General features: G+C 44.5%; 54 protein-coding genes (2 of these 54 cut by a window edge). 31 read left to right on the top strand and 23 right to left on the bottom strand.

All coding sequences use genetic code 11. The features are described 5' to 3' along the window. The 3 genes from MKX60_RS24845 to MKX60_RS24835 all read right to left on the bottom strand — a co-directional run. A protein-coding gene (locus MKX60_RS24845; protein ID WP_341061302.1) for a ThuA domain-containing protein crosses the window boundary here: on the bottom strand, window positions 1-259 show its beginning. 473 nt of this gene lie to the left of the window's left edge; 259 of the gene's 732 nt are visible here — the first part of the coding sequence; the start codon lies at window positions 257-259; its stop codon lies beyond the left edge, outside the window. 145 nt (window positions 260-404) lie between these two features. Continuing rightward, entirely contained in the window at window positions 405-1,484 is a 1,080-nt protein-coding gene (locus MKX60_RS24840) for a Gfo/Idh/MocA family protein (RefSeq protein ID WP_042185435.1), read from the bottom strand. A 7-nt stretch (window positions 1,485-1,491) separates the two neighbouring features. After that, on the bottom strand, window positions 1,492-2,445 hold the full coding sequence (locus MKX60_RS24835; protein WP_341061301.1) for an AraC family transcriptional regulator: 954 nt from the start codon (window positions 2,443-2,445) through the stop codon (window positions 1,492-1,494). 392 nt (window positions 2,446-2,837) lie between these two features. Between MKX60_RS24835 and MKX60_RS24830 the strand changes: the two genes are divergently transcribed. The 5 genes from MKX60_RS24830 to MKX60_RS24810 all read left to right on the top strand — a co-directional run bounded on the left by MKX60_RS24830 (window position 2,838) and on the right by MKX60_RS24810 (window position 8,750). After that, complete coding sequence (locus MKX60_RS24830; protein WP_076284001.1) at window positions 2,838-3,842, top strand: LacI family DNA-binding transcriptional regulator; 1,005 nt, start codon at window positions 2,838-2,840, stop codon at window positions 3,840-3,842. 155 nt (window positions 3,843-3,997) lie between these two features. Next, window positions 3,998-5,257, top strand: a complete 1,260-nt coding sequence (locus tag MKX60_RS24825) for an ABC transporter substrate-binding protein (RefSeq protein WP_076284000.1) — start codon at window positions 3,998-4,000, stop codon at window positions 5,255-5,257. An 82-nt stretch (window positions 5,258-5,339) separates the two neighbouring features. Then, complete coding sequence (locus tag MKX60_RS24820) at window positions 5,340-6,206, top strand: carbohydrate ABC transporter permease (RefSeq protein ID WP_042185429.1); 867 nt, start codon at window positions 5,340-5,342, stop codon at window positions 6,204-6,206. Continuing rightward, window positions 6,203-7,024 carry a carbohydrate ABC transporter permease gene (locus MKX60_RS24815; protein WP_179085741.1) on the top strand — a complete coding sequence of 274 codons (822 nt, stop codon included), beginning with the start codon at window positions 6,203-6,205 and terminating at the stop codon, window positions 7,022-7,024. The genes MKX60_RS24820 and MKX60_RS24815 overlap by 4 nt, the downstream gene beginning before the upstream one ends. Window positions 7,025-7,061: 37 nt before the next feature. Next, complete coding sequence (locus tag MKX60_RS24810; RefSeq protein WP_076301066.1) at window positions 7,062-8,750, top strand: glycoside hydrolase family 13 protein; 1,689 nt, start codon at window positions 7,062-7,064, stop codon at window positions 8,748-8,750. Window positions 8,751-8,863: 113 nt separating this feature from the next. Here MKX60_RS24810 and MKX60_RS24805 read toward each other — a convergent pair whose 3' ends face one another. From MKX60_RS24805 to MKX60_RS24795, 3 genes are all read right to left on the bottom strand, one after another. Then, a complete protein-coding gene (locus tag MKX60_RS24805; RefSeq protein ID WP_076301065.1) occupies window positions 8,864-9,409 on the bottom strand; it encodes a GNAT family N-acetyltransferase in 546 nt (181 codons plus the stop codon). A gap of 82 nt (window positions 9,410-9,491) precedes the next feature. Continuing rightward, window positions 9,492-10,025, bottom strand: coding sequence for an NAD(+) diphosphatase (locus MKX60_RS24800; protein WP_076301064.1), 534 nt, complete (start codon window positions 10,023-10,025; stop codon window positions 9,492-9,494). Window positions 10,026-10,061: 36 nt separating this feature from the next. Next, window positions 10,062-11,537, bottom strand: a complete 1,476-nt coding sequence (locus tag MKX60_RS24795) for an amidase family protein (protein ID WP_341061299.1) — start codon at window positions 11,535-11,537, stop codon at window positions 10,062-10,064. Window positions 11,538-11,806: 269 nt separating this feature from the next. Here MKX60_RS24795 and MKX60_RS24790 point away from each other — a divergent pair, with 269 nt between their 5' ends. From MKX60_RS24790 to MKX60_RS24760, 7 genes are all read left to right on the top strand, one after another. Next, window positions 11,807-12,652, top strand: a complete 846-nt coding sequence (locus MKX60_RS24790) for an STM4015 family protein (protein ID WP_341061298.1) — start codon at window positions 11,807-11,809, stop codon at window positions 12,650-12,652. Continuing rightward, a complete protein-coding gene (locus MKX60_RS24785; protein WP_341061296.1) occupies window positions 12,612-13,949 on the top strand; it encodes an STM4014 family protein in 1,338 nt (445 codons plus the stop codon). The genes MKX60_RS24790 and MKX60_RS24785 overlap by 41 nt, the downstream gene beginning before the upstream one ends. Continuing rightward, window positions 13,949-14,731: an STM4013/SEN3800 family hydrolase gene (locus MKX60_RS24780; protein ID WP_341061295.1), complete on the top strand. Its 783-nt coding sequence runs from the start codon at window positions 13,949-13,951 to the stop codon at window positions 14,729-14,731. Before MKX60_RS24785 ends, MKX60_RS24780 begins: the two co-directional genes overlap by 1 nt. Before the next feature lie 22 nt (window positions 14,732-14,753). Beyond that, window positions 14,754-16,103, top strand: a complete 1,350-nt coding sequence (locus MKX60_RS24775; protein WP_341061294.1) for an STM4012 family radical SAM protein — start codon at window positions 14,754-14,756, stop codon at window positions 16,101-16,103. Then, window positions 16,100-16,966, top strand: a complete 867-nt coding sequence (locus MKX60_RS24770; protein WP_341061293.1) for an STM4011 family radical SAM protein — start codon at window positions 16,100-16,102, stop codon at window positions 16,964-16,966. Before MKX60_RS24775 ends, MKX60_RS24770 begins: the two co-directional genes overlap by 4 nt. A gap of 157 nt (window positions 16,967-17,123) precedes the next feature. Beyond that, on the top strand, window positions 17,124-17,852 hold the full coding sequence (locus MKX60_RS24765) for a glycerophosphodiester phosphodiesterase (RefSeq protein ID WP_341061292.1): 729 nt from the start codon (window positions 17,124-17,126) through the stop codon (window positions 17,850-17,852). A gap of 17 nt (window positions 17,853-17,869) precedes the next feature. Beyond that, complete coding sequence (locus MKX60_RS24760; protein WP_076301058.1) at window positions 17,870-19,087, top strand: SLC45 family MFS transporter; 1,218 nt, start codon at window positions 17,870-17,872, stop codon at window positions 19,085-19,087. Between the two features lie 100 nt (window positions 19,088-19,187). Here MKX60_RS24760 and MKX60_RS24755 read toward each other — a convergent pair whose 3' ends face one another. Then, window positions 19,188-19,991, bottom strand: coding sequence for a GGDEF domain-containing protein (locus MKX60_RS24755; protein WP_076283989.1), 804 nt, complete (start codon window positions 19,989-19,991; stop codon window positions 19,188-19,190). A 91-nt stretch (window positions 19,992-20,082) separates the two neighbouring features. Beyond that, on the bottom strand, window positions 20,083-20,661 hold the full coding sequence (locus tag MKX60_RS24750) for a histidine phosphatase family protein (RefSeq protein WP_042185403.1): 579 nt from the start codon (window positions 20,659-20,661) through the stop codon (window positions 20,083-20,085). 175 nt (window positions 20,662-20,836) lie between these two features. Between MKX60_RS24750 and MKX60_RS24745 the strand changes: the two genes are divergently transcribed. The 11 genes from MKX60_RS24745 to MKX60_RS24695 all read left to right on the top strand — a co-directional run bounded on the left by MKX60_RS24745 (window position 20,837) and on the right by MKX60_RS24695 (window position 31,228). Beyond that, window positions 20,837-21,994, top strand: a complete 1,158-nt coding sequence (locus tag MKX60_RS24745; protein WP_341061290.1) for a phosphodiester glycosidase family protein — start codon at window positions 20,837-20,839, stop codon at window positions 21,992-21,994. Window positions 21,995-22,373: 379 nt separating this feature from the next. Further along, window positions 22,374-23,072, top strand: coding sequence for a response regulator transcription factor (locus MKX60_RS24740; protein ID WP_341061289.1), 699 nt, complete (start codon window positions 22,374-22,376; stop codon window positions 23,070-23,072). After that, window positions 23,069-23,638 carry a hypothetical protein gene (locus MKX60_RS24735; RefSeq protein WP_341061287.1) on the top strand — a complete coding sequence of 190 codons (570 nt, stop codon included), beginning with the start codon at window positions 23,069-23,071 and terminating at the stop codon, window positions 23,636-23,638. Before MKX60_RS24740 ends, MKX60_RS24735 begins: the two co-directional genes overlap by 4 nt. Before the next feature lie 50 nt (window positions 23,639-23,688). Beyond that, a complete protein-coding gene (locus MKX60_RS24730) occupies window positions 23,689-24,072 on the top strand; it encodes an ATP-binding protein (RefSeq protein WP_341061286.1) in 384 nt (127 codons plus the stop codon). A gap of 219 nt (window positions 24,073-24,291) precedes the next feature. Further along, window positions 24,292-25,062, top strand: coding sequence for an ABC transporter ATP-binding protein (locus tag MKX60_RS24725; RefSeq protein WP_341061285.1), 771 nt, complete (start codon window positions 24,292-24,294; stop codon window positions 25,060-25,062). Next, window positions 25,037-26,980 (top strand): ABC transporter permease, encoded by a 1,944-nt coding sequence (locus tag MKX60_RS24720; RefSeq protein ID WP_341061284.1) that lies wholly within the window; start codon window positions 25,037-25,039, stop codon window positions 26,978-26,980. The genes MKX60_RS24725 and MKX60_RS24720 overlap by 26 nt, the downstream gene beginning before the upstream one ends. A gap of 87 nt (window positions 26,981-27,067) precedes the next feature. Then, window positions 27,068-28,024 carry a helix-turn-helix transcriptional regulator gene (locus MKX60_RS24715; protein WP_076283984.1) on the top strand — a complete coding sequence of 319 codons (957 nt, stop codon included), beginning with the start codon at window positions 27,068-27,070 and terminating at the stop codon, window positions 28,022-28,024. Window positions 28,025-28,125: 101 nt separating this feature from the next. Then, a complete protein-coding gene (locus MKX60_RS24710; protein WP_341061283.1) occupies window positions 28,126-28,584 on the top strand; it encodes an SRPBCC domain-containing protein in 459 nt (152 codons plus the stop codon). 274 nt (window positions 28,585-28,858) lie between these two features. Next, the gene (locus MKX60_RS24705; protein WP_042185387.1) at window positions 28,859-29,113 is read left to right on the top strand and encodes a FeoA family protein; all 255 of its coding nucleotides are present in this window, start codon (window positions 28,859-28,861) and stop codon (window positions 29,111-29,113) included. Beyond that, a complete protein-coding gene (locus MKX60_RS24700; protein WP_341061281.1) occupies window positions 29,110-29,841 on the top strand; it encodes a FeoB small GTPase domain-containing protein in 732 nt (243 codons plus the stop codon). The genes MKX60_RS24705 and MKX60_RS24700 overlap by 4 nt, the downstream gene beginning before the upstream one ends. Then, a complete protein-coding gene (locus tag MKX60_RS24695; RefSeq protein ID WP_341061280.1) occupies window positions 29,819-31,228 on the top strand; it encodes a nucleoside recognition domain-containing protein in 1,410 nt (469 codons plus the stop codon). Before MKX60_RS24700 ends, MKX60_RS24695 begins: the two co-directional genes overlap by 23 nt. A gap of 531 nt (window positions 31,229-31,759) precedes the next feature. Here MKX60_RS24695 and MKX60_RS24690 read toward each other — a convergent pair. Together MKX60_RS24690 and MKX60_RS24685 are read right to left on the bottom strand one after the other, a co-directional pair. After that, window positions 31,760-32,443, bottom strand: a complete 684-nt coding sequence (locus MKX60_RS24690; RefSeq protein WP_143759394.1) for a hypothetical protein — start codon at window positions 32,441-32,443, stop codon at window positions 31,760-31,762. A gap of 133 nt (window positions 32,444-32,576) precedes the next feature. Beyond that, a complete protein-coding gene (locus tag MKX60_RS24685) occupies window positions 32,577-33,986 on the bottom strand; it encodes an aminotransferase-like domain-containing protein (protein WP_341061279.1) in 1,410 nt (469 codons plus the stop codon). Window positions 33,987-34,147: 161 nt separating this feature from the next. Between MKX60_RS24685 and MKX60_RS24680 the strand changes: the two genes are divergently transcribed. From MKX60_RS24680 to glpX, 4 genes are all read left to right on the top strand, one after another. Further along, window positions 34,148-35,080 carry a DMT family transporter gene (locus MKX60_RS24680; RefSeq protein ID WP_341061278.1) on the top strand — a complete coding sequence of 311 codons (933 nt, stop codon included), beginning with the start codon at window positions 34,148-34,150 and terminating at the stop codon, window positions 35,078-35,080. Between the two features lie 141 nt (window positions 35,081-35,221). Further along, a complete protein-coding gene (locus MKX60_RS24675) occupies window positions 35,222-35,878 on the top strand; it encodes a helix-turn-helix transcriptional regulator (protein ID WP_149646549.1) in 657 nt (218 codons plus the stop codon). 12 nt (window positions 35,879-35,890) lie between these two features. Further along, complete coding sequence (locus MKX60_RS24670; protein ID WP_445253183.1) at window positions 35,891-36,697, top strand: pyruvate, water dikinase regulatory protein; 807 nt, start codon at window positions 35,891-35,893, stop codon at window positions 36,695-36,697. 42 nt (window positions 36,698-36,739) lie between these two features. Next, window positions 36,740-37,735: a class II fructose-bisphosphatase gene (gene glpX / locus MKX60_RS24665; RefSeq protein WP_341061277.1), complete on the top strand. Its 996-nt coding sequence runs from the start codon at window positions 36,740-36,742 to the stop codon at window positions 37,733-37,735. 86 nt (window positions 37,736-37,821) lie between these two features. Here the strand turns inward: glpX and MKX60_RS24660 are convergent, their stop codons facing one another. Beyond that, the gene (locus tag MKX60_RS24660) at window positions 37,822-38,490 is read right to left on the bottom strand and encodes a general stress protein (protein ID WP_339269149.1); all 669 of its coding nucleotides are present in this window, start codon (window positions 38,488-38,490) and stop codon (window positions 37,822-37,824) included. Window positions 38,491-38,692: 202 nt separating this feature from the next. On the opposite strand from MKX60_RS24660, the gene MKX60_RS24655 reads away from it, so the two are divergent. Continuing rightward, complete coding sequence (locus MKX60_RS24655; protein ID WP_339269148.1) at window positions 38,693-39,541, top strand: AraC family transcriptional regulator; 849 nt, start codon at window positions 38,693-38,695, stop codon at window positions 39,539-39,541. A 94-nt stretch (window positions 39,542-39,635) separates the two neighbouring features. After that, a complete protein-coding gene (locus tag MKX60_RS24650) occupies window positions 39,636-40,625 on the top strand; it encodes an aldo/keto reductase (RefSeq protein ID WP_445670777.1) in 990 nt (329 codons plus the stop codon). A gap of 91 nt (window positions 40,626-40,716) precedes the next feature. On the opposite strand, the gene MKX60_RS24645 is transcribed toward MKX60_RS24650, so the two are convergent. The 7 genes from MKX60_RS24645 to MKX60_RS24615 all read right to left on the bottom strand — a co-directional run bounded on the left by MKX60_RS24645 (window position 40,717) and on the right by MKX60_RS24615 (window position 49,309). Then, the gene (locus MKX60_RS24645; RefSeq protein ID WP_076283976.1) at window positions 40,717-43,272 is read right to left on the bottom strand and encodes an S-layer homology domain-containing protein; all 2,556 of its coding nucleotides are present in this window, start codon (window positions 43,270-43,272) and stop codon (window positions 40,717-40,719) included. A 147-nt stretch (window positions 43,273-43,419) separates the two neighbouring features. Beyond that, on the bottom strand, window positions 43,420-44,874 hold the full coding sequence (locus MKX60_RS24640; protein WP_341061274.1) for an O-antigen ligase family protein: 1,455 nt from the start codon (window positions 44,872-44,874) through the stop codon (window positions 43,420-43,422). A gap of 49 nt (window positions 44,875-44,923) precedes the next feature. Beyond that, window positions 44,924-45,655, bottom strand: a complete 732-nt coding sequence (locus tag MKX60_RS24635; protein WP_042185362.1) for a ZIP family metal transporter — start codon at window positions 45,653-45,655, stop codon at window positions 44,924-44,926. 170 nt (window positions 45,656-45,825) lie between these two features. Beyond that, window positions 45,826-46,629, bottom strand: coding sequence for a phosphonate ABC transporter, permease protein PhnE (phnE, locus tag MKX60_RS24630; RefSeq protein ID WP_042185360.1), 804 nt, complete (start codon window positions 46,627-46,629; stop codon window positions 45,826-45,828). Continuing rightward, entirely contained in the window at window positions 46,626-47,417 is a 792-nt protein-coding gene (phnE, locus tag MKX60_RS24625) for a phosphonate ABC transporter, permease protein PhnE (RefSeq protein ID WP_042185358.1), read from the bottom strand. The genes phnE (MKX60_RS24630) and phnE (MKX60_RS24625) overlap by 4 nt, the downstream gene beginning before the upstream one ends. Before the next feature lies 1 nt (window position 47,418). Further along, a complete protein-coding gene (gene phnC, locus MKX60_RS24620; RefSeq protein WP_341061273.1) occupies window positions 47,419-48,201 on the bottom strand; it encodes a phosphonate ABC transporter ATP-binding protein in 783 nt (260 codons plus the stop codon). A gap of 130 nt (window positions 48,202-48,331) precedes the next feature. Further along, window positions 48,332-49,309 (bottom strand): phosphate/phosphite/phosphonate ABC transporter substrate-binding protein, encoded by a 978-nt coding sequence (locus MKX60_RS24615; protein ID WP_042185354.1) that lies wholly within the window; start codon window positions 49,307-49,309, stop codon window positions 48,332-48,334. A gap of 172 nt (window positions 49,310-49,481) precedes the next feature. On the opposite strand from MKX60_RS24615, the gene MKX60_RS24610 reads away from it, so the two are divergent. Further along, window positions 49,482-51,062 (top strand): bifunctional metallophosphatase/5'-nucleotidase, encoded by a 1,581-nt coding sequence (locus tag MKX60_RS24610; protein ID WP_341061271.1) that lies wholly within the window; start codon window positions 49,482-49,484, stop codon window positions 51,060-51,062. On the opposite strand, the gene MKX60_RS24605 is transcribed toward MKX60_RS24610, so the two are convergent. From MKX60_RS24605 to MKX60_RS24595, 3 genes are all read right to left on the bottom strand, one after another. Continuing rightward, complete coding sequence (locus tag MKX60_RS24605) at window positions 51,059-52,828, bottom strand: M3 family oligoendopeptidase (protein WP_341061270.1); 1,770 nt, start codon at window positions 52,826-52,828, stop codon at window positions 51,059-51,061. The two genes, MKX60_RS24610 and MKX60_RS24605, sit on opposite strands and share 4 nt — an antisense overlap. A gap of 387 nt (window positions 52,829-53,215) precedes the next feature. Then, a complete protein-coding gene (locus MKX60_RS24600) occupies window positions 53,216-54,427 on the bottom strand; it encodes an MFS transporter (protein WP_341061268.1) in 1,212 nt (403 codons plus the stop codon). 11 nt (window positions 54,428-54,438) lie between these two features. Then, window positions 54,439-54,891, bottom strand: a complete 453-nt coding sequence (locus MKX60_RS24595) for a MarR family winged helix-turn-helix transcriptional regulator (RefSeq protein WP_042185346.1) — start codon at window positions 54,889-54,891, stop codon at window positions 54,439-54,441. A 280-nt stretch (window positions 54,892-55,171) separates the two neighbouring features. Between MKX60_RS24595 and MKX60_RS24590 the strand changes: the two genes are divergently transcribed. After that, window positions 55,172-55,711: an NADPH-dependent FMN reductase gene (locus MKX60_RS24590; RefSeq protein WP_042124617.1), complete on the top strand. Its 540-nt coding sequence runs from the start codon at window positions 55,172-55,174 to the stop codon at window positions 55,709-55,711. Between the two features lie 197 nt (window positions 55,712-55,908). On the opposite strand, the gene MKX60_RS24585 is transcribed toward MKX60_RS24590, so the two are convergent. Both MKX60_RS24585 and MKX60_RS24580 read right to left on the bottom strand, forming a co-directional pair. Beyond that, window positions 55,909-56,877, bottom strand: coding sequence for an alpha/beta hydrolase (locus MKX60_RS24585; RefSeq protein WP_341061266.1), 969 nt, complete (start codon window positions 56,875-56,877; stop codon window positions 55,909-55,911). 39 nt (window positions 56,878-56,916) lie between these two features. After that, window positions 56,917-57,671, bottom strand: partial view of an LLM class flavin-dependent oxidoreductase gene (locus tag MKX60_RS24580; protein WP_076283968.1) — the 3' portion only. Its footprint extends 298 nt past the window's final position; only the last 755 of its 1,053 coding nucleotides appear in the window; its start codon lies beyond the right edge, outside the window — the gene reads right to left on this strand; its stop codon occupies window positions 56,917-56,919.

Here is a 57,671-nt window from a genome sequence, read left to right as displayed (position 1 = left end):
TTTGGTGAACACGATTTACAATCTCATCACTAACTTCTTGATGGGCAACATGTCCCCACCAAATCAGTACATCTGTGTTATCCAACACTTCTTGTGTCAGTCCATGCTCCGGTTCATCCAGCGTAGCTGTCTGAGCGTCCAGTCCAGCTTCCTGAAGGAAGCTTGCCAATTGTCCGTGAATCCCTTGCGGATAGACCTTGAGAATTCTCTCTTCCTGCCGTTCATGGCGGAATTCATTCCATACCGTTACTCTGGTCACTTTGGACACACTCCTAGTTCATAGTTATCTATGTCGTTAAACTTGACTGTTTATTCAAGAAGAAACGCCGTTGTCATCCTTAGAAGATGACAAACGTTTCTCATAGAAAAGTAAGGATTAAGTATAACGTGGAACTTATACTTTCTTACTTTTCAAAAAATACAGGCATGCCAGTCTCAGAGGATTTATAAATAGCCTCCAAGATGCGGGTAACAACGAGCGCCTGCTCTGGCTTCACTACAGGCTCGGTGTCATTGACGATGCTTTCGATCCACTGAGTAGCCTCGGTCAATGCAGGATCATCTCCCGCGCCATCATAAAAGTCAACGCCGCCGGCTTCCAGGCTGATATGCTTCTCGAATGTCTTGCCGTATTCTTCTCCGTTAATGCGCAGACCGTTTTCCATGTCCGCTCCACCTTCAGTACCGCAAAGCACAGTTTTAGCTTCACCAACATCAAGGGTATTCAGCGCCCAGCTTGCTTCGAGAACGATGCTAGCTCCATTCTCCATAGTAATGAATCCAATTGCGGAATCCTCAACTGTAAATTTCTCTGGATCCCACGGGCCCCAAGCGTTCGCAGCGTTTTTACGACCGGACAGCTTATGATAAGCGTTACCGACAACATATTTTGGTTTGTAGTTATCCATCATCCAAAGAGTCAAATCAAGGGCATGAGTACCGATATCAATCAATGGACCTCCGCCTTGCGCTTCCTCGTCCAGAAACACGCCCCACGTTGGAACGGCACGACGACGGATCGCTTTAGCTTTAGCATAATAAATCTCTCCAAGACCATCATTCTCGCATACCGTATGCAGATAAGCTGAATCTGGTCTGAAACGGTTTTGGTAACCGATGGTCAGCTTCTTCCCAGTTCGTTTTGAAGCATCGATCATTGCTTGCGCTTCTGCTGTGGTCTTAGCCATCGGCTTTTCACACATTACATGCTTGCCTGCCTCCATTGCCGCAATGGAAATCTCTGCATGGGAAATGTTTGGTGTACATACATGAATTACATCTATACTTGCATCTTTAAGAAGCTCTTTATAATCTGTGTAAACCACGGAGCCCTCATCCCCAAACTCCGCTTTTGCCTTCTCAGCGCGCTCTGGAACGATATCGCAAAAAGCAACCATTCGAGCACCTTCCACTTTTGATAGCGCTGGCATATGTTTGCCGTTTGCAATGCCTCCGCAGCCGATAATTCCTACTGTTAATGTCATTTTTATTCTAACCTCCACTTGTTCCTGTTTTGATATCTCTATCATACAAAGCCCGGGGGCGTCTTTCTTCCTGCATTCTTGCTGTATTATTCCCGAATATTGTCTTATGGTATTTTAGGGGGGATATCCCCGTGGCATCTTTGAAAAAATGATGGAATGTCTTCACGCTGCCAAACCCGGCGGCTTCCGCCACCGCAGACATCGGCAAATCTTCATTGATTAAGATCCATTTAGCTTTGTTAAGCCGATATTCGTTTAAGAAAGCTATAAAGGTCATACCAGTATTCTTCTTGAATAGCTTGGTAAAATAATACGGACTAAAGCCCATATAGCTAGCTACCTCATTCAGCGTAATGGCTTCCTGGTAATGCTGCTCTACATAGATAAAAATCCGCTCTAATCTTTCCAGTGTTTCTCTGGACTGGTTCAGCGTATCTTCCGAGAACTTAGGCTGTTTATTGAGTGCACTCTTAGGCACTTCCCGTAAAATAACGGTCAATAGTTCAAACAATCTAGCTTTGATTAAGTAAGCGTACCCATCTCTTCGCTGCACGTCTTCCTCATAAATACTCTCAATCAGCCCTTTGATCTTCACGGCGGTTGCTTTGGGCCATTTTGAACTAGAATGCTCCATAAGCGTAAAAACCTCACGAAGCGAATAATCATTTCCGCTCAAAGCTGCGACTTCCTGAAACAGGTTAAGATCGAATTGAATTACTACCCGTTCGCTTTCAGGTGAAGCGAGAAAATAATGAACATCCCCACCGTTGATAAATTGAACCTCACCCTGCTCCATGTGAATAGGGGTATCATTTATTCCCAGATTTAGACTTCCTTTAGTTACATATATAATTTCAATTTCTTTATGCCAATGCGGATAGCACAGCGTATCTCCTCCACATAGTAAACTTCTAAAAGGAAAATGCTTATCCACATCTGGAATTTCGAGATAAATATTCATAAGCGCAGCTCCTTATCCGGTTAAACACTAAACCAACGATAAACATGTCAATCCGATTTCACGTAAGCGTTTACTGTCTAAATGTTAGTCCTCTAATATTCTTTTGTCAATTCTGGGTCTCTGTATTCTTAATATCCTGCTCCAACTACATTTCTTCCTCTTATACACCACTTTAACAGAGATTTTCTGGTAATTTAATCGGTTTCATTCTATTAAAAAATAATTACCTTTCATGGTTCTTATCATTCACATATTTTTTAAGTGGAGTTGACAAGCATACCTGCCAGGATTTATATTCAGGGTAAGCGTTTACGTAATACTTTTCAAGGAATTTGATTTTCGAAGCGTAAACGTTTAATCTTAGGCTAACCGTAATCTAAGGAGTCGTATGAATGAACCCAACAATTAAAGATGTTGCACAAAAAGCGAACGTTTCCATTGCAACAGTCTCTCGCGTGCTAAACAATTTAAGTGGGTACTCCGACAAGACGAAACAAAAGGTAAATGAAGCTATCAAAGAACTCGGCTATCAACCTAACGCGATTGCTCGTGGCCTAATCAATAAGCGTACGCAAACCATTGGTGTAATGTTTCCAAGTGTTTCTGGAGCGTTCTCCTCCGATCTGCTTAAAGGCATTGAGGAATTGGCCAATGACCGCAATTACAGTGTAATGGTCTGTAATACCGACCAGGATGGTAAACGAACGTTAAAGTACTTACAGCTCTTAAGGGAGAAGCAGGTCGATGGCATTATTTACTCTAGTGAGGTCTTGAAGAAAGAGTATTACGATGTGCTAGAAACCATGAAGATCCCAGTTGTGTTGGTTTCTTCCCAAACGGAATTTGCCAGTGTACCTTACGTGAAAGTAGACGATTACCAGGCTGCTTATGATGCTACCCTCTACTTAATTTCCAAAGGTCATAGCAAAATAGCCATGATCAGCGGAAATCCAAGCGATGCTATCGCTGGTGCACCCAGAGCCGAGGGATATCGTAAAGCGCTTGAAGCGAGTGGGATTCCTTTCGACAGCCGCTATCTCACCTTTGGAGACTTTCTGTATGAAAGCGGGAGCATTGCAATGGAAGCTCTCTTGGAGCAAGCCCCTGATGTCACTGCCGTCTTTGCCGCTAGTGATGAAATGGCGATTGGTGCTCTTTCCACGGTCATCAAATATGGTTTAAGTGTTCCCGACGATATATCCATTATGGGTTATGACGATCTTGGAATGGCGAAAATGATTATTCCTCCGTTAACTACAGTGCGTCAACCACTGTACGATATTGGTAAGATCGCCGTAGAGAAGCTTATTCAGATGATTGAAACAGGCGAGACTGTGGATAGTAAAATTGTCGATCACTTAATCGTGGAAAGACAAACGGTAAGATCACTTACCTGAGTCTTTTTACCCCTTTTACGTAAACGTTTACTCTCTCTATTGGTGATGCATATCTGCCGCCTATAAGTAGCAGAATATCAATTAGTTTTCATTTACGTACATGTTTAATCTCTTACATGTTCATAATACCAACAAATTATTAGGAGGATTTAATCATGAAAAAAACAATCAAACCCGTAGTGGTTAGCGTACTGGCTATGTCCGTACTTAGTGCCTGTGGTAGCAATGCGGCTGACAACAGCGCAAATAGTGGTGGAAATGCCTCCTCCGGTGAAAAGGTAAAAGTCGAGTTTTTCCAAAATAAAACCGAAGCCAAAGCCACCTTCGACAAGCTGGTTGCGAAATTCAATGAAGCCAATCCAAATATTGTTGTCACACAGGTTAACCCGCCAGATGCTGAAACCGTATTGAAAACTCGTGCAGCGAAGAAAGATATTCCTGACGTGGTAGGGATCGGAGCAACTGACACCTACAAGACGTTATCTGGCAGCGGTCTTTTTGAAGATTTCACAGGTGATCCACTCGCTGAGAATATCCAGCCAGCATATCTCCAAATGCTGAAAGACCTGACGGGTTCGGACGAACTGAATGGTCTCCCATTCTCTTCAAACGCAAGTGGTGTTATTTACAATAAAGCGATGTTCGCTGAAGCCGGTGTTACTGTTCCAACTACTTGGGATGAGTTCATGGCTGTCGCTCAAAAGTTCAAAGACAGCGGTAAAAATGCTTTTTACCTGACACTGAAGGATTCATGGACAACACTTACGCCGTTCAACTCCCTCTCCACGATCATTAAAGGGAATGATTTCTTCAAGGAGCGTGCGGCAGGCACTGTAACCTTCGCAGACAGCTTTAACGAGGTTGCTGAAAAGCTGCTTAAGCTGACGGAATACGGACAAAAAGATATTTTTGGTAAAGGTTACAATGACGGAAACACAGCATTCGCTAAAGGTGAATCCGCAATGTACCTGCAAGGCGTATGGGCGATCCCAGAAATCGTGAAAGCCAATCCATCCATTGAACTTGGCGTATTCCCATTCCCAGCAACAAATGATGCTGCCGATAACAAAGTCATTTCTGGCGTAGATACGTTGCTGACGATTTCCAAGAACACTAAACATAAAGAAGAAGCAAAGAAATTCGTAGATTTCCTGCTTCAACCTGAGAATGTTAGCCTATACATCAATGAGCAAAAAGCATTCCCAGCTGTAAAAGGTGTAACACAAGATGATCCAACGATGGATGGCTTCAAAGAAGCGTTTACCGCTGGCAACTTGGCTGACTTTGCTGACCACTACATCCCAAGTGCGATGAAAGTGGATACCATCAACCAATCCTTCTTGCAAAAGAAAGACATTAAAGCTTACCTAGAACAGCTTGATAAGGAATGGGATAAAGTAGCTAACCGGAAATAAACTGATCAGACAAACATGAACCGCGAAAGAGAACGGGGCTTCCCCTCTTCTCTTTCGCTTTTACAATGAGGAGGATTACATGATGGCCAAACGCCGAGTCGCCTTTTATCTGATGACTATACCGGCATTACTTCTTTTCTTTGCCTTCCATACCTTTCCTGCAATCCAGGGTATATATTATTCGTTCACGAACTGGGACGGCTTTAGTGACAGCTTTGATTACGTAGGATTTAAGAACTTCATTAACATTTTTCAAGATGAAAATGTGTTGAATTCATATGTGTTCACTTTTAAATATGCCATTCTAACCACTATTCTTATCAATATCATCAGCTTGTTGATTGCGCTTGGACTTAACGCCAAAATTAAAGCTAAAAACTTTTTCCGTGGCGTATATTTCTTGCCGAATATCCTCAGCGTATTGATTGTTGGTTTTATTTTTAACTACTTGTTCGCTAATGTATTCCCTATTTGGGGTGCGAAAATCGGCAGCGAATTCCTATCACAGAACATTCTCGGTAACTCCGACTGGGCTTGGATCGGTATCGTCATTGTAGCCGTTTGGCAGGGGATTGCTTATAACACGATTCTCTATCTTGCGGGTCTTCAAACCATTCCTCATGATCTTTACGAAGCTTCCAATCTGGACGGCGCTAGCCGCTGGAGAGAATTCTGGAGCATTACGTTTCCAATGCTTGCTTCCTTCTTCACCATCAATATGGTGCTCGCGATGAAGGGCGGTCTAATGGTATTCGACCAAATCGTTGCCTTGACAGGCGGGGGTCCAGGTCGTTCAACGCAATCCATTGCCCACTTAATCTACACAGGCGGCTTCCAAGGCGGAGAATTTGCCTATCAATCGGCGAACGCCGTGATTTATTTTATCGTGATTGTCGTTATCTCCGCCCTTCAGCTTAAATTTCTGCAGAAACGGGAGATGGACTTATGATCAAAAAATCAACCAACTGGCCTGTAACGATTCTTATCGCCCTAGGCTCAATACTGATCCTGTTTCCGCTGTACATGACCATTGCCATCGCACTCAAGAATCCCGAGGAAATGGCTCAATCAATCTTCTCGCTGCCAACTGGCCTGCATTTTGAGAACTTCTCCAATGCGATTAAAGCAACGAATTTCTTCAATGCATTAGGAAATAGTACCGTGATTACCATTACAACAGTCGTGTTCATATTGCTTACCAACTCCATGGTAGCCTATGCTATTGCACGTAATATGAAGCGAAGATTTTTCAAAGTGCTGTACTTCTATTTTATCAGCGCAATGTTTATCCCTTTCCAGATTATCATGCTGCCTGTGGTCAAAGTGACTACGGATCTGCACATGAACAACATTGTAGGGATTATTATTCTATACGTCGTATATGGTCTGGCCTTTAACGTGTTTGTTTACACCGGTTATATCCGTTCCATTCCGTATGAACTGGAAGAAGCGGCTACAGTAGACGGTGCATCAACCTTCGGAACGTTCTGGAAGATTATTTTTCCGCTTCTTGCTCCTGTTAGTGCAACGATCGGTATCCTGTCTTGTCTATCCACTTGGAATGACTTTATGCTACCGCTGGTTCTGCTCGGCGATCAGGATTCCTACACACTTCCGCTGGTACAATATGTATTCCAGGGGCAGTTCAGTACAGATTTCAACTTAGCTTTCGCTTCATATTTGCTCGCATTAACCCCGATGCTCATCGTCTATTTGTTCGCACAAAAATGGATTATCAGCGGACTTACATCAGGATCCATTAAATAAAATAGTAAGATCTATATAGAGATAGGAGATTACAACCTTGGATAAAAAATGGTGGAAAGAAAGCGTAGTGTATCAAATTTACCCCCGTAGCTTTAAAGACAGTAACGGGGATGGTATTGGTGATCTGCAAGGGATTATTTCGAAACTTGATTATTTAAATCATCTTGGTGTCGACGTGGTGTGGCTGTGCCCAGTGTACCAGTCGCCTAATGACGATAACGGTTATGATATCAGTAATTATCAAAGTATTATGGATGATTTCGGAACGCTCTCCGATTGGGAGGAACTGCTTGCTGGTCTTCACAGCCGTGGCATGAAGCTGATTATGGACCTTGTGGTCAACCATTCCTCAGATGAGCATGCTTGGTTCGTAGAGTCCCGCAAATCGCAGGACAATCCTTATCGTGATTATTATATCTGGCGTCCGGGTAAAGACGGACAGCCGCCGAACGACTGGGGCTCCTTCTTCAGTGGATCAGCTTGGGAATACGATGAGAAATCAGAGGAATATTACCTCCATCTATTCTCCCGTAAACAACCCGATCTAAATTGGGACAATCCAAAGCTCCGCAAGGAAATCTACGATATGATGACCTGGTGGCTGGATAAAGGAATTGACGGATTCCGCATGGACGTAATCAACCTGATCTCCAAAGTACCGGAATTACCTAGCGTTTCTGGGGAAAGTAACGGAGAACAGCCCACGTACCACTTCGGTGGAGACTATTTCGTTAACGGTCCACGCGTACATGAGTATATGCAGGAAATGAACCGTGAGGTGCTATCCAAGTACGATATCATGACAGTGGGTGAAGCCGTTAATGTCACTCCAGAAGAAGCTTCACTGTATGTTTCCGAGGATCGTAACGAGCTGAACATGGTATTCCATTTCGAGCTCATGGACGTCGATTCCGGTCCTGGAGGTAAATGGAATGTACAACCTTGGAAGCTGGCGGACATTAAGTCCATTATTTCCAAGTGGCAAGTCGCACTCGACGGTAAGGGTTGGAACAGCTTGTATATGAACAACCATGATCAGCCGCGTATGCTATCCCGCTTTGGTGATGATAAGCTGTTCCCGAAAGAGTCTGGCAAAATGCTAGCAACACTGCTTCATACGCTCCAAGGTACACCTTACATCTATCAAGGTGAAGAAATCGGCATGACAAATGTACAATTTGCTTCCATCGATGACTACAAGGATATTGAAATTGTAAATATGTATAAGGAATACTTGGCTGCCGGACACTCGGAAGAAAAAATCATGAATTCCATTTACATCAAAGGTCGGGACAATGGCCGTACGCCGATGCAATGGAACTCGGAACCGCAGGCAGGCTTCACTACCGGCAATCCGTGGTTGGCTGTGAACCCTAACTACAAAGATATCAACGTAGAGAAGGCACTGGCTGATCCCGATTCTATTTTCCACTACTATAAGAAGCTAATTGAACTGCGTAAGCAGCATGAGATTATCGTATACGGAAACTATACAATCTTGGCCGAGGAGAATGAGCAGGTATACGCTTATCTACGTACTCTTGGAGAAGAACAGCTACTGGTTGTATTGAATTTCTTCGGAGAGCCTACGACTTTCGAACTTCCTTCTACTGTGAAATTCCAAGCGAAGGAATTGCTTATTGCCAACTACGAAGTAAATCCAGAAGAAGAACTAAACACAATTCAGCTTCGTCCTTATGAAGCTCGTGTATATAAGCTTAAATAATAAAATCCATCCGATCTGTCAGCAAAGGTCAATGGTAGAACTATAAAAAGGAGCCCTTCGGCTCCTTTTTGTTTTATATGCTTGTAAAAACTTTAAAATTCACTGTATGTAGCTTAACCTTTAGTGTTTATAATTCCATAATGAATAAGGTCATCATATTTATTTTCTTTATAGATATGCTGTAATAAAATGCCTTCCTCCACCATTCCACATTTCTGCATCACTCGCCCAGAGCTGGGATTTGAAGCAAAGTGTCTTGCAAATACTTTATGATAATGCTTTTCTGAAAAAGCAAACGCAATGATCGCTTTTGTTGCTTCAGTCGCGTATCCTTTCCCCCAATATTCCTCACCGATCCAATATCCAACTTCACCATTTCTGTGTGCTTGCTTATTTGTCAGTCCTATAGCTCCATAAAGCTCGTTTGTACTTTTATCAGTAATCGCAAACTCATAATACATATTATTGATAAAATTCTCTTCATGAGCTTCAATCCATGATATTGCACATTCGATAGTGTATGGATAAGGTAGGGTCAACGTACTTTTGTAGATATTATAATTATTGCAGAGGTCAGAGACACGTTTGGCATCAGATAATTCAAAGGGTCTCAAAATCAATCTTTCGGTCGTCATTGTTCTTTTCTCTTGATTAAACATTGTTTTACCTCCGCTCCAGAATCTCCTGCACCATCGGCATCGCCAAACTCATATTCTCCGCTGAAAGCTATATACTATCATCTTACATTGTTCCTCCTACCGACACTGGATTTACCTGTACCTGATCTGCATGCAATTTTTCAATAATCGCCAACAGGAAGGTTTCGGCTAGACTATTCTTTTTAATAGCACTGGCGGCCTCTTCCAAAGTAAACCATTCTGCATGATCTACCTCAGCACTCACCTGACTTAAGTCCTCCGTATCTGCAACACCTATAAAATTCAGCATCAGCGTATTAGAAGGTGCGAAATACAAGCTGCGCATATATTCATAAGCTACAATATCCATTCCTACCTCTTCTTTTACCTCACGAATAAGTGTGGTTTCCGCATCTTCACCTTTATTCACGTACCCTGCAAGCAATATATAATCTGGTCGGTTATACTGCTGGATCAATAGAATCTTATTCATATCCCGATTTAATACTGCTGTACTGATCGCCGTGCTAAAAATAGGGAATCTGAACATTTCGCATGCATTACAATAAGGTACCTGCCCTTCCCCATCGCTTTCTTTCATTACTAACGCTGTTCCACATTCAAGACAATATTTCAAGCTGATCTCTTCCTTCTATAATAAAGTAGTCAATACCTATTCCAGTTGCGGTGGAACACGATGCTGCGTAGCTTGTTCAAACCCATAGGCTATGGATAGGAGCGTAGGCTCACTATAGGCTTTTCCGGAAAAAACTACACCAAAGGGCCCCCGAGTAGGATCACCGTCAGCATCAATAATGCCCTGATCTACATACCCTGCCGGAACGGTAATTAACGGATACCCCAAGCGTGCCGCAATATACATACCATCTACATCACCAGGCAGTAATAATGCATCCAAACTATATTGTTCCAACACATAATCTATTCCTTGCTCGAGTGCAAGCTTTCTGTATTCTTGTTTCTTTTGCTGATATTCTTCTTCGGTTAAAGTTACTTCCTCTGACCTAGTTAATGTGTCTTGCCCATATTGTAATGCGATTTCAGCATGGAGCTCATTATACGCTATCAGTTCTTGCAAAGAGTGAATCGGAACGGAATCATCTACCCCAGATAAATACGCGTTGAGCCCCTTTTTAAATTCATAACAGATTACATCATTATTCCAGTTTTGTTGTTCAACGTAAAGCGTAACCGGATCTATAATCGTAGCCCCTTCATTCTTCAAAGTCTGGATAGCTGCTTCCATAATTGAAAGTCGCTCTGCATCTAAATGGTTATAATAATGCCGTGGAATGCCTATTCTTGCTTGCCGTATAAAGCTTTTATCTAGAAATGGAGTATAGTCCGTAAAAGCATGCTTCTCGCTCGATAATGTTGCTTCATCCTTGTCATCTACTCCCGTTAATGCCCCCAAAATAATCGCCGCATCCGTAACCGTTTTAGCAATAGGTCCAGGAGTGTCTTGGCTAACTGAAATAGGAATCACTCCAGTACGACTGACTAATCCGACCGTTGGTTTGATCCCGACGAGTGCATGCTGACAGGCTGGCCCAACAATTGACCCCGCGGTTTCCGTTCCGATCGACGCTGCTGCCAAATTCGCCGCAATAGCTGCCGCAGGTCCAGAACTAGATCCGCTGACAAATACGCTCCCCGGTCCGTAAGGATTCAGCACTAGCCCTCCCCGGGAGCTATACCCAGCTGGCATTGAACTAGACATAAAGTTAGACCACTCCGACATATTCGCCTTTCCAAGCAAAACAGCTCCTGCCGACCGAAGTTTCGCAGCTACGAAGGAATCTTTTGCAGCGAATGATCCTGCTAAAGCTATTGACCCAGCACTCGTATGCATCTCATCCGCAGTATCTATATTATCCTTCAACAATATAGGAATACCGTGTAGACTTCCCCGACTTCCTTGTTCCCTACGTTCAATATCCATTGCTCTAGCGATGTCTTTAGCCTCTGGATTGATTTCTAAGATTGCGTTTATGTCTATATCGTACTTATGAATCCGTTCCAAATAGGCTACTACCAAATCTTCTGAGCTGACTACGCCTGCTTCCATAGCCGCTTGCAGCTTTGCAATATCCGCTTCTATTATCCATTCCTGAATTTTGATCTTCATCAGAACAGCTCCTTCAAGTATAATCGCCTTCGGAGTCCTTATAAGGACGGTAAGCGTTTAGCGAGAAATATAAGGATAAAATATAGTGTGAAACGTATACTTTCTTATATTTCAAAATAATGTAATTCTCCCTAGCATAAACCTACCATAAATAATTAGCTCAAGGACATGACGAATTTGACTATAATTATTTAAACCTGTGATTTGACTCCCTCGGCTACAGATGATAGGGTATTTTCGAAGTTAAATTTTTCCGGGAGGGAATGCCCATGACGGAAGTAAAGCTTAGTATCGGATACGACGAATTCGAAGAAGGCCAAAGAATTGGCACTGAAATTGAGAAACTTAGTAGCAGCCCTGAAAGTTCTTCGCTGACAAGTCTAATTATCGGTGATTGGGGGCAAGCCTACGAAAATAGTTCAGAAGAAGTTGTAGAGTCACTGGTTACGCATAGTGCTAGTTTCTCTGCTTTGCGCAAGCTTTTCATAGGCGAGATGGGCTATGAGGAATGCGAGATTTCTTGGATTACCCAAAGTGATCTATCGCCGTTGCTCCCTGCTTTTCCAGAGCTACAGTCACTCACGATTCAAGGTGGGAATGAGCTGAGCCTCTCAGAACTCAAACACGACAAGCTAGAAGAACTGATTATTATAAGTGGAGGCTTAGGTAAAGCCGTTCTTGAACAGATTGCAACTAGCCAATTGCCGAATTTGCGCAAGCTGGAGCTATATCTCGGCGTAGATAACTACGGATTTGACGGCAGTTTAGCAGATCTTCTCCCTCTTATAGAAGTAGGAAAGTTCCCTAAGCTTACTTATCTAGGTTTAAAAAATAGCCAGATCCAAGATGAGATCGCAGGTGCATTAGCAAATGCTCCTATTCTGGAGCAGCTAGATACGCTCGATCTATCACTCGGTACCCTAAGCGATGAGGGGGCGGAATTGCTTCTAGCCAGCGACAGAATCAAAAAATTAAAAGCATTAAACCTAAGCCATCATTATATGTCCGACGATATGATTAGCCGCTGGAAGCAAAGTGGATTGCCTGTTGATGTTAGCGACAAGCAGGAAAGCGATGATGAGGAAGACTGGCGTTATCCTTCCATCACAGAGTGAGCCACTCATGAGGCCGATGATCGTTATCGGTATTCCCGGTGATAAACGGACTAGCGGCATCCAGCAAGCGCGTTCCGATCTTGGAATGCCCCCTGCCATTATTTTATCGTACGCTGAGTTTCTGCAAGGAAGATCGTTAGGTGATCTTATGGAAGAGCAGAAGAAACAGATACCCCGTCAGTCCTCCGTTTATAACGGAGTAGATCTCAGTGCAGCTCCCCCGCTACTGAGACTGGAATCGCCTGGCAGCAGCTTCGAGATAGAACGAGCCATTATCGCTCTGGGTGCACCGGATTCGGATGATATGGACGATTCCCTTCATCCCTTCGCCGATAGACCTGATCCGCGACCACTCCGCGTGAAGGTAGCCCGTCAATTGAAGGAAATGCAAGGTGTCCTGCATCATCCATCTCAATGGTTCCGTGGCTACTGCCGAATGCTGGCTAGACTACAGCGAGAGGCCAACACCGCGTGTCCAGGTTCGCTGTGGTTAAATGACCCTACTGACATTGCGGCCATGACCGATAAACGCCAGACACAACAGATTCTGAGCGAGGCAGGGATTCCAATCCCTCGCCCAGTAGGCGAAGATCAGCAGCCTACGGATTATGACTCTCTCCGGGAGATGATGTTATCCCGGCGCATGCACCGGGTATTCATTAAGCTGGCCTTTGGTTCTGCCGCTTCTGGAGTGATCGCCTATCAAATCCATCCTGTGACGGGGGCCGAAATTGCCTTAACAACAGTGGGGGTCGAGGATTACATCACTCGACCACCCATTTACTATAATTCCGGTAAACTGCGACGGTACACGGATACCGCCACAATCTCGGGAATTATGAACTGGATCTACCAGCACGGTGCTTATGCTGAGCAATGGATCCCTAAAGCGGGGCTTAAGGGTAAAGCATTCGATATTCGCCAGCTAGTCGTTCTCCGCGAGGCCTGCCACGCGGTTGCCCGGGTCAGCCCTACACCAATTACGAATCTGCATTTACGCAACCAGCGGATGTCTCTTTCGGAAGCCGGTCTGTCTGAATCCGTACAGGAGCAGGTGCGGAATACCGCTGTGCAAGCACTGGCTGCTTTTCCCCGTTCCGGGGTAGCCGGAATCGATGTACTCGTCTCCGAGGGTTCACAGCAATGTTTTGTCGCGGATGTCAATCCATTTGGCGACTTGCTGTACGATGTGAAATACCGCGGCTGCAGCACCTACGAATGGGAAATGAAGGTATTGTCGGCTAGAGACTATATCACACCTCCCTCCACACCGCTTATAAAGGAAGGATTATCTTAATGGATATGAACACCATCGTCGGCACTCATGACATTCTTATGATCACACTCGATACTCTTCGTTATGATGCTGCTGTTATGGAAGAATCAAACTGCCCGAACTTGTGCGGAACCGGATCATGGGAGAAGAGACATACCCCAGGCAGCTTTACCTATGCGGCTCATCACGCCTTCTTCGGCGGTTTTTTGCCTACTCCAGCCACAACGGATAAGACGGAACATATCCGAATGTTCCATTCCCGAAACACCGGAATGAAGACGCATCCCCATACCTGGCTGTTCGATACACCCGATATCGTATCCGGGCTTGCTGCCGAGGGCTACCGTACGGTTTGTATTGGGGGCGTTCTTTTTTTCACCAAAAAAAATCCACTCGCTCGTGTGTTACCAAGCTATTTCCAGCACAGCTACTGGCGGATGACGTTCGGGGTCACCAATCCGCGTTCCACAGAGCATCAGGTGAATCATGCCTTGAAGCTGTTGAAGGATACTCCGGGCGAACAAAGATTGTTCATGTTCCTCAATGTCTCAGCCATCCACGGGCCGAACCATTATTTTATACCCGGTGCTAAAAAGGACTCCGTAGACAGCCAGCGCGCCGCACTCCGCTATGTGGATGGTGAACTGGGCCGATTATTCGATGCCTTCCGGGAACGCGGTAATCCTACCTTCTGTCTGGCGTTTTCTGATCATGGAACCGCTTTTGGCGAAGATGGCTATCAGGGGCATCGCTTGGCTCACGAGACCGTATGGAACGTCCCTTATCGGGAATTTATTTTATAAAAGGAAAGGATGGAGAACTGTTATGACGTTATCGTCCTTCTCTTTAGAAGAGCTTCACGGGTGGAAAGACAATATTACTGCTAACCCTTACCGATCTTATCTGTATTCCTATCCACACAAAACAGCTTACAGGGATCTACAGCCTCCGATACCACTAGAATCCTTATGGCGAGATGAGCCTGCAGAATCTTTTTTTCTATATATGCATATCCCGTTTTGCGGTGCTCGCTGTGGATTCTGCAACCTGTTCACCTTGCCTGATAAACGCGCGAATGTTCACGCTACATACGTAGACGCGCTAGAACGTCAAGCCAAGCAGTGGGCCGCGTTCACCAAACATAAGCCGTATGCCCGTTTCGCGATTGGTGGGGGTACGCCTACATTACTGGCGGCAGATCAACTGCGCCGTTTGTTCCACATTGCCGTTGATACGATGGGACTGGATACGAGCTCAGCCTCCATCTCAGTGGAAACTTCACCGGAGACGATCACCGAAGAGAAGCTGAATATTCTAAAAGAATATACGGTGGATCGGGTCAGTATGGGCATTCAAAGCTTTGTCGCAGCTGAATCGGCGGCCATCTATCGCCCGCAGAATCCGGATGAGGTGTATCGCGCATTGGAGCTGCTGGGAAAATATGATTTTCCCATTCTAAATTTGGATCTGATCTATGGTCTTCCAGGGCAGACCGTCGACTCTTGGCTGTATTCGCTAAATCAGACGCTTAGCTATGATCCTGAGGAAATCTTTATTTATCCGCTCTATACCCGTGAGCATACCATCGTAAAGCCTGATGATATCCAGCGTCAGGAGGATATTCGCCTAGACTGCTACAAGGCCGCTGGGCAGCTGCTTAAAGCCAGAGGTTATCGCCAATATTCCATGCGTCGTTTCGCCAAGGAAACCGCAGGAACAGATAAACGCATTCTTGACTACAGCTGTCAGGAAGAAGGAATGGTCGGGCTAGGCTGCGGGGCTAGGTCCTATACCCGCAATGTGCATTACGCTTCCCGTTATGGGGTGAGCCGTAAAGCAACCGAGAGCATTATTGCCGATTACGTCAGTGCAAATCGTTACGATACTGCAGATTACGGAATTGTGCTAAGTCTGGAAGAACAGAAGCGCCGCTTTATTCTAAAGGCGATTTTACATAGTGAAGGTCTGAGGCTTGAAGATTACAGTCTGCGCTTCGGAAATTCACTCTGGAGTGATTATCCTGAACTGTCTAACCTGCTTCATACCGGCTTAGGGAAAGAAGAAGATGGAGTATTACGCCTCACTACTGAAGGCATGGGCTACTCCGATTCCATCGGTGATTGGTTTATTTCAGGAGAGATACGAGAGCAGATGGAAAGGTTCGTATTGCCATGAATGCGGTCCTCTACTACCGTGGGTCTCTCACCTCCTGCAACTATGACTGCCCCTACTGTCCTTTCGGCAAAACAAGAGACAGCGCAGCCACTCTCGCGAAGGATCGACAAGGATTGGAGACCTTTGTCGAGTGGGCCTCTCTGCAAGGTACAGCGGGCCATCGGCTGTCTATCTTTTTCAATCCTTATGGCGAAGGGCTGATTCATCGCTGGTACAAAGAAGCGATGGTCTTGCTCTCCAATATGGAGCATGTGGTGAAGGTAGCGATTCAGACGAACCTTTCAGCAAATCTTGACTTCATTCATAAGCTGAATCGAAACAAGGCTGCCTTTTGGGCTACTTACCACCCCGGACAGGTGAGCGAGGATAAGTTTCTAACGCAATGCATGACTTTGTATGAGAATAATGTGCCTTTCAGTGTAGGGAGCGTTGGGATCCGCAGCGCCTTTCCTGCTATAGCCTCGCTTCGCGCAGCATTACCGGAGAGTGTATATCTATGGGTCAATGCTTATAAAGATAAACCGGATTACTATACTGCCGAGGATCTTTCCATTCTTAGCAAAATTGATCCGCATTTTGCTGTGAATGCTATGGATTACGAGAGCCTTGGTCAAACCTGCAATGCTGGAAATGAAGTCTTTTATGTACAAGGCGCTGGACTGGTGAAACGCTGCTATAAGGACAGAGGTGTCATAGGCAATCTCTACCGCGATGGCTTGGAAGGCCTATCCGCTGTAAGAGCCTGCCGAATGAAGGTATGCGATTGTTATATCGGTTATATTCATATGCCAGAGCTGAAGCTGCAAGACATCTATGGACCAGGTCTGCTGGAACGGATTCCTTATGGTGCTATGAATCATTGAAGCGAGAATTGCTGTAAGGTTAACTGCATGTTAAATTTCAAGAAATAGAGCCCTGTCAGTATTTCTAGACAGGGTTTCTTGTCTTCGTGTGGAATATCAAAAGTAGCCCTCGTCTACAGGGCGACAGCAAACACTAAGTTGGAGGGATGAATAGCTGATGAAAAACATTATTAATTTTGCGCATCGCGGCGCATCGGCAGTGTGTCCGGAAAATACTATGGCAGCGTTCCGCAAAGGTCTTGAGTTAGGTGCAACCGGGATTGAAACCGATGTACAAATGACAAAGGATGGCGGGCTTGTTCTTATTCATGATGAAACCCTAAACCGTACGACAAGCGGAAGTGGCTATGTGAAGGATAAAACCCTTGCAGAGATTCTGGAAGTGGACGCGGGCTCTTGGTTCAGTCCCGAGTTCAAAGGCGAGAAACTCCCCTTGCTAGAAGATTTGTTAGATCTGCTGCAAGGTCGAGATACAGTACTGAACATCGAGTTTAAAAATGGTACTTTCTTTTACCCGGGTATGGAGGAAAAGGTTATCGCGGCTGTACGGGATTTCAAGATGAGCGATCGCGTGATTTTTTCGAGCTTCAACCATTATTCATTAGCTCACAGTAAAACGATCGCACCTGAGATCAAGACAGGAATTCTATACGGGGAAGGTCTGTACCGTCCTTGGGATTATGCAGCTACGCTTGGCGCAAACGCACTACATGCTTATCATCAAGCGGTGCTTCCTGAATTCGTCGAAGAAGCCGCTAAGCATGGCATCGCTTATCATCCTTGGACTGTTAATGATCCAGAGCGGATGAAGGCTTTAATCGAAGCTGGAGTGTCAGGTATTATTACAGATCATCCAGATGTGCTGGCTGGGCTTCTAGCTAAATAATAAGGGAGTGTGACTGTGTGAAAAAAGTCTGGTTGCTCGGATTCGGCTTTTTCAGCATCAGCATTACGTGGAGTCTGTATAACGCATTTGTACCCTTTTTTCTAGAAAAATACGTACATAGTGTGGCACTTATCAGCTTCTTGATGACGATTGATAATTACTTTGCCTTATTCCTGCAGCCTTGGATTGGCAACCGTAGTGACCGCACTACCTCGCGTTTTGGACGCAGAATGCCTTATCTTATGATTGGTATGCCTTTCGCTGCCGTGCTAACCATGCTGATTCCGTTTCATACCGGACTATTTACACTTCTGTTGTTTATGATGCTAATGAATCTGGCCATGAGCTTATACCGTTCACCAACCGTCGCCCTCATGCCGGACATTACGCCAGAAGAGCAGCGTACGAAGGCCAACGGGCTGATTAATTTCATGGGTGGGTTCGGTTCTATTCTCGCTTTTGGCGTAGGTTCTATCCTGTATAAATCAAACCCAGCGCTACCGTTTATCGTTGCTGGACTGATTACCTTATTATGTCTGTTTATCGTATCACGCTTTATTAAAGAAAATCGGGATGGCGTAAACGTACAAATGAAGCTTCCTTCAGAAGCAGCTACTGCCACCAAGCCCTCTCGTATTTCCTTTCGAAGTCAGCTTGACCGTACCACAGTATTTTTGCTAGCGGCGATTTTCTTCTGGTTCGTAGCATATCAAGGCGTTGAGACACTGTTTACCTTATATGGCAAACATCATCTCGGCCTAAGCGAACAGGCGGCCTCCTTCTCGCTCACTTTCTTCTCTTTGGCCTTCGTGCTGTTCGCCATTCCGAGCGGTTGGCTGGGCGGAAGATTCGGGAAGAAAAAAATGATCATCATCGGCGTATGCGGACTAATGACCATTTTTGCTCTCGTCGGTTTTGCAAAGGACTTATTGCTCCTTCGAGGGTTACTGTTGCTAGGTGGAGTCTTCTGGGCTTGTATTAATATCAATTCCTATCCTTATGTTGTGGCAACAGGGACAGAAGAGAGCATTGGTACACGAACAGGGATGTATTATCTCGTCTCTTCCCTTGCCGCCATCAGTTCGCCTCCACTATTGGGACTTATGATTGATATCTTTGATTACTCGATCCTGTTCTACGTGGCGGCGATTAGTATGGCAGTTGCTCTTGTCTGCTTGTTCCTCATGAAAGGCCGCAAGGATGTGACTAACAGCATTCATTCGCCTGGCGCATAATTTCATTTCAAAGGGAATAGTTAGTCCAATAAAAATAGCGGCAGTCTAGGACCTATTGTAGAGGTCCATGGCTGCCGCTTGTATTTTATACCAACTCATTCTAATTCTTATAGACGGAGTAACGCCCCGTACCAAGCTGTTTGGCAGCGTACATCGCTGTATCTGCTTCATTTAGCAGTCTAAAATGATCTACCTTACCATGACTTATGCTGATCCCTATACTCATGGATACGAACAAGTTATGTTCGCCAAGCTGGTAACTCTTAGTCGTCTTCTCCAGAATCCGCACAGCAAGCTGCTCCGCTTCCTTCTGAGTGCTACCTTTGGCGACAATCACAAATTCATCCCCGCCGACGCGGAAAATATGACGTTTTCTTTTGCTGGAGAATTGAATTAGGTTTTTACCCACTTCTTGCAGCAATAAGTCCCCCACATGATGCCCCAAGCTGTCATTGATCGATTTGAAACGATTCAGATCCAGAAACAAAACAGCAAGCTGCTCATTTACTTTGCATCGATCCCAAAAATGATCCATTCCATTCTTATTCAATAACCCCGTTAAAGCATCCTTATACGCCAGTTCTTTCAATTGCTCTCTTTCAGCCAATACTAGGTTCATGCGTGTAAGTAAAAACATACATAGGGCTATCGTAAGACTATAGACCAACAGCGGTATAATAACCCCATCATCGGCCACTTCATTTCCCAGTAAGGTTTCTACACCTAGCTGGTGCATGATCCATAGGGAGGCGACGATAATGATCACGGAAAGACCGGTATGAATCGCTCTTTTTTGAGGCGTTTTAGATGAAATATCCCGGTAAAGTCTTAGCACTAAATAACCGGCCGCTGCTGCGATGAGAATGGAGAATAACGTTTGTAAGTAAATCTGGACCTCTGCCACCTTAAATTCGCACATCCTTCTGACTACAAAAATGATTAACTATCTGAGCAATTACTATATTAAAATGCTCTGAACATTATCTGAACACTAATTATATCTTCAAATGCCGTGCACAATTGTATAGTTCGCAATTCCATGTCGAATCGGATTTAATAATCCGGGTGATAGATGTATTACTCAGCAAAACAGTTACATTCAGTTCTGGAAAAAGTCTTCTAAGACTACTCCGTAAAATCGCACCATGGCTAACGACCAATATACGACTGCCCGGATGTTTCTCCGCGATATCTTCGATGGCCTGACTGCCTCTGATCTCACTGGCCTCCGGACTTTCCAGTCCCAAATCTAACTTCTTCCACTCACTTCCCCATCGTTCAACGCGATCTTGTTCCGTAGTACCTTCAATCTGCCCTGCGTTCATCTCACGGATCCCTGGTACTAAACCGGCGATCTCCATGCCAAGCCTTGTTGCAATTACCTCTGCTGTTTGTCGCGCTCTAAGCAGATCACTCGAATATAAATAGTCCCATTGTTCAGTGCTGAGCCGTTCAGCAAGAAGAACCGCCTGCTGCACACCCTCAGCATCCAATGGATTATCCGTATGCCCTTGCGCTCTGCCTTCTTTATTCCACGCGGTACTTCCATGGCGAATTAAACCTATTGTAGTCATAAAGATCTCCCTTTAGTTGTTGAGTTCTAGTACTATTCTTTTTATGGTATCTACATTCTATCAGAATCTTTCCATGGATATTTGAAAAATGAGGTTATCCATGTTTTAGAACTTGAGGTATAATAAACCTTACCGCTTTTTACATCAGCTATAGGATAAGGAGATTTTGGTTAATATGAAAAAGTTATTGTTTCCGTTCTTTCTCGCATTTCTACTATGTTTGGTTCCGGTTTACACAGTTTGTTCCTCCACTGTTGATGCTGCTCCGGTTCCGAAAAACACCGTGTATGTGACCAAGAATAATCACTCGTACATCCCGCTGCGTCTCTTAAATAATTTCACTGGTATACATGCTGAAATGAATGCTAGTGACAAACGTATAACCATTACGAACGCAGATACTAAGATTACACTTACTTTAGGACAAGCAGCTGCGCTAGTCAACGACAAGCCAGTTACACTAACCGATTCCGCTTTTAGTGATAACGGTACGGTATATATCCCTTTGTCCTTTATCAGCAAAACGCTGGGCTTTCAATTAGAGTGGAATCAGGAAGCCTCTTCTGTAACCCTTACTAATAACGGGGTTTCATCAACGGTACCTGTACTGACTGGCGCACTTATCAAAGCAGATTCTTCCCCCGTTGTCAGTGCTAGCAAAACTTTCAAGGTGGGCGGAAGATCCTTCAAAGCCCAAACGGTTACGGTATCCCTACTGCATCCTAAAGTGAAGCTCGACGTTGTACTAGCAGGAAATACGGTGGGAAAAGTGGAGGACCTGAGCAGTCTAGCCAAGCGCAATAATGCCGTAGTGGCTATTAATGGTACGTTCTTTGATGCCTATACTAAAGGGGCCTACAAAGCTCCTTACGGTTACATGGTCAGTGGTGGAAAAATGCTCAAAAACAGCTCTGGAGATCGCCGCACGATTTTCACCTATGACAGCAATCACTTGGCCTCGCTTATTCCCGGACTAGAGTTTACGAACCATTTCGCTTCCGGATCTATGGAAGGGGCGCTCCAAGCCGGACCACGTCTGCTTGTGAATGGTAAGGTATCTCTTAATGTTGCGGCAGAAGGCTTCAAAGATGCCAAAATCTTAACAGGCGGCGGAGCCCGCAGCGCACTCGGCCTCACTCGCGACCATAAGCTAATTCTGCTAACTACTGGTGGAGCTACTATCCCACAGCTGGCAGAAATGATGAAGCAGGCTGGAGCGTATCAAGCCATGAATCTGGATGGCGGCGCATCGAGCGGATTATACTACAATGGCAAATATCTCACGACCCCTGGGCGTCAGATTAGCAACGCAATTGTGGTTAAATATCAATAGAATGATCTAGCCAGCGGCACGAACGAGCGTTGTGCTAGGTTCGGCTTCTACTTCTATGAATACTTTTTTTGATGCATCTATTGCAGTTTGTGCAATAGATGCATTCTTTTTTATAGGAAAATAGGATTCTGTTGTACTTTGTACATTAGAATTCGACCTATTTGTAATAATAAGACGTTTTGGTAACCAATTGGTTGCAGGATGTGCAATAGAATCAAATCCCAATGTCTTTTTGATAGAATCTATTGTACAAAGTGCAACTATTCCTCATATTATTTTTCGGCAGCTAGACGTCCTTTTTGCATAATTTTCCTAGTCCGTGTTACTGTATAACCGTGTGAGCCACTGCATTCTTATATTTGATCAAAGGAGCACAACTATGGAGACTATTCTAATCATAGAGGACGATGCTAAGCTCGCAAGCCTTCTAAGCACGTATCTATCTAAATATGAATTTCGTACGGTGATAGTAGAGGATTTCAACAGGGTACTGGAGATTTTTAATGACACCCATCCTGACCTTGTTCTGCTGGACGTCAACCTGCCTAAATACGATGGGTTTTATTGGTGTCGCCAGATTCGCACTACCTCACTCTGCCCTATTCTTTTCATATCCGCTCGGGATAGTGGAATGGATCAGGTGATGGCGCTAGAAAATGGCGGGGATGATTACATCACCAAGCCGTTTCATTATGAAGTCGTACTTGCCAAAATCCTCAGCCATTTACGCAGAGCTTACGGCTCTTACTCACAAATTCAAGAGGAACGGACGCTCCAAGCCGGAGAACTAATTCTTTATCCTGAGCGGTATGTGATTCAATATGGCGGACATACTAGCGAGCTGACACAGAAAGAAGCGGTTCTACTGGAAGCCTTATTGCTAAAAGAAGGACGAGTTGTTAACCGGGAGCGTCTGCTAGATCTCATGTGGAAGGATCAGCATTTTATAGACGACAATACTTTAAATGTGTACATAACCCGTGTCCGCAAAAAGCTCAAGGATCTCGGTCTTGGCGATATTGTGGAAACCGTAAGAGGCGCTGGCTATCGGCTTATTGTCACTAAGGATATGCCATGAAGCTATTTTGGAGAGACCAGATTTCGCTAATCCTTTTCTATCTGTTTCAAATGCTACTTATTCCTTTGCTATATTGGCTGTCTGGAGAGAACAGACCGATCTCTATCATGCTCTATGGAATCGCTCTGAGCACCGTAGTTCTTTTACTATTTTTAGGCTACCGATATGTTCAGCACCGGAGATTGTATGCAGCATTAAGTGATCCTATGGACACGCTCCAAAAGCATCTCGTATCCTTAGGGGACACTCCACTTGCCGAAGCGATACATGAGTTATTACAGCTTATTGACCGCCAGTATCAGGAGCAGGTAAATGGGCATGTCCGCCAAATGGATCAGCATATCGTATTCATGAACCGCTGGGTTCATCATATGAAAACTCCACTCTCTGTAATTCAGCTCACGCTAAAGGATCTTGAAGAGGAAGCCGCTACAAGTATTCAGGAGGAATTAGAACGTCTACGCGGTGGGCTGGAGATGGTTATTTATACGGCAAGGCTTGACCGATTTGAAGATGATTTTCAAGTTGAACCGTTACTTCTACGCAAACAGTTAGTGAAGCGGTAGCCGAGAATCGCAGACTCTTCATACGCCGAGGCATAAAAGTAGATGTACAGGTGGATGCCAATCTCGCTGTATATAGTGATGCCAAATGGTTGATGTTTATGCTGACCCAAATCTTGACCAATACCGTAAATTATACCTCCACCTCCGGTACCGCTAAAACTGTTACCCTCTCAGCTCAGCGTGCAGGCACCGACACGATTCTGGATATTACCGACCAAGGCATCGGCATTTCTCCTGAGGATTTGAAGCGGGTTTTTAATCCCTACTTTACGGGTGATCGTGGACGACATTATCATGAATCGACAGGTATGGGACTGTACCTCGTTCGGGAGATTTGCAGCAGGCTCGAACATAAAGTGGTTATTCAGTCCCGGCTCGGAGAAGGAACCCGCGTGCGACTAATATTCAGCAACAGTGATCATCTACAGAAATAAGCCTAGAGGGTACTTCTAGTCATACTTATGGCTATGTAGTCCCTTTTTTTTGCAAATACCCCACTCTTGTTAGGATACGAACATAACCTTAACCACGTTGTAAGATAACGTTAAGGTAAATCCATAGCAGCCTATCACTCGATCTTATAAATTATATACATAAACCGTCCCCGCTTCGTGAGGGATGAAATCATTTTTGTAACGGAAGGAATGTATGATATGAATGTATTAGAGGTCAAAGGACTTCATAAGGTATACCCCGGCAAAATAGCGACCCAAGCCCTCACCGATATCCATCTTAATATTGAAAAAGGTGAATTTGTAGGCATCATGGGCCCCTCCGGTAGCGGCAAGACAACACTGCTTAACATGGTTTCCACGATCGACAAGCCCTCCTCTGGCGAGGTGAATATCATTGGCAGCAACCCATATCTTTTGAATAAAAAAGAGCTCGCCCATTTTCGCCGCAAACAACTAGGGTTTGTGTTTCAGGACTTTAACCTGCTTGAGACATTAACCGTTGCTGAGAATATTGTGCTGCCCCTAACTCTGGATAACCGTAGACTCTCGCAGATGGAGATCTTGCTTCAAAGCGTCGCAGAACGCTTAAACATTACCGATATTCTTAGTAAACGCACCTATGAAATATCCGGCGGACAACGGCAGCGAACAGCGATTGCCCGTGCGATTATTACTTCGCCTTCGATTATATTGGCCGATGAGCCTACAGGTGCGCTTGACTCCAACTCTTCACGGACGGTAATGGAATCGCTGGAGAATATTAACCACATAGAGGGTACGACGCTAATGCTTGTAACGCATGATCCACTGGCAGCGAGCTACTGTAATCGAATCGTCTTTATAAAAGATGGCAAACTGGCGGCAGAAATTCACCGGGGAGATAACCGTCAGGCCTTCTTCCAAAAGATTATCGATACACTTTCATTCTGGGGAGGGAATAGTCATGAACTTTCCTCAATTCGCGTTTAACAATGTGCGGCGCAATTCACGGGCTTATTTTGCCTTTTTCTTAAGCAGTGCTTTTATGGTCATGATCTTTTTCTCTTATTCAGTCTTTATTTATCACCCTAGTATTACGAACATCGCGCTGGGTGCCAATTCAGCCTCCGGCATGCAAATTGCTTCTTATATCGTGTTTATCTTTGCGTTCTTTTTCGTTCTATACTCGATTAGTGCGTTTCTGAAAATGCGTAATCTGGAGTTCGGCATACTGATGATTTTAGGCGCACGCCCCGGCCAGATCAACAAGCTGATTCTTATAGAAAATATGCTGATCGGGATGCTCTCTATAGTAACAGGTACGTCTTTTGGCATGCTTTTATCCAAGCTGTTCTTGCTGCTAAGCACGACAATTATGGGCATGGAGCCACTGCCATTTTATTGGCCAATGAAGGCGTTAATAATTACTTCTATCTCTTTCATTTCATTATTTATGGTCATTTCGATCTTCACATTATTGTTCATTCGCAAGCATCAAGTCCTTGAACTGCTTAAGGGAAATGTTAATCCTAAAAAAGAGCCTCGTGTCTCCTTCTTGTTCTCGCTTTTCGGATTTCTACTGTTGACCATCGGCGCTCTCGCTATACGGAAGCAATTGTCTCCCAGCTCACTCCTAGTCGCTGCTGTCACAGGTATTGCGGGAACCTATTTTTTCTACTCTCAGCTGTCCGTACTTGGGATACGTTTGCTTAAGCTAAGCAGAAAACGGCTTTGGCGTGGAACCAATCTGCTGTGGATTTCCGAAATGAGCTACAAGATCAAAGACAATGCAAGAATGTTATTCCTTGTTACGGTAGTTACCTCGATTGCTTGTATGGCTTCAGGATTTCTTTTGTCCATCAATCAAGCGAACACGGAGCACTATAAAAAAACCTCCTTCGCAATGAATTATTCAAATTATAATCCAAAGGGAGAGATGCCTGCTTTAGGACACATCCACAATAAATTACAGAATGCCAAAGTCGAGTATACAGAGAATAAAGTTGATCTAATCTCCGCTTCCATTCAAGGAATGGATAAAGAAACCATACTTAACATTGATATCATTTCACAGTCAGAGTTCAATCAATTGGCTCCTCAAATGAATGTGCCCGAAGTGGGACCCTTATCTGAGAAAGAAGCTGTATTACTGCTGAGCCCTCATATCCGGACACAGAATTATGCTGCTAATCAAACGGTTCTTTTGAAAAGTCAGAAAGATGAAGAACTGCTGCTAAAAGAACTGCGAACTCCCAAGATACATCCAATGGACCCCATGGCAAGCTCACTCTTAATCGTAGATGACAGTTTTTATGATAAATTCTCTTCAGCAGCGAAATACACAAGACCATATGTGAGATACCTATATACAATCCCTGCATGGGACGGCCCTACTCCTGAGGATAAATCCCCTGAAGCTGTGATCACCAGAGAACTTATCCAGTGGAGTAAGGCATCCAACAGTGCTAGCCATCAAAACAACGCCTTACTAACAGCACGAGCAGACAGCTATTTATCAACCAAACAGGGAACAGCCATATTTAGTTTTATTGGCATTTTTATCGCTCTGATCTTCTCACTTTCATCGGCCAGCTTTCTGTTTTTTAAGCTTCATACCGAGCTGAACACAGATAAGCAAATGTACAGCGCTCTATCCAAAATCGGTTTAAGCACCAAAGAAATGTCAGCTTCTGCTACCAAACAAATTTCTGTGCTCTTTTATATTCCGATTGTGATTGCCACCATTCAGACCCTTGTCGTGATTCGTCCCATACTGAAGCAAATGAATATCACCGATGTAACTCTTCCCGTACTAATTACATCCGGTACTTTCCTTGCTGTGCAGACCCTCTATTTCATTATTGCTCGATCTCGTTACATTCATAGTCTCAAAAAAATAATGGTATAAAAGACTTCTCTTCAGTTGGCGGAACAGTGACTCTCACGTTACACTTGTTATATTATTCAATAAACCTAGCAAGGAGGTTCCGAATTTATGTCCAAGGCTGATCATATGTTATCCATTCTTTGGATGCTCAAGCAGCGGGGAAGAACCGCCGGAGAACTAGCAGAAGCGTTAGAGATCAGTGTTCGGTCTGTGTACAGATACATCGATGCGTTATGCATCAGTGGTGTACCCGTTATTGCGGATAGCGGGCCTGGTGGCGGTTACAGCTTACCGGAACATTTTATTGAGGCTCCATTATTCTTTGACTCCGAAGAGCAGCGTGCCCTTCTACAAGCTTCTTCTTTTGCCAGGGGGACCGGATATCCTTATGTTGAAGCTCTGGACCGAGCCCTATCCAAGCTAAAAAGATACAGCAATGCCCAGCAATTAGAACAAATGGAGCGCCATGAGAATGGCATTGAGACGATCCATTCTCCTTCCCCGTCGCTTAGCCATCTGATTCAAGAATTGGAATTGGGGGCAGCGAACGGATACACCCTGCAAATGGAATATCGTAAGGGTAATGGAGAAACCAAATCATCCCGTGCCATTGATCCTTACGGACTTGTACTCTGGAAGGGCCAATGGTACACCGTAGCTTACTGCCACGAGCGACATGAAATTCGTAGTTTCAGGGTGGATAGAATCATTGAACTACACCGTACAGAAGCTGTGTTCGCTCGTCCTGCTGACTTCTCTGCACGTGATTTTTTGTTAAAGAGCTTACTGCCTGCACGCAATACTGAAGAGAAACTAGTTACAGTACTCATCGCATCCGATGAGGGAGTCTTGAATGATCTATGCAGTCATTGGTTGTTCGGACATACGCTGGTACAGCGCATGGAAGGACAAGCCCGCTTTCAAGTGGACGAAACTTCTTTACTGACTTATGTACCCTACTTCTTGTTGCCTTATGGAACCACATTACGCATCATGGAGCCTTCTTCCCTGAAAGAAAGACTAGCGGACATAGCCATTAATTTAGCAGCTCATTATAAGACATAAATTACTTTAGGATCACTGACCGTAGTTGTCAGTGATCCTTTTGTATAGTGTAAATGAGTCTGAGGGAATAAATGAACCTATAAATCAAGGAGGAATAACGAATGAAGGAACTACATTATGAATTTTATATTGACGGAACACCTGAGCAGGTATGGGAAACCTTAATCTCTCCGGAAGGTACGAAGCAGATTTATTACGGCAGCGTTATTCGTTCAACCTTCAAAGAAGGAGAATTACTGGAATACATCGGACCCGGTGCAGATGGAGATGAAACGCTGCATGTCTATGGGACTCTGCTGGAGTTTACTCCGCAAAAAGCATTGCGTTTCACGCATAAGGTAGGACCTTCCTATCATAAAGGACATGAAAGATATGAGTCGCGTATTTCTTGGCTGCTTGAACCAGTGGGTGGAACTACTAAGCTCACGCTTATCCATGATAAATGGCATCCTGAAGATCCTTCGTATGCAGGCAGCATCAGCGCTTGGTGGCAGGTTCTAAGTAATACCAAGACTTTAGTAGAGACTGGACGCACGCTTGATTTTGGAAGCTGGACATAACTTCACGACTAATAAAAACTTGGATTAGACTATTCCAATTAAAGACAAGCCTATAAGTAGACTCAACCTTAGCCCCTCGGCTGGAGAGCGCAAGCCTTCTTTCCGTTAGGGGCTTTTTTGCGCCTAAATTAATTTTGCCTTAGGGAAACATTCTTGTTGCAGGGACAAAGTTGTTCACATATACTAATATTGTGTCAGACCACAAGAAAAATTCCAATGCACAAAATAATAACCATAAAAATACAAATAATAATAAATGAAAGAAGGGGATCTAATGTCTGGAGCTAGTATTCCTTTATCAGAAGCGGCTAAAGGAAGCACACTGCGTATCAGCGGCATTGAAGTTCAGGGCGTGCTTAGAAGAAGATTACTGGATCTCGGGTTTGTAGTCGGTAATGCCGTTGAGGTGTTACGGCGTAGTCCCTTAGGAGATCCTATAGCTTTTCGGGTAAGCAACACGACCATTGCATTACGTAGAGAAGAAAGCTCTTTAATATTTGGAGAAGTCATCGGAGGTGTAGAAGCATGAGTCATTTCACAGTCGCTTTTGCAGGCAATCCTAACACTGGCAAAAGCACGCTTTTCAATCTGCTGACCGGCATGCGCCAGCATACAGGAAACTGGGCAGGTAAAACCGTCATTACCGCTGAAGGCGAGTTTAAGCATAAGGACCATACGTACCTCGCAGTAGATCTTCCTGGTACGTATTCGCTGTACTCGAATTCTGCTGATGAAGAAGCGGCTAGAGATTATATTATTTTTGAACAGCCCGATGTGACACTAGTTGTTCTCGACGCTACCTCGCTAGAACGAAATCTCAACCTTGCCTTGCAAGTGCTGGAGATTACCGGGCGGGCTGTAGTCTGCATCAACCTCATCGATGAAGCCCGTAAACTCGGTATCGACATCAATCTGAAACGTATTTCCAAACGTCTCGGCGTGCCTGTTGTAGCGATATCAGCTCGCAATAAAATCGGTATTGAGGCGTTATTGGATCAGGTGGAGCGAGTGGCTACAGGCGCATTCACTGCACAGCCACTGCGCATTACGTACAACGAGGAGATTGAACGAGGAATTGCAGAGCTTACACCGCTGGTAGAACAAACCATTGGCAGCAAATACCCGGCCCGCTGGATTGCATTGCGCCTGTTAGATGGTGATGACAGCCTTCTTACCTCACTTAAAGAGAATATGAAGGATAAAGAATTACCTAAAGCAAAGGAGGCCATCGGTCATGGAGTCACCGCATATCACTAAGGGATTAGATCCTCTAGATTCCTTGCTGTCCACAGCGAAAAAGCTCGCTGACGGCGGAGCGATACGGGATGAGATTGTCAGTGGTATCTATGGCGTATCCGCAGGCATCTGCGGGGATGCAGTCACCTATAGGGATAAGAAGAAGCTGAACAGCACTTATAAGCTAGATAATATCGTAACTTCAAAAATATGGGGATTCCCCATTATGCTCGCCATCCTCGGTATCGTGTTCTGGATTACGATTGCCGGCGCCAATTATCCTTCAAGCTGGCTTGCTTCCTTCTTTGGCTTCATCGAAGGTTATCTCACTGCCGGATTTGAGGCGATCCATGCCCCCGCTTGGCTACACGGTGTACTTGTTCTGGGATTATATCGAGGAACCTCTTGGGTCATCAGCGTCATGCTGCCACCAATGATGATATTTTTTCCAGTGTTTGCGCTGCTTGAGAATTTCGGATATCTGCCGAGGGTTGCTTTTAACATGGATCGGTTGTTCAAAAAATCAGGTGGTCACGGCAAGCAAGCTTTGACCATGTCTATGGGTTTCGGCTGTAATGCCGCCGCGATCCTCTCCACACGAATCATCGAATCGCCGCGTGAACGGATGCTCGCGATTTTGACCAACAATTTCGTTCCATGTAACGGCCGCTGGCCAACATTGATTCTATTGTCTTCCTTATTCATGGCAGGAGCGGCTACGACAGGCGCATTCCGTACCCTCACCACCGCCTCCGTACTTATGGGGATGGTACTGATCGGCATCATCGTTACCCTGACGGTTTCCTGGGTCATGTCCAAAACTGCGCTACGCGGTGTTCCAACACATTACACACTAGAGCTCCCGCCCTATCGTCGTCCACAAATTTGGAAGACCATACTTATTTCCTCTAAAGATAAGTCCCTTAATGTACTTACTCGTGCCATCGTCGTTGCTGCCCCTGCCGGTATTATCACTTGGATTCTTGGCAACCTGTTTGTTGGTGGAGATTCTGTCCTGAATCATATGGCTGCATTCTTCGATCCTTTTGCACACATGCTCGGCATGGATGGCTTTATCATCATGGCGTTTATTCTTGGACTTCCTGCGAATGAAATCGTACTGCCCATTCTGCTTATGGGCTATATGTCCTCAGGTGCTATGGTCGATATCGATAGCTTGGGCAGCATCAAAGATGTCTTTTTATCACATGGCTGGACTTGGCTGACCGCACTTAATATGATGTTGTTCTCCCTGCTCCACTATCCTTGCGGCACTACACTCGTGAACATCTATAAGGAGACGAAAAGCATGAAGTGGGCTGTTCTCTCAGCAGTCATCCCACTCGGTATCGCCATTGGAGTAACCTTTGCTGTCGCTCAGCTTGCTCGGTTGTTTGGCTGGGTGTGACGAAGCTTGTAGCATGAATTCATCTTACAGCAGCGAACTTTAACTGATTTCAACTTACATTAGCTAAATTTACTTTGTCTCACCTTACAACATCTAATGTTCACCGTATTTCACAAAATTCTGCCCTCCTTGAACTCATAATTAGGGAAATTCTCCCCCAAATTCGAACTTTATAAGCGCAAATTAAACTTTTTGCGGAAATTCTCCCTAATAAATAGTCGATTATAGGAAAAATAGGGCATTTCCGCAGAATTTTAGGGAGGAATTCCCCAATTATCGATCATATAGAGTAAAATACGATTAAATCAGGGAGATTTTCCCTAATTATCGATAATATCGAGTAAACCACGACAATTTTAAGAAGAATTTCACTTACTTCGAGTTTTGATGACCCGAGCTATACTTAAGCACCAGTACCCACACCGCCCACCACCTACTTAAGGTTAGCTCAAACAAATAAGCGGTCGCCCGAACAACTCCCGGGCGACCGCTTATTTCATCACGACATAACGTGAACCTACAGTTAAAGCGTTATTTCTTACGCGTTCCACCATCTCTACGACGGTAGAGTACAGCGCCAGCTATCGCTATCAAAACGATAATGATTCCACTGATCCCTACATTCACAAGTGGAAAAGAGTCACTCTCCGCAGCTGGTTTCCCCTCAACTTCAGTCGCCCCATTATTCCCAGTTTCGGATTTCGGCGAATGGTTTGATGTTACCTCCGGAGAAGCTGTAGGAGTACCTGCCGATATACTAGGTCCAAGCTCCTTCAGATCCTCTGATGCCGAGGCAAGCAGCTTCGTTCGGCTGCATAAACTGGCCTCTAATTTACCAGAGTCATCTTCGTCATTAGCATACGCATAGACGATATAACTTTCCCCTTCCACGAATTCAAACCCACAGCTGGCAGACGATAAAGCAGTACTCAAGGTAACTTTATTCCCCTTAATTCCTTTCCAGCTGGAATCGACTTCAAAGGTTACTTTTACTGGATCCGCAGATGAGATTATAGTCCCCTTTGGCTCCTTTTTGTCCACTACTTTCCCAGTAAAGACGGCTGAACTTGACTCCAGCGCCTCAAGTGGCTCCGCAGGTACAACACAGGAACACGCATAAGTAACGGAGGGACGCACCGTCAGTAAGGCCATAAATATTAACGTTATACTTAGGAACATCATAAGTGGACTGCGGAACTTGGTCTTAAACATCATAATAACCTCCTTCTTTACTCTACAGACGGAACAGAAGAAGAAAGTGTTACAACAATTTCCAAACAAGTTATACAAGTCTAATCTCTTCCATCCTAAATAGTCTTCATTAGTTCCTCATGTCTACTGTACCTACTCATAACCCCCGCGCAATTGCAATCATCCGCTGAATCCCCTCACGTAGCACCCCTTCGCTTGCAAAAGAGTAACTTATTCGAATCCTCGACCTCATCTCACCAAGCGGATCAAACAACTCTCCTGGCACAAAAGCAATCGACTGGGCCATACTTGAGGCAAACAGTCGATCCGCCGAAAGATGGTCCGGCAGCTTCACCCATAAATTCAAGCCCCCTTGCGGAGGCGTCCACTCCCACCCAGTCCCAGCCAGCTCCTCCTCTACAATCTCCTTATGCACCTGAAGTGCAATGCGTAGCTTACCGAGATGCTGTTGCAAACGTGATGACGTGTAGTAATGTAGGAATATCTTCTGGTTAAGCAGCGGAGTACCATTGTCCGCGAGTGATTTGGCCGTGATCAAGCGCTCCATAAACGGATAGCGACAAGCCACCGCACAGATCCGTAAGCCTGGGGCTACATATTTACTGAAACTGCTAATATAGATCACCCAACCTTCGGTATCGTAAGCAAAAAAGGGCGGCGGGGGCTCCTCTTCAAAATACATATCGCGGAACGGATCATCTTCGACTAACAGACAGCGATAACGCTCGGCAAGCTCGACCAACAGTTTACGTTGCTGCGCTGGCACCGTATATCCAGTTGGGTTATGATGAGTCGGATTGATATAGAACATGCGCGGTCTATGCTTTTTCATCAGCGCTTCAACTTCCTCCAAGTCGTAGCCCATCGGAGTGATCTCCACCGGAACCAGCCTTGCCCCCTCCCGGCGAAAAATATCCATGGCCACACTGTAGGTCGGTCGCTCCACAAGCACCGTGTCCATAGGCCCGAGCACAATTCGTGATATCAGATTGATCGCCTGCTGCGCACCTGAAGTAATAAGCAGCTCTTCCGAGGATAACTGTAGCCGATGCTTCTTCCGAAAATGACGACTAAGCGTCTCCCGTAACTCCTCATCTCCCTGAACCGAAGAGTACGTCCCCATGACCTTGGGATATAAATCGAACACTTTTTTGACATAGTCGGATAGAAAAAGATTTGGCAAAAGACCTGGATCAATCAGCGCCTGTGAGAACTGATACTTAGCAGGCATTCTCTGTATATCCGAAAGAGGATTAGTGAGCGCATAGGCAGTCACTGCTGCTCCTTTTTCTACAATAGGAACCAAGCTAACAGGCGATACGTAATAACCTGATTTATCTTTTACATAAACTTTTCCATCCTCTGTCAGCATTCTATACGCTTTGAATACTGTCAGTCGATGTACCTGTAATTCCTCCGCTAGCAGCCGTATAGAAGGAAGCTTATCATGTGCCCCCCACTCCCCTCGCTCCATGCGATTCACTAGAAATTCATATACCTGCCGAAACAAGGGATGATTATTCTCCACGCTCGCTGACTTTTTCACCTCACTGCAACTCCTCTCCGAACAACTCCTATTTACAGTATTGTACACGATTTTCGAAGTCATCTGTTCTACTCAACATCATCTGTTCTGTGTTCTCCCCTATATGATTAACGAACTGATTCAAGGATCGTTATATACACACACTAAAGGGGACTTTCAAAATGATCTTATTCGCTTATGCACTTGTATGTCTGATCTTCGGCACGACCTTTCTAGCTATCAAAATCGGTGTGGATGCCGGTGCGCCGCCCTTCTTTTCAGCAGGCTTGCGATTTTTTGTTGCAGGCGCTGTTCTATTTCTATGGATGGTCTGGAAACGAAAAGCTAGCTTCTCCCTGCTCCTGCGTAAAGAAATGCTCTTCACCGGATCTGCGTTAACCTTTGGCACCTTTGCAGGTCTCTACTGGGCTGAACAATATGTATCTTCCGGGTTAGCAGCTGTACTCTCTGCCACGGGTCCGATCATGATTCTGTTGCTCCAAACTTCTATTCTTCGTCAAAAAGCACCTGCCATCTCACTATATGGTTGTATCATCGGGTTGACTGGCGTACTGCTGCTCGTTCTTCCTAATCTTGTCGTTGATATTTCACCGTTATGGCTCATCGGCTGCGCAGCTGTCCTCATTGGGGAATGCTGTTACGCAGTAGGTGCGATTTATTCTAAAAAAGTAATCAATAGTATGCCCGAGGTCTCTCCAATCGCACTAAATGCAGCCCAAATGATGTATGGTGGAGTGCTGTTATTCATTCTTTCCTTAGCCACCGAAAATGTACATCCTGAGTTTCTGCTCTCTTACGAGATCGCAGGTTCACTGTTCTATCTAATCGTAATCGGCTCGATGGTCGGTCATTCGTTGTTCTACTGGCTCGTCGCTAAGACAAATCCTGTGTTTCCCTCTACCTGGCTCTATATCTCTCCACCGATTGCCGTAGGTGTTGGCTTTTTCTTTTATCATGAAGCCGTGAATTGGGTTACGATCCTCGGTGTATTCACTATCATTGCTGGGACCATCCTGGTCAATGCTGATGCCTTGAAACAATTAATGTTAAAGCGTAGGGTCCGTACATCTGCGTCAAAAAAAATGAATATATGACGTACTATATATTGCATTTATGACCACTATTGCGTATTATATAACCAAGTTAAATTAAAACATCTATATATGACTCATATATGAAAGGAGGATTCGCTTAACGGCGCTTCTTTTCTAAAGAGGAATGCCTTTTTATCTGAAGTGGAGGGAATTGCGATCGAACTGACATCACGTCAACTAGAAATCATTGATATTGTGAACAAAAGAGCTCCGATTACCGGCGAACAGATTGCCGAATGTCTGAATTTAACACGGCCAACGATTCGCTCCGATCTCTCTGTTCTGGTTATGCTCAAATATATCGATGCTAAACCTAAAGTCGGTTACTTCCCGGGACTCAAATCATCTAATCGTCTGGGAAGCAATTATTTGTTGCAGGAGACAAAGGTAAAAGAGATTCAAAGTGTACCTATTATTATCCGTGAGACTACTACGGTTCAAGATGCCGTAGTTACGCTATTTCTACAGGATGTTGGCACCCTTATTATTTGTGACGAAGAGGGCAAGCTCACCGGTGTTGCTTCACGTAAGGATTTCCTGAAAGTAACCCTTGGCAATCCGGGTGCTGTCTCCATGCCCGTAAGCATGGTCATGACACGCCAGCCCAAAGTAGTCACAACTTCACCGGATGAGACGGTGCTTGATGCCGCACATAAAATGATTTTTCACGAGGTAGATAGTTTACCGGTAGTTGTTCCCAGCGTCACAGAAGACAATGGTACGAAACTGGATGTCATAGGACGCTTGACGAAAACTGCTATCGTAAAACTTCTCCTCGAACTAGAAGCCAAAGGATAACAGGAGGAATTCATGAGCATTGAGCAATCTTCCAACCTAATAACGATCTGCTCAGATTCTATAGGAGATACGGCGGAAGCTGTCGTGCAGGCCGTCATTCATCAATTCCAGAATCAGCAGATCACCATCAAAAGATACGGGAACATTAGAAATGAAGATGAGCTCCGGAAGCTTATGGAAGAAGCCGCACAGCATAAAGGTTTTGTCGTCTATACGCTGGTGCAGCCGGAGCTAAGAGAAATGATTAAAGAAGAGGCTGTACGGCTTGACCTTCGTATCGTCGATATTATGGGTCCAATGATGCAAGCTTTCATTGATACGTTTGACGACGCTCCTCAACAGCGACCGGGTTTATTGCACCAGCTTGATGAGAACTACTTCCGACGTATGGAGGCTATCGAATTCACAGTTGCCTGTGATGATGGCCGCGATCTCGGCGCTATGCTGAAGGCCGATATCGTTCTGCTAGGGATGTCCCGTACTTCAAAAACACCACTTAGTATCTTTTTGGCCCATCGGGGGAAAAAGGTCGTTAACTATCCGATTATTCCTGAAATTGCTCCTCCGCAAGAGCTGCTAAGCTTGCCGTCGAACCGACTGATCGGACTAACCATGAAGCCGGAGTATATGCTGAAGATTCGCTCCGAGCGGCTGAAGGCGCTTGGGTTACCGACTGGCTCCCAATATGCAAGTCTGGAGCGGATTACAGAGGAGATGGAATATGCCTCTTCTCTGTTCAATAAGCTAGGCTGTCCTGTAATCGATATTACCGACAAAGCTATAGAAGAAACCGCTGGTATTATTATGGGTTATATCTAACATTCAGATTAAAATATATGGGATGTACTGGAGGGAATTAGAATGGATCGCGAACTGGCTCTTGAGATTGTACGGGTAACTGAACTAGGTGCATTATCCTCAGCTCGCTGGATCGGGCGGGGAGATAAAAATGCGGCAGATGATGCAGCCACGACTGCCATCCGCTCCATGTTTGATTCTGTCTCCATCGACGGAACGGTCGTCATTGGTGAAGGAGAGATGGATGATGCTCCAATGCTCTATATTGGCGAGAAAGTCGGGAATCAAAAGGGTCCGTCTGTCGATGTAGCCGTCGATCCTCTGGAAGGCACTGAAGTGGTGGCCTGTGGTCTTCACAATGCCCAATCCGTGATTGCCATAGCAAATAAGGGCAGCCTGCTGCATGCTCCAGACATTTATATGGAGAAACTCGCCTGCGGTCCTGAGCTTGCCGGGAAGCTTAGTCTTGAAGACCCTGTGGAGGTCACTCTCCAGAAAGCATGCCTCTTCAGTGGCAAGTCCCTCTCCGAGCTAACTGTAATGGTACTTGACCGCAAACGGCATGAGCAGCTCATTCATAGTCTTCGAGAAGCGGGTGTACGGATTAAGCTACTCGGTCACGGCGATGTGGCTGGCGCTATTGCGGCAGCCCTGCCGGATAGCGATGTCGATTTGTACATGGGCTCGGGCGGAGCACCTGAAGGCGTCCTTGCCGCTGCCGCACTGAAATGTCTTGGTGGAGAAATGCAGGGCCGTTTGCTTCCCGATGGACCTCTTGAGCAGCAGCGCTGCGTCCGTATGGGAATCTCTAATCCTACACGAGTGTTATACATGGAGGACATGGTTGGCACAGGCGACGTACTCTTTGCCGCCACTGGCGTAACCTCAGGTGAATTTCTGAACGGTGTCCGTTTTATCGGCAAAGAGCGCGCTGAGACGCATTCGGTCATCATGCGGGCACAGAGTCGAACAATCCGCTACATCCGTAGCATTCATTTCCTGCCTGGCAAAGAAATACCGGATGGACTAACCGTTAGACAGAATGTTGCCTCTTTATAGCATTACACAAAAAAACAGGCTATCTCACCAGCTCACCCTTGGCTAGTGAAATAGTCTGTTTTTATTACTAAATAGATAATCATCTCTTATTTATTTCTAATGCGCTCACTAGCTAAGGTATCCATAGCATCCAAGGTTCCGGTAGCTTGAGCTAGATTTCTCGCCTCTTGTTGATCAGCGGCTCTGAGCGCATCGCTTTCCTTTACACTACCATCATAATTTCGATTTTCAGCTGTATTCATATTCGCAATATCCTCAAAACGGTCTGCATTCAGACTATTATGCTGTACGAAGATCCGCTTCACTTCTTCCTCTTTCTGCTCGCCCTCCACATCCACCATTACAAGAATATGGCCTTCATCTACGTAGTTATCGTAACGCTTGGCTTCCTCTTCAGGAATGCCAAGTCCAATAAGACCGCCAACTAATCCACCGCTGCCTGCACCTATTGCCGCTCCAGCAAGTGTTGCCGCAAGCGGTCCGGCTGCAATGATCGGCCCGATGCCTGGAATAGCCAAAGCGCCTATCCCCATCAAGAGCCCAGTTAATCCACCCAGCAGACCACCCGTAGCTGCACCAGTAGCTATTCCTTCCGGCGCTTGGGTTCCTGATTCATCTCTAAGCGTATCCGCACTCTCTGAATTTCTCGCGATAATCGATATGTCCTCTGTTCTGCAGCCTTGACGTTTCAACTCTTCAATAGCCCTCGAAGCTTCGTATTCGGCAGCAAAGACACCCACTATTCTCTTATTCATCTCCATTACCTCCTAATGATCGAAGTTAGCTCATACGTTCAGCTTCATAGCTTACTTAACCAAACTGAGCTGGGATAAACTTCTATCACAGAATTCGCAAACCATTCCAAGTAATGTTCCCACTAAAATATGCTGTATAATAAAAGAAAATGGGCACAATCATCCTTAGTTAACTCTATAAAAGAAAGAGACTGAAGCATTCATGGCGATATTTAATTATAATTCTGAGCGTCCCTTCAGAGGTAATCCCGATCTGCATCTCCATTACTGGGGGCGGGAACAGTGTCTACCTGGGCATTTTTTCGGACCTGGAGTTCGTGACGTTTACAAAATACATTTCATTCATGAGGGAACTGGAAAGGTATCTGTGGGTGAACAAACCCATATCCTGCAAGCGGGACAAGCTTTTCTTACCTACCCTCATATCGTTACTTCTTATGCAGCGGACCTAACCAATCCTTGGATCTATTCCTGGGTAGCCTTTACCGGAGAACAGGTATCATATATTTTATCCAAAACCTCCTTGACCCCTGAGCAACCAATCTTCCCGATGGATAAACAGCTTATGCCTAATCTCTACGAACGCCTGACAGAAGGAGCCGACAATTCGGATTGTCTTGACCTGCCGCTAAAAGCGATCATGTATGAGTTTTTCTCCCTCTTGCTACAAGCGGTGCCAGCTGTTCCGGATGTACTACCTTTACCGCGTCAAAAGAGTATTTACGTCGAGCAAAGTCTCCACTTTTTACATACACATTATTGTGAGAACATTTCGGTGGAAATGCTGTCTTCTTCTCTCAAGCTGGATCGCAAATATTTATCTTCCTTGTTCAAACGGACCATTGGTATGCCACCACAGCAGTATTTATTGAATTACCGTGTCGCTAAAGCATGCGAGCTTCTGACAGAAACCCTCTGTACTATCGGTGAGATCTCGCGTTCCGTCGGCTATCAGGACCCCTTACTCTTTTCGCGAATGTTCAAGAAGGTGAAAGGTTGTTCTCCAAAAGAATACCGTATCCGTCATCTCGAAAATGACATTGTGCTATAAACTTCTTCCTTGCTGACATACGTTTGTCCGGGATCTTTCGCTACAATAAGGACGTAACGTAATCAGAAATAAGTCTTTTTAGGAGGAAATAATGATGTATAACGCAAGCGCTACCAGATATGACAATATGAAATATAACCGCACTGGAAAAAGCGGTCTACTCCTTCCGGCGATCTCGCTAGGACTTTGGCATAACTTTGGCGGAAACGACTTATTCGAGAATGGTCGCGCCATGGCAAGAAGAGCTTTCGATCTTGGAATCACTCATTTTGATCTCGCTAATAACTACGGTCCTCCAGCTGGCTCCGCAGAAGAAAGCTTTGGTCAAATCCTTAAGAAGGATCTTGCTCCTTATCGTGATGAAATGGTCATCTCGACTAAAGCCGGATATTATATGTGGGCCGGCCCTTATGGCGAATGGGGCTCCAAGAAATATCTCGTCTCCAGTCTAGACCAAAGCTTGAAACGTATGGGCCTTGATTATGTAGATATTTTCTATCACCACCGTCCAGATCCGAATACGCCACTGGAAGAGACTATGGCTGCGCTGGATCTTATTGTACGTCAAGGTAAAGCGCTGTATGTTGGGATTTCGAATTACAACCCTGAACAGACACGCGAAGCGGCACAAATTCTGCGTCGACTTGGAACGCCATGCCTGATTCATCAACCTAACTACTCCATGATGTCCCGCTGGATTGAAGATGGCTTGCAGGATGTATTAACTGAGGAGGGTATCGGATCGATTGTGTTCTCTCCACTACAAGGAGGCATTCTGACCGACCGCTATCTAAACGGAATCGCTCCTGATTCTCGTGCTGCTGGACCTAGTGTATTCCTGTCCGAGAATGCTATTACTGAAGAGGCGATCGGCAAAGTTCGCAAACTGAACGAGATTGCTGCTGCACGTGGACAAAAAATGTCTCAGCTAGCGTTATCTTGGGTACTCCGCGGAGGTAAAGTCACTTCAGCTTTGATCGGTGCAAGTAAGGTGAGCCAGATTGAAGATGCAGTCGCCTCCTTGAATGCACCAGAGCTAAGTGCAGAAGAGCTGGAGCAAATCGAGACGATTTTGCGAGGATAATTATAGATTAAACCATAAAGACTGCCAATGAGGTCAGGCAGCTTAAGCTGCTCTGGCACTTCATTGGCCGTTTTTTTTAAAACTTTTTAGATTAGAGTTTAGAAATCAATTGTACCGCTTCAGCACGGGTAGCATTCTTATGAGGCTCGAGCTTATTGCCGTTGCTTCCTTGCAAGAATCCAAGCTTCTGTGCGGCAGTAGCATAAGGCTTAGCCCACTCTGCGATATCCGAACCATCAGCAAACGGACGATCAGACTCTCCTGCATTCAAGGTCGTGTTGTTCTTGTAGACATAAGCCTTCATCAACATCACAACCATTTCCTGACGGGAAATCGTACGCTCAGGCGCAAACTTCGTCTCTGACTGGCCACTAACAATTCCCGCTTCAGTTACTGCTGCTACTTCATCCGCATACCACTTGGAAGAAGCTACATCAGCAAACCGACTTGCTCCAGTTGCTTTCAAGTTCAATTTACGAGCAATAAAAGCTGCAAATTCAGCACGTGTAACCTGCTGATTCGGTGAGAAGGTAGTATCGCTTGTTCCAGTTACCACCTGCTGTGCTACCATAGATTTGATCGCTTGAGATGCCCAATGTGTAGAAGGAACATCACTGAACGATTTATCATATTGCAGTACGGCATATTTGCTGAAGTGATTAATAACTACTGTTAAATAGCCATTATCCAGCTGACCACCAATATATTGTAGTTCCCCTTGTTCACTCAAGTAATAGACACCCGTCAATTTCGAGTTACTACTTTCGTTCACTTTCAACTTCAGGGTAATTGGAGCATTAAACTGAGTAAGCTTTGTCTCTTTACCGTCTGCCGTAAGGAGTGACAACGTAAAGTCATAGGCTACACCAGCTACTGTAAATACAGTATTCGCTGATTTCCCTGTAATCTTGGCGATATCTTCAGCACTTATCGGAGAGAATCCTACTGAGATTCTCGCATTCTTCAATTGGTCTGCTGAAACGGAACCCTTCAGCTGTTCCAATACCGAACCTGGAATTTCTAGCGATAAATCATCTTTAGTAACGACTAGCGCATTGTCTTTATTAATTACTTCTGTTGCAACAGGTAACAATAATTGCTTAACGTCAGTTGCAACGGAAACTGTCACCTTGTTGTTCTCACTCTTTAATACAGTGTTGAGAGGCTTTGTGACTCCAGCTTTGTCGACCACACTTAGGACAGGAGCTGTAGTGGTGGTATCAGTTACGGTTGGAGTTCCACCGCCTCCGCCACCAGGACTACCTGGATTACTAGGTCCACTAGGGTTACCAGAAGCCAACGGAACTGGGAAGATGTAGGCTTGTAAAGAGCGATTTCCGACTTTATCTACAGCAGCAACGTTGACATGATATGTTGTGCCATTCGTTAATCCCTCAATTTTATAGCTAGTTTGATGAATGGGCTTCTCTGTAAGCAGCTTACCATCAAGCCATACCAAATATCCGTCCAAATCCGCTTCCTTATTACTATCCCATGTTACATATAAACCACCGTCGCCAGATGCTTTTAGCTCTGTAGGCTTGGCAGGAGCATATGGATCGCCTACTACGATATTGTTTGCTGAGTAACTGTAGTCATATCCATACTCATGAACACCCTTGTTGTATACATTAACACGTAGAAAGGTACTTACCTTACGAGAATTAAAATTGGGCAGCTTGATCTCCTTGCCGGAAGCTGACGAAGTGAGTCTCAATGTATACCGTTTGTCAATTTTGAGTTCTTCAGCAAATTCAAAAAAGAAATAACTGTCCATATTAAATAAATAGGTTACCGGAATTATCTCTCCGTCTTCAGCGACCATTTCAAAGTCAGATGCACTGACTTCATCTTTATTGACCTCAAATGGAAAAATCTGATTTCCTGAATATTCAGGAATCAACGAAAGATTTAAAGAATTCCAACCTTTCGTTGTTCCGTTTTGCGAATCACCCGATAACTTCAAGGTAGCTATCTCATCACTAGGCTGAAGCGCATATCCAGCCGCTTTTCCACTAAAAAGAATTTCCGCTTCATTTATGACTCCTGGAGCACGAAAAGTACTGGGTGTAGAAAAAGCAGACTCTCGGCCCAACATATCTACTGAAGTAAGCTTAAATTCTTGCATGGAATGATAAGGTAGATCGGGAATCACAATATATGTCTCTTTAGTCGTTGCAATTAGCTTATCTTTGCTATAAACATTGTAAAATAAGATTCCTATACTGTTCGGTTTTTCCCAAGAAATATGTACAGTCGCAGAACCTTTATCAATATTTATCCATGATCCCAAAGAGTGATTAATCGGGGCAAGAGGTGCATCAGCAAAAGAATACACATCATCCGTTACACTTGCGGCAAAATCTCTTACATCACCAGCTGTTACGATCGCATTCCCTGGCTGTAGACCTGGAGCAATAGTTCCTTTAACATCAGCCCAATATAGATTGTTACTTGCGGAATGATATACCTCGCCGAGTACCGACGAAGGTACTTGATATTTTTCTCCTCCTTGATCCAGGACTAAATCGATGTCCTTCTGATCAGAGTAAATAACCCCGGAAATTTCACCTGTTGTTGCGTTATAGTACACTTTCAGCATACTAGCAGCATAGGTCAATACCGGGGCCGTTAAGGTTAGCAGCATTAGAACTGCTAGTGAAGCGCTAATTTTGCGAATGGTGTTCCGCAGATAAACTCCTCCTATTTTAAATATGTATGTGTTGGAAATACTTCCCTATATTAAGGTAGAATCTAACAAATAACAATGTATTTTTTCATATAAACCATGCTATTATCGACTATTCTCCACTTTCTTCAACATCTCTATATACCTTCTATTGTCCGGAGTCATAGAGGAGGCGATTGTGAGTTCTTCTATAGCCCTTTCTAGGTGCGCCTTGCTCCCTTCCAATTGCGCTAGATGCGAATAAAAATCTGCGAATTGATAATGCACCTCATGAGACCACGGAAGAATTTCTTCTGCGGATTGCAAGTTTTTTTCTGCCTTACTCCAGTTGCCCTCGGAAATTGCCGATTCTCCCTTGACAAGTTGCGTATATCCAACAATCATCCAAACCAAACAGCAAGAAATGATAGTTCCTAATATGGCACAAGATACAAATAACAATCGTTTTAGTTGAAACTCCTTCTGCTTATATCCCTCCATCTCCATACTGGTCAGCAACATAATAAACAACCCGAATACGAGAGGATATGCCAGATCAATATCGAATGCCAGATGGGCACAGAATAGTAACAATGCTAGGATTACCTCAACACCTTTTCGTCCTTGACGCATTGCCGCATTTAACGCAGAACCAATCATAGCGATGAACACCAATACCCCGAACACTCCGGCATCCAATGCAACCTGCAAAAATTGTTGATGTACATATTTTACATACACAGACGGGTATAAAATTGCAAAACCGCCACCGCCAATACCTGCCAGCCAATGCTCTTTCCATAACTGAAAAGCATCTGACCAATAAATACGGCGTAACTCAAACTCCGAAGCATTCCAAGTCATTTCTCGGACGCTTCCACCGCTGTTCATGATCATTCCCGCAACAATCACCAGGATTAGAACGATTAGCGCTCCACCACCTAACAGCGCTGTAGGTTTGTTCTTCCTATTTATGCATACAAAGGGGATGGCCCCCATCACAACCAGGATCAGTACCGCTCTAGAGCCCGACAATAATAATCCACATAGCTGTATTAAACACAGCACAACATACTTTTTTTGATTTGAGCGCATAAAAGCACGCCAGCCTGCTGCCATTCCCGCCGCAACAATCACAGCAAAAACATTCGCATATCCCAGCGTCGATTCCAGCCGTCCCTCCCGAAATAAACCAAAGACCAGCCCCCAAAGAGTTAATCCTGCGCCACTCCAGACCCAAGTCACCCAGATCTGATCACGCCTTTTCCCAGAGAGACTTGAGAATAATAAGGATACGGGCAAGAGTAAGGAGACCTTGATCGCTTCCAGCACAGCCTGTTCTTGATCAACAGCACTTCCTACTGCAAGCCAATATAACAGAATGAATGCAAGTAAGAAGCCATGGATCGGTAGAAGCGTAAGCTTTCTAGCATTAAAAATATACAGGGCCGTTACTCCATAGAGCACAGCAGTCAACGCCAAAAAGGAACGGGTATAAAAATACCCCGCTCCAATAGATCCAGCAACGATAAAAATAAGTAAGGTGTAAAAAGGTAGCTTTTCAAGTTTATGTGTTGTCATCATAACTACTCTTGTTCGACAGGATTCACTAGAATCCCTTCTACCCTACTCACCCAAATATCTGCGTAATATACACCATAATCAACAATCCAAAGATAAACGAATACGTCGAAGGCCGTTCGTAACCATGACCATGACTCTCTGGAATAAGTTCCTTGTAGACGATGAATAGCATAGCCCCGGCGGCAAAAGCAAGACCATAGCCCACTACATTCTGTAGGTAACTCGCCGTAAAATACCCAATAACCGCAGATACCATTTCCATAAGTCCGGTAAGCGTAACGATTCCCAATGCTTTTAACTTAGTTGTTCTAGAGTTCATCAGAAAGACTGCGAGAATCAATCCTTCAGGCATATTTTGTGCACCAATCGCTATGGCCACGGTGGGACCCAGACTCGCCTGCTCACTGGCATAACTGAATCCCGTACTAAGACCTTCTGGTATATTGTGAATGAACAACGCAATCAAAACGAGCAGCGCCTTGGAATCCATATTGGTATATCCGGGTTTATTCTCCACGTCGATATGCGGGATGTTCTTTTCAATTAAATCAAGCAGTAGAACTCCTGTAATCAGGCCCAAGGTTAATGCGATAATCCCCGATTCTTTAATCGCTTGCGGCATAAGTCCAAATGTAGAAGCCGATACCATTATACCTGCAGTAAAAGCCACGAGAACGTCCTTCCATTTCTCAGATAACCTCTTCACGAACAGGATCGGAAACGCTCCAAGCACCGTAGCCATTGCCGATACAAAGCTCCCAATAAGCGCAGATTCCAAGCCTTCAACTCCTTTGGTACAAGTTCGGATAGACCAACATATGTTAACACAAAAAGTATTATTACTTCTATATAGCTTTTCCGAATAGTACGCTAATCATAAAAAGACCCCCATAGGCTCGATTCATACCCTAAGGAGGTCTTTGTCTAACATGTAATTATGCGATTCTGTTACACTAGCTTCTTCCGAATCATGCCGGAAATCAGATCAATAATCGTAATCATCGCAATGATACCTAGCAGGATAATTCCGACACGGTCCCAATTCCGTGAACTGAGTGCGAAGATTAACGGTGTGCCAATTCCGCCTGCTCCAATCACACCCAGAATCGTAGCTGAGCGAACGTTAATTTCGAATCTGTATAAAGTGTAGGATAAAAAGCCTGGCAATACCTGCGGCACAACAGCAAACCATAACACCTGCATGCGGCTGGCACCAGAAGAGATTAAGGCTTCGAGTGGACCGTTATCAATATTCTCAATCTCATCCGCGAACAATTTGCCGAGCATGCCGACGGAATGCAGTCCTAGTGCCAGTACACCCGCAAATGAACCCGGCCCAACAGCCTTGATGAACAGCAAAGCCATAATGATCTCAGGGAATGTCCGTATAAAGCTTAATATTAGCTTGCCGGAACCCGAAATCGCCTTTCCCTTGCTCATGTTGACCGCAGCCCAAAAAGCAAAGGGGATACATATGAAGGTCGAGATAAAAGTCCCTAAAATTGAAATAGCTAACGTCTCAAGTAATCCTCGAAGCAGATCCTCCCCATCTGGTAAATAAACGAAGGCCCAGTCAGGAGAGAATATCCCGGCAAAGATGGCCTTAGTAATGATCCCAGCGGTTTCTTTAAATCCATTAAACGGCACTCCCGAAAAAGCCCAGATGTACACTGCCGCTAATGCTACATAAATCAGCCATCGGAAACGATTTTTACGAGGTTTGGGTACTAGGGTATTCCATGATTTACTCATATTAATTTCTCCCGCAGCTTAGTGCTTACATAATCAATAATCAAGACTACTGCTAATGTGAACAAGATGATGGTGCAAGTCTTATCGTATTCTAAAAAGCCTAATGTCACTTCATAGTAATGGCCGATTCCACCCGCGCCTACCAAACCTAAAACTGCTGCAGCACGGACATTAATCTCAAAGGCATACAACACATAAGACATGAAATGAGCCTGTACCTGCGGAATGACGCCGAACATAATTCGTTGCGTCTTATTCGCTCCGACTGAAGTCATTGCTTCCAAAGGTCCCTGTTCAATCGTCTCCAACGATTCATAGGTAAGCTTGGCGATCAGCCCTAGCGAAAATACCGTCAAAGCAAATATTCCCGGAAGCGCACCGAGGCCAAAAATGGCGACAAAAATAGAAGCCAGCAGTAGATCGGGAATTGTGCGGATCAAATTCAGCAGCATACGTACCGGATAATGAAGCCATCGGCTTTGCGTAATATTGCTTGCACACAGCAAGGCAATGGGAACCGCCAGAATGGCACCAAACGTTGTACCGACCAATGCCATCCGGATCGTCTCCAGCATCGCATCTATAATATTGTCAAAATACCCCCAGTTTGGAGGGAACATTTCCTTAAGCAGATCCAGCATATTTGGCAGACCGGAGATCAGCTCTCCAATGGATGAATCGGTCAAGACCGCACTTCTCCACAGTAATACTACTAATATAATGGCTGTAAAATAATGCTTTATCTTCCTTGGTGGTTTGGGATGTAGCTTCTCTGCATTCACACTCATATCACATGCCTCCGCTTACAGGCTCACCTAACAACTCATCCTGATGAATCGGTCTGCCGTAAATCTCAGCAAATTTCTCATCGGTGGCCTCGGATACAGAACCATCGAAGACCACTTCTCCTGCCCGGAGCCCAATAATCCGGGTGGCATATTCTCTAGCGAGGTCGATAAAATGCAAATTCACGATGGTCGTAATCCCAAGCTCCATATTAATCTTTTTCAAATCATCCATAACCTGCTTGGTCGTCAGTGGATCCAGTGAAGCGACAGGTTCATCTGCAAGGATAATTTGCGCCTCCTGCGCAAGAACACGAGCAATAGCCACGCGCTGCTGCTGACCTCCAGATAGTTGATCTGCACGTGTGTAGGCCTTCTCAGCAATATTGACTCGATCAAGAGACTCGAAGGCTAAATCAATATCCTTCTGTGGGAATTTGCCAATTATCGTCCGTATTGTGGAATGATAGCCGACCCGCCCTGCCAATACATTACGAAGCACAGTCGTACGTTTCACCAAGTTGAAGCTTTGGAAGATCATTCCGATATTTCTACGGATCATTCGGAGCTGGCTTCCCTTTGCCTTCGTGATGGATTTCCCATTTATAAGAATATCGCCTTCTGAAATATCATGAAGCCGGTTAATGGAACGTAGCAGGGTTGACTTTCCCGCACCCGAAAGACCAACAATAGCTACAAATTCTCCAGCTGGAATAGTCAGGTTAATGTTGTTTAAGCCTTTGGTTCCGTTTAGATACGTCTTGGACACATTACGAAGCTCTATCATGAAAATCATTCCTTTTTGTGTTTTCGTATATTCGTATAAAAGAGATAGCCAGGTCCGGGGGGGAATCCGGAGCTGGCTATCCTTAGTTCCTGTTATACACCAACATCGTTGTATCCTTGAACGGCCTGAACTACTCTGTTTTTACTTTATTGTTGTATTCACGAACAATGTCAAAGTTGCTATCTTGTGACTTCACATAACCTTCATGCGAGTAAATATCTTTGATAATCTCATGTCCTTCTTTGTCAGCAGCGATATCAATAAACGCCTGCTGAATCTTCTCAATCCATTCCTTATTCATATCTGAACGGACCGAAATCGTGTCGTTAGGGATTTTATCAGTAAAAGCGAGAACACGAGTATCTTCAAATACTTTCGGATAATCCTTAACGACTATATTACGAGCATCCTGGAAAATAGCTGCGGCATCTACATCACCGTTCAGTACAGCAAGTACGCCTTGGTCATGTCCCTTAACCGTGATAGCTTGTACATCCTTCAACGGATCAAGTCCTGCATCCATTAGTGTTGCAGCCGGCCATACAAAACCTGCTGAGGATGTAACGTTTTGATAAGCGATTTTTTTGCCTTTCAAATCGGCAACGGATTGGATCGCAGAATCTTTCTTAACAATAATCATAGATTTATAGAAGTCAGCCAATTCATCTGTCGGAGCACCCGTTTCATCATTTACACCAAAACGTTGAGCTTGAAGAATAACTTCAGCAGCTCCTTTTTCTTTTGCCAATACGTAAGCTGTTGGAGGAAGGAAACCTAAATCTACTTTTTTGGAAGCCATAGCTTCGATAACAGTGTTGTAATCAGTAGAGACACTTACTTCTACAGGAATACCGAGTTTATCACCCAGTAATTTTTCAAGAGGTTTCGCCTTAGCTTCGAGCGTATCCGCATTTTGGGAAGGGACAAATTGTACTGTGAGCTTCTCTGGAACATAACCCTCTGCTACAGGAGCTGCCGTTTCCTTCGGTGCATTTGCTCCATCCGTCGATCCTTGGTTTGCAGTATTAGCAGTGTTATTAGCACCACAACCACTAAGCAAAGTAATAGACATCATTAGCGGCAATACGAATTTACTTATTTTTCTCAAACGAAAGACCTCCACTGTTCTCTTTTTTTTAGTACTTCTAGACTATAAATATTTTGTATTAAATCTAAGGCCTCTAACTATTAAATATATGTAAAATTTATTTTAATCTCTTAAAATTTCCAAATTATCTGATAGAATGAGGTCTGAACTTATTATCCGTAGGAGGCTACCCATGAATAAAGACAACACCTTAACCTGCGAAATCCTCATAACAAGTGATCTACATGGGCATTTAGGGCCCATTGATTACCGCACGGGTGAGAAACAACAAAAAGGCTTAGCAACCATTGCTAGCCTTATTAAACAAGAAAGATCCCATTGTCCAGAGCTAATACTTCTCGATAACGGTGATCTTATTCAAGGTACACCGCTAGCTTATTATGCAGCCACACAGTACAGTGACGAACTAAATCCAGGCATAGCTGCATTGAATGAATTGAAATATGACGCTGCAATTATTGGCAACCATGAATTTAATTTTGGTAAGCCACTGCTTAATAAAGCCATTCAGGATTCCAAATTCCCTTGGTTATCTGCTGGAATTATAGATCGCGCGACATGTAAACCTGCATTTGGTAGACCCTATATCATCAAATGGGTAGACAAAAAAATCAAAGTAGCCATTCTAGGAGTTACCACACATTACATTCCCCACTGGGAGAATCCTGTCCATATAGAAGGACTTCAATTCAAGGATTCGTTAGAGACTGTAAAGCTTTGGTGTGCCACTATTAGAGAAGAAGAACAGCCCGATTTACTCGTTGTAGCTTATCATGGCGGGTTCGAGCGCGACCTCCTTAGTGGTGAACCTGTAGAGAGACTAACTGGAGAGAATCAAGCCTATGCAATGTGCACAGAGGTTGAAGGCTTAGATGTATTAATTACCGGACATCAGCATCGCTTCATAGCTAGTGAGCTAAATGGTGTGACGATCATACAGCCTGGTTGTAATGGACATTCCCTCGGTAAGATTTCAGTAGTCTTTCAAAAAGAAAACGAACGTTGGAAGATTAAGAGTAAACAAGCCGAACTCCTTGCTGTAGACGACAAGACCGCTGTAGATGATACAATTCTAGAGCTTAGCAGTACGCTTGAATCAGAAACAGAAGCCTGGTTGGATGAGAGAATAGGTACAGTTATCGGTGACCTTTCTATTTCTAGTGCAGATGAATGCCGATTGGCTGACCATCCCTTTATAGAATTTATGAATAAGGTACAAATGGAAGCTACAGGTGTAGAGATCTCGACAGCAGCTTTACTCAGCAACGATTGCAAGGGCTTCAGTAACACCATTACCCGGAGAGATATTCTTTCCAACTTCATTTATCCAAACACGCTAGCTGTGCTAAGACTGACCGGACAAGATATAAAAGAGGCACTGGAACAAACCGCCAACTATTTTCAAAAGGATCTAGAGGGAAATGTAATTGTTAACCCTGCTTATGTAGAACCTAAATCGCAACATTACAATTATGATATGTGGGAAGGCATCCACTACGAGCTTCATGTCAATAAACCTGTAGGCAAAAGAGTCCTCCATCTGCTGCATCGTGGGCAGCCTGTGGAGGACTCTAAGGAATATGATGTTGTTATGAACAACTATAGAGCAAGCGGCGGTGGAGATTATGAGATGTATAAGGGCAAGCCGATTATCAAAGAAGTACTGATCGACATGTCTGAAATTGTCACGAATTACATTGAAAAACGCGGCCAAATTGAAGCTACCTGTGATCACAACTGGAGAGTTGTTTAGGTCGTACTGATGAATGCCTCAATATCGGTTTCAATCAGCATTAAAGCACCTCTCCAAAAATCAATGGAGTGTACATCAATATCCATAAACTTTGCTACATCTGCAATATTATGCTTGCTGGTAGCACTAAGGAACTGACGATACCGGGCGACAAACTCCTCGCCCTTTTTTAAATATTCTGCGTAGAGTCCTTTAGCGAATAACAGTCCGAAAGAATACGGGAAGTTCATAAATTCATAACCAGCCATAAAATATCCGGCCTTGTTCATCCACATGTAAGGATGGATCGTATCAGGATCAATGCTCTCACCGTAAGCTTCCACCATACAAGCAATCATCAGTTCGTTCAGCTCTTGAACAGGAAGCGGACCCGAGGTTCTTCTCTCATATAGTTTAAGCTCAAATAAATAACGGGCATAGAAGTCTACAAGATAATACCCAGCATCGGAAATACTTCTCTCCAATAGAAGCTGCGTTTCCTTCTTGGTCGAACTAGTGAGTAGTGCCTGATTTACGATCGTCTCGCAAAAGATCGAAGCCGTTTCGGCAATCGGTATCGGATAATCTGTGTTCAGCATCGTTTCTTTTCCCAGACAGGAGCTATGATATGCATGGCCGAGCTCATGGGCAAGTATACTAATATCTATAGCATTTCCAGTGAACTGTGTCATGATTCTGCTCTCGCCTATCGGAAAAATATCAATGCAGAGCCCATATCCACCCTTACCCGCTCTAGGTTCTGCATCAATCCATTGCTGATCAAAAGCCTTTTGAGCTAAATTGGCCAATTCCTCGCTAAAGGTTCCGAAGCTAGAGACAATTGTTTTTTGAGCATCTTCGTAAGAGATTTTTACACTTTCTTCGCCAATCGGTGCAAAAATATCGTAAAAAGGCAGCTTTGTGGAATGTCCCAGCAGTTTGGCTTTCTTTTGATAATAGGTATGAAAAGCTGGCAAACTCTCCTGAAGAGCGGCGAGCATTGCCGATAAAGTTTCACTGTCCATTCGCGATGCCACTAACACCTTTTCCAGAGAAGATTGATATCCACGCATGCCATAAATCGTTAGCGCCTCACCACTTATTCCATTCATGCAAGCTGCACAAACCCCAGCAATACGACTGCAAGCTTCAGCCTCGGCTTCATAAGCCGCTTTTCTTAATGTAGCGTTATTCTCATAGGCCATACTCCTTAGTTCCGCAAGCGTTACTTTCTTAGTTTCCCCATGTACTACCACATCTGCAAGTGTACTCGATACGCTCTCCATGTAGAGCCTTCCCCACGCTTTGGAACCCGTGCTCTGCATTCTGGCAATCGCAACTTCCACTTCCTCATTTAACACATAACGGGATTGCAGAAGAAGCTCCTTTAAATAAAATTGATGTTTCAGAAGATAAGTTGAGCTAACGATAAGCTCATCTATGTGTTCACAAGTGCTAATCCATCGTTTAAAACCCGCAACTACCCCAGCAATCTCTGAGCTCAAATGTTCAATATCATCAGCAAGATTCATGGCTTCCTCAGAACTGCTGTCTGCGCTAAGCGTTAACTCTGCATAGGCTAATAAACATACATATACGCTTTTATAATCGTTGTAGAGCCTTAGAAAGTCCTCGATCGCTGCGACGGAAACACCCTCAAGCTTTAGATTGCCCTCAGCCCAGGCTTTTAAATCTATAATAAGTTGACCGAGTAGCTCACGATCGCCTTTTAACTTCTCTGACTCAAAGGAAGGATATAAGCTATCCAGATTCCATGTCATATTCATTTGTGAACCTCTCCTCTACTTCTTTGGCCATCCCTGATTTCTTCATTATACCGTCCTTAGTGGATAAAATCTGTATACTACCTATGTTTTCGGGATGGTGCAAGAACATAAAAAAAAGGACCCTGCCAACGTATGGCAGGGTCAAGGTCTATATTATAAGGGGGTTATGTGATTACTATAACCCTCTTAGCTTAAAAGAATATGAATAGTAGATAAAGATTGGCTTAATCTACAGATCTCTGTCCTCTTCATCAACAAAAAAAGGACCCTGCCAACGTCCGGCAGGGTCAAGGTCTATATTTAAGGGGGTTATGTGATTACTATAACCCCCTTAGCTTAAAACGATATGAATAGTACCTAAAGATTAGCTTAATCTGAAATCATCCCTTATTGACTTAACGCTGAAGGGTTATTTCTGGCCTTAGTAATCTGAATCCCAATATAAATAATTAAAAACAGCACCATGAACCCAGCAGAATAACGATACATCATCCCATAATCGGATGCCGCCGAGATTGCCCCAAGAATAATGGCCCCACTGGCTACCCCTAAATCTGTTGAGTTATAAAACATACTGTTCGCCATGCCATACTGTACAGGTGTAGACGTCCGAAGCATCCATGCCTGTATAGTTGGCTGAATAGCTCCAAAGCCGAGTCCATAGAGCAATGCGGATATAATGAGCATGGGCATGGATGTTGTATACGAGAGCACTGTTAAGCTCGCGACGACACAAACCGCTGCTGGAATCAGAACAGCAGCCGGACCTCTTTTATCAAATAATCTGCCGGAGATAGGTCTAATAATAATGATTGTTATCGCGTTAAATAAAAAGAACAAACCCACTTGCTCTAAATGTACCGCTTCGCCGAACAAAGCGATAAAGCTAAGCAATCCACCATAAGTGATCGCGAGTAAGACATTCAGTATTGCAGGCAATACTAACTTTGTATTAAAAGGAACCTTGAGTGGTTTGGATGGTGTAATGGATTGCTCGATAGGCTGTTTTTTCGGTACAGCTGGAAGCGAACGTGAGAACAATAGGACTGGAAAGGCAAGGAGCAAGGTGAATGTTCCGATCATCGCCAGTGTTCCAAACCCCGATTGCTTCATTACGTTCAAACCAATCATAGGACCAATGGACATTGCAAGACTGGTTGATAAGCCGAAATACCCGATCCCTTCGCCCATTCTTTTGCTAGGAATAATCTGTGAAACAATCGTGGGAATAATCGTGCTGGCAATCCCGAACCCAATCCCATAGCCTACCCGCATCAGCAATAGTGACCCGATTGAGTCTGCTACCACATAAAGACCGGTTATGGCGGCCGCGATGGCTAAACCAATATATAATAGTACATTGCGGCTAACCCTCCGCATCAGAAAAGCAGTCATAAAACGTGAAGCAATCGCAGTTAGCGCAAATACACTTGTAACCAAGCTGACCATAATATCTCCGGCTTGAAATTCACTTTTAACATAAGACGGAAATGAAGATAGCAGCATCTGTAAATTCATAAATAAAAATAAAGCACTAAACGTTAAAGCAATAAAAGACTTGGTCCATAGTTTCGTACGTAGTTCTTGTTGTTCTGGCATAACTTACGTTCCTACTCTCCATCATTTATTTGATCAATATGATTGTTTATTCTTAGCAGCAACCCCATGAGCAGCTCATATTCATCACTGGAAATACAGTTCATAATCTCATCTGTGACTTGATCCTCAATAGGAAAGGTCTCCTTTATCAGAGCTCTTCCTTTTTCCGTAATATAAACCTTAAAAGAACGCCGATCATTCTCCCCGGTTCTTTTATAGACCAGCCCTTTTCCCTCCAAGTGATCCAGAATTCGCGTCGTAGTTGGTTTATCCTTACCCGAACGCTTCGCGATATCCTTCTGAATCAGCCCTTCCGTTCTGTCGACTTGAAAAAGCACTGACCATTGCTCAGGTGTTATATCATATTCCTTTAGCCCATTTTGGAATAACGCGCTTAATTTACGATAGGTCGTTCCCATCATAAATCCTAACGTAAGTTCGGATTGGTTATGCTTTGTCGTCATGATCAGACCTCTTCTCATTTCATCTTCTTTTTAATAGTTGCTTAAACAATTATATTCTAGACAACTAAATTTGTAAAGGTGAGACAAAATTATAAACTAACTATTATTAAGTTGCTTGACAAAGTAAACTAAACACGGTATCATTATCTCATGTTAAAGATACTTAACTTAAAGACAACTAGAGCGTAACACGCTTAATATTATTTATTTGAAGGTTGTGTAATTCATGGGATTTCTAGACAAACTATTTGGTAGAACAAAAATCGAGGAGGAACAAACAATGTCTAAATTAAACATCGGAATCATTCTGGGAAGTACTCGTCAAGGTCGTTTAAGCCCACAAGTAGGGGAATGGGTTAAAAAGGTAGCAGATGCACGTGGAGATGCTAATTATGAGATCGTAGATATCGCGGACTTCAAACTTCCACTAATGGGAGAAGTTGATGCTACTGAACAAGCAACTGCTTGGAATACAAAGCTTGCTACGTTAGACGGTTTCGTATTTATCGTTCAAGAATACAACCACAGTATTTCCGCATCACTGAAAAATGCACTCGATTACGCGCGTGAAGCTTGGAACAACAAAGCAGCGGGTATCGTGAGTTATGGTTCTGTAGGTGGCGCTCGTGCAGCTGAGCATTTACGTGGAATCTTGGGAGAACTGTCTGTAGCAGATGTTCGTGTACATCCAGCCCTGTCCCTGTTCACTGATTTCGAGAACGGTTCTGTGTTCAAACCAGCGGATCTTCACCTGACCAATGTAAATGGCATGCTTGATCAAGTATTGGCTTGGAGCGGTGCGCTCAAGACGCTTCGTTAAGATCACCCGCTTTAATATTATGAAATACACCTCTTGGAATAGACATTGATAAACCTATGGTTTGTCCGGTCTATTCTAAGGGTGTATTTTTTGTGTGTGATGAAATGACCACCTTGTATAGAATCTTTTCTCGCATAATCGGCGAGGATTTCAATCTACAATAAGGAGCAATGATCATATGGTTTGTGCTTGCATTATTAACAGCTCTCGCTTGGGGATGGAGAGTGTTTGGGGTGAAGTGCCCGGGCCATCGCATCCATATAGCTCTGAACGGCGCGCTGACTCACTTCCGCTTCTGGAACGAATATTTCGAAAAGATGAAAACATCCGGGATACAGGTTAAATTCGATATCTACACCTGCTTGCGCAAGTCGTGTTACATATTCGATCGTCTCATCTCGGAATAGATCAAGCTGACCTACACAGGTATAGGTTGGTGGCAGTCCAGCTAAATTCTCCGCTCTCGTTGGTACCGCATAGGAAGATATCCTGCTGGCATCGTTCTCCTCGCCCAGGTACATGTTCCAAGCCGTTAAGTTGTCCGTCCGGTTCCAGATTGCACCTTCTTCCGTAATCTCATGGCTTGATGGCGTAATGTTACGGTTGTCGAGCATTGGGTACAACGGCATCTGAAAGATAATGGAGGGTCCACCTTTATCTCGTGCCATCAGCGCAAGTGCTGCTGTCAGCCCGCCGCCACCGCTTGCACCAGCAATCGCAACCCGATTCTCATCAATGCCAAGTGATTCCGCTTCCTCCGTCATCCATACTAAGCCAGCATAACAATCTTCGATTGCAGCTGGATAGGGGTGCTCGGGTGCCAGCCTATAATCAACCGACACGACAACACATCTAGCCGTCTGAACAAAGCGTTCACACAACTCGTCGTCCATATCAGGATGTCCTAACACGTATCCGCCCCCGTGAATCCACAGCATAGCTGGAAGCTTGTCAGCATTTCGCCCAGCAGGTTCATAAATTTTTACCAGTATCTCCCCTGCAACACCCGGAATTTTTCGACTGGTTGTGTTTACATGCTCTGACCTCTTCAGTGACGGAGCCGACACTAAACTTCTGCTCCACTCTAAATTCTCTTCCAATTGAAACCCTGGAAATTGTGAATATGCCTCTCTTAATTCTGGTAGTATACGTTTATCGATACTCATGAAAATCCTCCAATACAATAATGATTGCTTGTATAATTCCTATTCCTTCTCAGCTTCCCACTTGGCAATTTCCTCTCGTACTCGTGGAGCAACCTCCGTTCCGAGCAGTTCTATAGCCCGCAACACCTGCTCATGTGGCATCGTGCTTAGTGGAACATACATCATAAAGCGTGTAATACCTACATGCTTCCGTAGATGAATGATCTTCTGAGCAACTGTTTCTGGATCTCCAACGTACAATGCGCCATCAAAGCTTCGGGCCGCATCATAGCTGGAACGGTCATAATACGACCATCCTCGTTCTTTGCCGAGCTTGTTCATGCCGTACTGGGTAGATGGAAAAAAGATATCTGCTGCCCGTTCCGTATCTTCTGCGACGAATCCAATCGAATGAGATCCCACCTGAAGCTGCGATACATCATGTCCAGCGCGGGCCGCCGCCTTCTTGTACAGCTCTACAAGCGGAGCAAAATTCATTGGATTCCCGCCAATGATCGCCAACATCAATGGCAGACCCAAAAGTCCTGCACGAACGGCAGAGCTTTGCGTACCTCCGCTGCCAATCCATATTGGTAAAGAGCTTTGGACGGGCCGCGGGTATACGCCCAAATTATGAATTGCTGGCCGATGGCCTCCCTTCCAAGTTACTTTCTCGGAACCCCGTATTTTCATAAGCAGTTCGATATTTTCATTGAATAGCTCCTCATAGTCATGTAAGCCATAACCAAACAACGGAAAGGATTCAACGAATGAACCCCTGCCCGCTATAATCTCGGCACGTCCATTGGAGATGC

It is taken from the genome of Paenibacillus sp. FSL R5-0914 (assembly GCF_038004525.1).
GTDB lineage: Bacteria > Bacillota > Bacilli > Paenibacillales > Paenibacillaceae > Paenibacillus_AQ.
The sequence above is the reverse complement of the archived record's forward strand: the minus strand, read 5'-3'. Positions and strand labels throughout refer to the sequence as shown.

Coding starts and splice junctions, on each gene's coding strand:
- MKX60_RS24680 (WP_341061278.1), top strand. CDS start 34,148: ATGATCTTATTCGCTTATGCACTTGTATGTCTGATCTTCGGCACGACC.
- MKX60_RS24605 (WP_341061270.1), bottom strand. CDS start 52,828: ATGAATATGACATGGAATCTGGATAGCTTATATCCTTCCTTTGAGTCA.
- phnC (WP_341061273.1), bottom strand. CDS start 48,201: ATGATAGAGCTTCGTAATGTGTCCAAGACGTATCTAAACGGAACCAAA.
- MKX60_RS24750 (WP_042185403.1), bottom strand. CDS start 20,661: ATGACTACAATAGGTTTAATTCGCCATGGAAGTACCGCGTGGAATAAA.
- MKX60_RS24775 (WP_341061294.1), top strand. CDS start 14,754: ATGACGTTATCGTCCTTCTCTTTAGAAGAGCTTCACGGGTGGAAAGAC.
- MKX60_RS24690 (WP_143759394.1), bottom strand. CDS start 32,443: ATGATGTTTAAGACCAAGTTCCGCAGTCCACTTATGATGTTCCTAAGT.
- MKX60_RS24645 (WP_076283976.1), bottom strand. CDS start 43,272: ATGCTGCTAACCTTAACGGCCCCGGTATTGACCTATGCTGCTAGTATG.
- MKX60_RS24595 (WP_042185346.1), bottom strand. CDS start 54,891: ATGACGACAAAGCATAACCAATCCGAACTTACGTTAGGATTTATGATG.
- MKX60_RS24715 (WP_076283984.1), top strand. CDS start 27,068: ATGTCCAAGGCTGATCATATGTTATCCATTCTTTGGATGCTCAAGCAG.
- MKX60_RS24600 (WP_341061268.1), bottom strand. CDS start 54,427: ATGCCAGAACAACAAGAACTACGTACGAAACTATGGACCAAGTCTTTT.
- MKX60_RS24585 (WP_341061266.1), bottom strand. CDS start 56,877: ATGAGTATCGATAAACGTATACTACCAGAATTAAGAGAGGCATATTCA.
- MKX60_RS24770 (WP_341061293.1), top strand. CDS start 16,100: ATGAATGCGGTCCTCTACTACCGTGGGTCTCTCACCTCCTGCAACTAT.
- MKX60_RS24815 (WP_179085741.1), top strand. CDS start 6,203: ATGATCAAAAAATCAACCAACTGGCCTGTAACGATTCTTATCGCCCTA.
- MKX60_RS24805 (WP_076301065.1), bottom strand. CDS start 9,409: ATGTTTAATCAAGAGAAAAGAACAATGACGACCGAAAGATTGATTTTG.
- MKX60_RS24785 (WP_341061296.1), top strand. CDS start 12,612: ATGATGAGGAAGACTGGCGTTATCCTTCCATCACAGAGTGAGCCACTC.
- MKX60_RS24745 (WP_341061290.1), top strand. CDS start 20,837: ATGAAAAAGTTATTGTTTCCGTTCTTTCTCGCATTTCTACTATGTTTG.
- MKX60_RS24780 (WP_341061295.1), top strand. CDS start 13,949: ATGGATATGAACACCATCGTCGGCACTCATGACATTCTTATGATCACA.
- MKX60_RS24835 (WP_341061301.1), bottom strand. CDS start 2,445: ATGAATATTTATCTCGAAATTCCAGATGTGGATAAGCATTTTCCTTTT.
- MKX60_RS24655 (WP_339269148.1), top strand. CDS start 38,693: ATGGCGATATTTAATTATAATTCTGAGCGTCCCTTCAGAGGTAATCCC.
- phnE (WP_042185358.1), bottom strand. CDS start 47,417: ATGAGTGTGAATGCAGAGAAGCTACATCCCAAACCACCAAGGAAGATA.
- MKX60_RS24720 (WP_341061284.1), top strand. CDS start 25,037: ATGAACTTTCCTCAATTCGCGTTTAACAATGTGCGGCGCAATTCACGG.
- MKX60_RS24660 (WP_339269149.1), bottom strand. CDS start 38,490: ATGAATAAGAGAATAGTGGGTGTCTTTGCTGCCGAATACGAAGCTTCG.
- MKX60_RS24830 (WP_076284001.1), top strand. CDS start 2,838: ATGAACCCAACAATTAAAGATGTTGCACAAAAAGCGAACGTTTCCATT.
- MKX60_RS24710 (WP_341061283.1), top strand. CDS start 28,126: ATGAAGGAACTACATTATGAATTTTATATTGACGGAACACCTGAGCAG.
- MKX60_RS24700 (WP_341061281.1), top strand. CDS start 29,110: ATGAGTCATTTCACAGTCGCTTTTGCAGGCAATCCTAACACTGGCAAA.
- glpX (WP_341061277.1), top strand. CDS start 36,740: ATGGATCGCGAACTGGCTCTTGAGATTGTACGGGTAACTGAACTAGGT.
- MKX60_RS24610 (WP_341061271.1), top strand. CDS start 49,482: ATGAATAAAGACAACACCTTAACCTGCGAAATCCTCATAACAAGTGAT.
- MKX60_RS24795 (WP_341061299.1), bottom strand. CDS start 11,537: ATGAAGATCAAAATTCAGGAATGGATAATAGAAGCGGATATTGCAAAG.
- phnE (WP_042185360.1), bottom strand. CDS start 46,629: ATGAGTAAATCATGGAATACCCTAGTACCCAAACCTCGTAAAAATCGT.
- MKX60_RS24765 (WP_341061292.1), top strand. CDS start 17,124: ATGAAAAACATTATTAATTTTGCGCATCGCGGCGCATCGGCAGTGTGT.
- MKX60_RS24640 (WP_341061274.1), bottom strand. CDS start 44,874: ATGACAACACATAAACTTGAAAAGCTACCTTTTTACACCTTACTTATT.
- MKX60_RS24725 (WP_341061285.1), top strand. CDS start 24,292: ATGAATGTATTAGAGGTCAAAGGACTTCATAAGGTATACCCCGGCAAA.
- MKX60_RS24590 (WP_042124617.1), top strand. CDS start 55,172: ATGTCTAAATTAAACATCGGAATCATTCTGGGAAGTACTCGTCAAGGT.
- MKX60_RS24825 (WP_076284000.1), top strand. CDS start 3,998: ATGAAAAAAACAATCAAACCCGTAGTGGTTAGCGTACTGGCTATGTCC.
- MKX60_RS24840 (WP_042185435.1), bottom strand. CDS start 1,484: ATGACATTAACAGTAGGAATTATCGGCTGCGGAGGCATTGCAAACGGC.
- MKX60_RS24695 (WP_341061280.1), top strand. CDS start 29,819: ATGGAGTCACCGCATATCACTAAGGGATTAGATCCTCTAGATTCCTTG.
- MKX60_RS24820 (WP_042185429.1), top strand. CDS start 5,340: ATGGCCAAACGCCGAGTCGCCTTTTATCTGATGACTATACCGGCATTA.
- MKX60_RS24740 (WP_341061289.1), top strand. CDS start 22,374: ATGGAGACTATTCTAATCATAGAGGACGATGCTAAGCTCGCAAGCCTT.
- MKX60_RS24705 (WP_042185387.1), top strand. CDS start 28,859: ATGTCTGGAGCTAGTATTCCTTTATCAGAAGCGGCTAAAGGAAGCACA.
- MKX60_RS24790 (WP_341061298.1), top strand. CDS start 11,807: ATGACGGAAGTAAAGCTTAGTATCGGATACGACGAATTCGAAGAAGGC.
- MKX60_RS24650 (WP_445670777.1), top strand. CDS start 39,636: ATGTATAACGCAAGCGCTACCAGATATGACAATATGAAATATAACCGC.
- MKX60_RS24735 (WP_341061287.1), top strand. CDS start 23,069: ATGAAGCTATTTTGGAGAGACCAGATTTCGCTAATCCTTTTCTATCTG.
- MKX60_RS24670 (WP_445253183.1), top strand. CDS start 35,891: ATGAGCATTGAGCAATCTTCCAACCTAATAACGATCTGCTCAGATTCT.